Source organism: Caenimonas sp. SL110 (assembly GCF_001044395.1).
Lineage (GTDB): Bacteria > Pseudomonadota > Gammaproteobacteria > Burkholderiales > Burkholderiaceae_C > Ramlibacter.
On record NZ_JANU01000009.1, the window covers coordinates 1 to 56852 of the forward strand.

Below are 56852 nucleotides of genomic sequence, written 5' to 3' on the forward strand. Positions count from 1 at the left end.
ATCCATCTCTGATCAGGCGCAGTCGCCGCTTCGCGGTGGATGCCGGATCAGGTCCGGCATGACATCCAGGGGCATGACATCCGGCGGCATGACATCCAGAGACATCACGGCCGCTTCAACCCAATGCCAGTTCGTCCGGCACCTCAACACCCTCCACCCTCGCCTGGCGCTCCAGCGCCAGCCTGCGGGCACCTGCCAGCCGCACGCCCTCATCGACCAGCATCTCCTGCACGATCGTTTCCATGCGCTCGCTGTACACATCGATGCCCGCCAGCGCCGCCGGATCGATCAGCACGAAGGCCTGCCCGATACGCGGTGCATTGCCTGCTTCCTTGAAGAAGTTATCGGCCTCGAAGCCGAAATGCGCGCCGGTCATTGCGGTCACCATCAGTTCCACCACCAGCGCCAGCATCGCGCCCTTGGGGCTTGTTGCTGCGCCCACGGCCAACATCGAACCGTCCAGTCCCGCCTGGGGATCGGTGGTCGGGTTGCCTTGCGCGTCCAACGCCCAGCCCTGCGGGATTGAACGCCCCTCTTTCGCCGCGACCATGAGCTTGCCGCGCGCGACTTCCGACAGCGACATATCGATCATCAACGGGTCATGCCCCGGACGCGGAAACACCGCCGCAACCGGATTGGTTCCAAGCAACGGCCTGCGACCACCCGCCACCGGCATGGCAGCCGGTGAATTGGCAAACGCAATGCCGACCAGAGACGCTGCAGCCGCCGGGCGCAGGTGATCGACGAGCACGCCCGCATGGTGGCTGTTGGTGACGGCTGCGACACAGACGCCGAGTTCTTTCGCGACAGCGATCGCCTCGCTCACGGCCAGGTCGCAGGCGGGGAACGCCAATCCCTGGCCGGCATCCACAAGCAGCGCCGCACCCTTGCGCTTCACAACCGCTGCCACTGCATTGCCGTTGGCGCGCCCATTTCGCAAGTGCGCGGAATACTGCGCGACGCGCGAAAGGCCGTGCGAGCCGATACCCTGCGCCTGCGCAAGCACCAGCGCGCGAGCCGTGCTGATCGCCATCGCATCGCTGGCACCCGCCTGCCTCAAGGCGCGTGCGGCGACTTCAACCGCCGCATCAAAACCCAGGCGCGCCATCAGGCCGATTCGTAAAGGCGCGTGAGCACGAACTCGCGGTGGCCCAGCGCCTCGGCCGCGGTGAGCCTGCCGTTCGCGGTACGCAGCATCGACTCGAGCAACTGGTCGCCGGCCTGGTCGAGGTTGATCTCGCGCTGCAAGAGCCCCGAGGTGTCCACGTCGATGTGCTCGCTCATGAGCCGCACCGTGCGCGGGTTCGCGCAGATCTTGATGACCGGCAGGATCGGATTGCCAATCACGTTGCCCTGCCCTGTCGGGAAGAAGTGCACGGCATAACCCGAAGCGGCGCACAGCGTCACCATCTCGGCGGCTGCGCTGGATGAATCCATGAACCACAGCCCCGGATGCGTGGGCGACTCGGCCTTGTCGATCACGCCGTCCACCGTGCAGGTCTTGCCGATCTTCTGGATGTTCCCCAGCGCCTTTTCCTCGATGGTGGTCAGGCCCCCGGCGATGTTGCCCTTGGTCGGCTGCGAATCAGAAAGATCGCTCGTCTTGTGGCGATTGATCACGTCCTGGTAGCGGTCGAACATGAACATGAATTTCTCGCGCACGGCGTCGTTCGCGCAGCGCGCAGCGACGATCTGCTCGCCACCGGTGAGTTCAGTCGTTTCGCCAAAGCACAGGTAAGTGCCCAGCTTGTGCAGCTTGTCGAATGCATTGCCGACCGTCGGGTTGGCCCCGCAACCGGAAGTCGTGTCCGACTCGCCGCATTTGGTCGAGACCCACAGCTCACTGATCGGGCAGGCCTCGCGCTGCTTTTCGCTGGCCCACTGCACGTACTCGCGCGCCGCCTTGCTCGCACGCATGATGGTGTCGTGATCGCCATGGCCTTCGATGCCGAAGCCGGTGACGGGCTTGCCCGTCGCAGCGATGCCATCGACGACCTTTTTCGTCCATCCGTCTTCAATGCCGATCACGACGACCGCAGCCACATTGGGGTTGCAGCCGGTGCCGATCAGGGTGCGGAAATGAAGGTCCAGGTCAGCGCCGAACTGCAGCCGCCCGTACGGGTGCGGGATGGCCATCGCGCCCTTGATGTTGTGCGCCACGGCTTCGGCGGCCGCGTTGGACAGGTCGTCCAGCGGCAAGATGATGACGTGGTTGCGAATGCCGACGCGGCCGTTCTCGCGGCGGTAGCCCAGGAATGTGGTTTCGTTGTTGATGACTGCCATGGCTTACCAGCGTTTCGTCTTGATGTTGTGAACGTGCGCGTGCTCGCCCGCACGGATAGGCGCGACCACCTTGCCCATGTCGATGCCGTACTTGACGACGGTGTCGCCCACGGCCATGTCCTTCAATGCGACCTTGTGGCCGATGGGTATGTCCTGGCGGGCCATGAGGTCCACCGTGCGATCGTCGTCCATCATCCAGCCGGACAGCTGCGCGCCGGCCTTGACGCCTTCAACGACGACCACCGCGACCGTGTCGCGTTCGTCGTGCAATACGAAATGAATCACCTGTTGATCTCCTTTGGCAGAGGGGCCGAGTTTTGGCGAGCGTACGCGTCCTGTCAATTGGGTCATCTAGATGACTGGCCCGTGCCGCGCTACACTTCGCGCCATGCGATACCGTCCAGCTCCCCACGGCCTGCAGCCGATCGCGGCCAGCGGTCCGGGCCCGCTCTTCAGGCAGGCCAGGCGCGAGCTTCAACGCGTGATTGAAAGCGGGCGCTACGGACCCGGCGAGGCGCTTCCCAGCGAGACCGTGATCGCCCAGGCCATGGGCGTGAGCATCGGCACCTTGCGCAAGGCCGTCGATGAACTGGTGCACGAGAACATTCTTGTGAGGCGGCAGGGCAAAGGCACCTTTGTCGCGCAGCATAACGACGCGCGATTCCTGTTCCAGTTCTTTCATGTCGAGCCGCGCGGTGAATTCCCGACGCAGGGCGAGATTCGCGAACAGGAGTACCCGCAAGTCGATTGCGTGGGCTTTGCGCGCGTGCGCTCAGACGAGGCCGAGGCTGCTGCGCTGCGAATCAACCGGGGCGATCCCGTCTGGCGAATCGACAACCGGTTGTCGCTCGGTGGTCGTGCCGTGGTCCATGACCGCATTGCCATTTCGGCAGCCCTGTTCAGCCGGCTGACCGAGCGCCTCTATCTCGAACGCACCGGGACCATCTACAGCCTATACCAGACCGAGTTCGGCATCACGGTGCTCAGGGCGCATGAACGCGCGCGGGCCAACGCCTCGACCCGCGAGACTGCGCGCATCCTGGGCGTGGCCGAAGGCATGCCGATGCTGGAGGTTCACCGCCTGGCCCTGACCTTCGGCGACAAGCCTGTGGAATACCGGGTGTCGACCATCAACACGGCTGCGCACGACTACGTGAGCCTGCTGGCCAAGCGCGGCCAGGTGATGTCCGGCTAGCGAACGGCTGCGGGCGGTGACGGGGCCACCGCTGGCTCGGGGGCGCGTCCAAACAGGCGCTCGAAAAACGAAGGCTTTTGCGCCGACGCGCCCGTGGCAGTGGCGCCTTGCGCCTGCGCCTTTGCCAGGGCTGCCACCTTGGCGGCCGAATACGGAGAAGCCGCCTCGCGCAGGATCGCATCGCAATTGGCATCCTTGCCGGGGCCGGTTTCCACTGTCGCAGCGAGCGCCAGCAGCGGATTGACCGCCCCCAGCGCAAGCGCCACGCCCGCGCGGCCGGCCAGCGCGCCCTTGTCGACACTGGTCCTGGGCGCAACGAAGGTGCCACTGACCTTCAGCGGCGACCGCAGGCTCAGGATGCTCATGTCCTTGGGATACGGGTGCAGTGTGAAATCCAGCGTCTCATTGGCCAGGCTCACGTTCCCGTCGCCGTAGATGATGGTGTCTTCGGTGTCGAGCACGAGCGCACGGCTGGCCATCAGGCCCGACTTCACATCGAAGCCGACGGCGCCGCAGCGCAAGACCACGTTCTTGTCGCCGCCCCACAGAAACTTCAGGATTTCCGCGCCGTCCAGGCCCGCAATTTCCAGCAGCAGGTTGCTGATCTCGCCGCGCCCCATCAACATGACGACATTGCCCGACGAGGTGCCCAGCATCTGGGCCACCGATGCGCCGCGACCCTTCAGGTCGATATCGCCATGAATTTTCCCGAAGCTGCCTTTAGTGATCTTCAGGCCCGGAAACAGCTTGCCCAACTCAAGCGCACGCGCATCCAGGTTCGCCTGCGCGATAGCCGGCGTGCTGTTGCCATCGATCCTGATCGTTCCCCGCACCGTGCCCGAAGCAACCCCCAGGCGCAGCACGTCGAGCAGCATCACGCCCTCCTTGAGTTTCACCTGCACGCCCATGCTCTCCAGCGGCAACTGGCGGGCATGCGTGATGCGCGCTGCGCTGTAGGTCACGTCGGCGTTCATCGCGCGAAGCCGGGCGGTATCGAGCTGCGCGGTCGGCAACACCTTGCCAGCAGCGACGCGAGCGACACGCGCGGGTTTTTTGATGGGCACTGCGACGCTGCCAGCCACGACCACCTGCGGCAATGCGGCCGCGCTGCGCGGTTGTTCGGGCAGGCCTACAAGCGGAGCCAGATCGTCGAAGTCGAGTGACTTCGAGGTGATCTTGCCCGTGAGCATCGGCAGGCTTTGCGAGCGATCGAATGACATCTCGCCGGCCAGGTCCGTGTTGCCCAGCTTGCCTTGCAGCGACCGCACGGACCAGACTTCACCCTGCTTGGTCACCTGGCCGTTGAGCGCATAGCGCGGGGTTGCGGGGAGCACCACACCCAGCAGCTTGTATAGGTCGCCCAGGTTTGCGCCCTGGATATCCACCTTCGCGTCGACGCCCTCCAGGGTCGCCAGGTTGGTGACCGTTCCGCCCGCCTTCACGGTCGTTGCGCCCGCAACCGCCTGCACCCGCATGGGAAAAGGCCGCCGGGTCGCCTCGCTCAGGTAAAGCACGCTGCCGGTTCGCCCGGTCGCGGTGAATCTTTCTTTCTGCCAGGTTCCGCTGGCCTTGAACGAGAGCGGCATCTGTGCCTGGTCGCCTTCGCCGGCGCCATCGATCGCAAAATCTGACTTGATGTCAGCGCCCTGATGCGTTGCAACAAAGTGCGCCGTGCCCTGATCGATCACCAGGGCGCCGATCGTGGGGAGGTTGGCAGGGTCTGCTGCATCGCGGCCAAGCGCCCAGGTGCGCCGTCCGTCCTTTTCCACCTGCAAGCCGAGCTGCGGCTTGCGCAGCACGACCAGCGGTAGTTCGATGCGCCGCTGCAGCAGCGGCCATAGCTCAACGTGAATTTCGCCGCCCTCGGCCTTGACCAGATAAGGGTCTTGCGCCCAGGACGGATTCGCAAATTCGAGGCCGTCTGCAATGACGCGTGTCGTGCGCCCGAGCTTCACGTCCAGATGGCGTGTGATTTCAAACTGGCGCCCGGTCTTGCCGCTCACGTAACGGTTCAGTGGTTCGCGCAGGATGTCCCATGGAAAAAACGCAATGACCAGGGCCACAAGAGCCACGAACACCGCAAGGCTCGCGAGAATCTTCAGCCACAGCGGACGGCCGCGAGGCAAGGTGATGGTGGTCGGTGCTTCCATGGCGCGCAGTTCTTCGTGCGGCTGCGCAGCGGCAACCTGTGCACCAGTGTCGGCATGTTTCCAAGGCTGAGTGGTCGTCCCGGCTCGGCACCTTGCGTGGGCCATTGCCTACACAGCCACCTGTAGGAAACATCCTACCCGGCAGGCCCTCATCCACTGGCAGAATGACCTCGGGCTGGAGGGCCCCTCTAGCCGTGCAACTGCGAACCTTTATCGTCGAAGACAACGCCACCATCCGTGAGAACCTGATCGGCACGCTCGAGGAACTCGCTGGCGTGAAGGCGCTCGGATGGGCAGAAAACGAACGCGATGCGAAGTCATGGCTGGTCGCAAACCCGATCGCCTGGGATCTCACCATCGTCGATCTGTTCCTCAAGCAAGGCAGCGGCCTGGGCGTGCTCGAACAGATCCGCGTCCGCTCGCCCTCACAGCGAGTGGTGGTGCTCAGTAACTATGCAACTTCCGACATGCGCAAGCGCTGCACCGAACTCGGTGCCGATGCGGTGTTCGACAAATCCAACGAGATCGACGCACTCGTCGAATACTGCATGGCGATGAGCGAAGCCGCAGGCCCCGCCCCGTGAGCGCTGCGTCCAGCTCAGTCGATGAGCTTGTTCTTCAAGGCGTAATAGGTCAGGTCGCTGTTGGAGGCCAGGCTCATTTTTTCCATCAGGCGCGTGCGGTAGGTGCTCACCGTCTTCACGCTGAGCGACAGGGCCTTGGCAATGTCCCCGGCGGTCTCGCCCTTGGCAAGCTTGAGGAACACCTGGAACTCACGCTCGGACAGCAGCTCGTGCGGCGCACCGCCTTCCTTGCGATTGAGTTGCTGGGCCAGCAACTCGGCCACGACCGGCGAGATGTAGCGCCGGCCGAGCGAAATGGTGCGGATCGCGTTGACGATCTCCATCGGCTCGCATTCCTTGTTGAGGTATCCGGCAGCGCCTTGCCGGATGAGGTTCATCGCGTAATGCTCTTCGGGGTAACCCGAAAGGATCAGGATGCCGACATCGGGGGCCTTGGCCCGGATCATGCCCAGCGCGTCGATACCGCTTTGTCCGGGCATGGAAAGGTCCATCACGAGCACATCGAGTTCAGTCGTGCGGACCAGGTCGATGGCCTCGCGGCCGCTGGAGGCTTCGCCCACGACACGCAGGTCAACCTGTTCCGAGAAGAATTGCTTGAGCCCCGAACGCACAATGGCATGGTCATCCACAATCCCGACTTTGATCATTTCGTATCCCTCTTTGATTACTGCGCAGCGTAGCTCATCATCGCGCCAGAGCGATTCTATGCACAACAAGTAAAGCCCGAAGTGACATTCATGCGCTCCCTGTCCCTGCCGAAAATGGCGATCAGCCTCGCGCTGGCGTTGCTGGCCGCGTGCATCCTGATCGGGATCAACGAAACCGGATTCAACCAGTCCACCCGGGCGCTCAACGACATCGCCGAGGCTTCGCGCACACGCGGATCGCTCAACCGGGTCTTGCAGCATGTGCTCGATGCAGAAACCGGCCAGCGAGGCTATCTGCTGACAGGGGACCCCCGGTACCTGGAGCCCTACAACGCGTCCATTGCGGCCATCGGCGAGCAGCTGGAAGCACTGCGCCACGTGTATGCGCCAACGCAGGACGAGCAGGCCTCGCTCGCGCAACTGACCCGCAACGTGCAGCGCAAGCTGGCCGAGATGGACCTGTCGGTGCGGATGCGAAAGCAGGGCAATGAAGACGCCTGGAAGTTCGTGCTGATGACCGATGTCGGCAAGGAGCACATGGACGCCATCCGTGAGCAGGCGACCCGGCTGATCGATGCCGCGACCCAGCGCATGGAAGTCAGCCAGGTGCAGGTGCGCCGCTCGCTCATGCTGGCACGCATCGGGATTGCAGCCGTGACGATGGCGGCCCTGCTTGCGTTTTATCTCTACCTGCGCCAGACCACGGCACTCAAGCGCGCCGGAGACCAGCAGCAGGTTGCCCTGCAGCGCGAGCGCGACATGCTCGAGCGCCAGGTGCGTGAGCGCACCGCGTCGCTTGCCCAACTGGCAACCCACCTGCAGAACGTGCGTGAAGAAGAGCGGGCGCACCTGGCCCGCGAACTGCACGATGAGCTCGGCGCCTTGCTCACGGCGGCCAAGCTCGACGTCGCGCGGCTCAAGTCGCGCCTCGGGGCGCTGGCCTCGACCCCCGAGGTCGAACAGCGCCTGGTGCACCTGACCGAGTCGCTCAACAGCGGCATTGCCCTGAAGCGCCGGATCATCGAAGACCTGCGCCCTTCATCACTTTCCAATCTCGGGCTCACCGCATCGCTGGAGATTCTGGCGCGCGAATTCTCGGAACGCTCAGGCATCGAGGTCGCGACCGACCTCGAATCGGTGGAACTGGACGAATCGCGCCAGCTCACGGTGTATCGACTGGTGCAGGAGTCGCTGACCAACGTGAGCAAGTACGCAGAAGCCAGGCAGGTCGAGATCAGCGTGCGCGACTATGACAACCACGTCGAAGTCGACATCAGGGACGACGGCAAGGGATTCGATGTCGCCTCCATACGGACCGCCACGCACGGCCTGGCCGGCATGCGCCACCGTGTCGAAGCCGCCGGCGGCAAGCTGACCGTCAGCTCGACGCCCGGCCAGGGTACACGCATCGCGGCCGTCATGCCCAAGCTCGCCGCATCCGCCTGATCCGGCCCTGTTGACTGTAGGACGCCTCCTGCACGGGTCCGCCGCACTGGCCGACACATACACACGCCTGCCGCTGATCTCGAACTGATCAGGTCAGGGCACACACTTGCCGCAGGGCTCGTGCAAATCGCACGGGTTTCAAACAACGAAACACGGGCACGCCCGCTGGGAGAAACAAGATGCTGCACTACGCCATAGTCTTCTTCGTGATCGCGCTGATTGCGGCGCTGTTCGGTTTCGGCGGCATCGCTGCCGGCGCCGTCGAGATCGCCAAGATCCTGTTCTTCGTCTTCGTCATCATGGCCGTCGTCGCCTTCGTGATGAGCCTGGGCAAAAAGCGCTGACGCGCCCGCCCGCTGCTCGCCACCGCCTGACTCTTCACCACCCCACACACAAGGATTCAACATGGACAGCAACATGCGCTCTATTCGCGCCGGCGCCACCGGATACGCTGACGAAGCACGCGGCCTCACCGACAAGGCCCTGGAATCGACCCGTGAATTTGCCAGCCATGCACTGGACCTGGCAGGCGAGCGCGCGCGCAACCTGCGTTACGGCGCACGTGACCTGGCCAACCGCGGCGCCAGCACGATGGGCGATTACGCGTCCTCGACCTCCCGCTATGTTCGCGACGAGCCCATCAAGTCCGCGCTGATCGCTGCTGCCATTGGCGCTGTGGTCGCAGGCCTTGTCATTGCAGCTCGCCGCTACAACGACCGCTACTGAAATCGACCACAAGGTTCCGCTTTCATGGCCATGGTGCACCCGATCTTTTCCGTGCTGATCACGCGGCCGGAACTGGTCATGGACCATGTCTCCGGGTATGCCGCGCTGATGCAGGAAGAGGCATCGACGGTGGGCGTGCATGTCGCGCGCCGCGTGCTGGCCTGGGGCATTGCAGTCATCTCGCTGCTGGTGTTCCTGGTGCTGGGCGGCGTGGCGATCATGCTGGGTGCCATGCAAGGACAGTTCCACTGGACGCTGGTGGTCGTGCCCGCAGTTGCGCTCGCGGCGTCCATCGTCGCAGCCGTGATCGCGAGCAAGCAGTTTCCCGGACGCGCCTTCACCGGATTGAAAGCGCAACTCGATGCGGATGCACAGGCGTTGCGCGCGATTGGGGCAGGGACGTGACCGACGCGGCCGACAAGCTCGCTCGCACAAGGCTCGCCATCATCGAACATGTGCACCGGAAAAAACACCCGGAAGATTACGACCGTTCAGGTCAGCTCAAGCGCGCACCGAGTGACGCGCCCATGGACGAACGCGACGAGCTTGCGCAAGCCGCCCGCGGTCCGCGCGGCACGGGGCGCGCAGCAGCAGCGCGTCGCTGGTATGCGAGCGGGCAACGTGCCTTTGGCGCATGGTGGCGGCATCACCCGGCTCACCTGGGTGTTGAGCTTGCAACGCCGATGCTTTCGAGCTTCGCCGCGCGCAGGCCCGTCGTCTACCTTGGCGCTGCGGCAGTGCTCGGCGCGGTGATCGTGGTGGCACGTCCGTGGCGCCTCATTTCGGTGACCGGCCTGGTCGTCGCAATCCTGAAGTCCTCGCAACTATCGAGCATGGTGATGTCGGCCATGTCCGCAGCCGACTTCGACCGCGACAGCCGACCGTACGAATGAGTTGAGAGCACACAGTTCACAAGCCGGGGGGCGTGGTGCCATCCCCGGTGAGTTTTAAAGCAGGGCACCGTGAAACCGATACTCAACAACTCAAGGAGAAACTCATGAAATACGCAAGAGCCCTCGCATTTGCCCTCGTCGCAGCCACCACCATCGTGTCCACCGGTTGCGCAGTCGTTCGCGGCCAGGAAACCCCTGGTGCCTACGTCGACGACGCAGCCATCACCACCGCGGTGAAGGCCAAGTTCGTCGATGACCGCACGGTTGACGCCGGCGCCATCAAGGTCGAAACGCTCAATGGCACGGTGTCCCTGTCGGGCTTTGCCAAGTCCAACCAGGAAAAGGCACAGGCCGAAGTCATCGCGCGCAACACCCGGGGTGTGCGTCAGGTGCTCAACAACCTGGCTGTTCGCCCTTAAGCGCTTTCCGGCAAGCGGGCTTGCTCTACGCAACCCGCTGCATCCGGCCAAAAGGGCAGGCAGTTAAACGCCTGCCCTTTTTGTTTTTACAAATCGTCCGCCTGTTGTCATGAAAACCTTCCGCTGCGATTTCTGCGGCCATCCGCTGTTCTTTGAAAACGTGCAATGCCTGCAGTGCGGCAGCGACCTGGCATTCCTGCCGCATCGCATGGCGCTGTGCGCGGTAGAACCGGCGCCTGACCAGCCGGAGGGCACGCTCCAGCGCAAACGGCGCAACAGGACAAAGCCGCCCGGGCGCTTTTATCGCCTGTGTCACAACCATGTGCAGCACCAGGCCTGCAACTTTGCGGTGCCGTCCACCGACCCCAACCCGCTGTGCGTGTCATGCCGGCAGACACGTGTGCTGCCCGACCTCTCGGTGCCCGAGAACCACACCCGCTGGTATCGCATCGAGACTGCCAAGCGGCGCCTGTTCTATACGCTGGCCAAGCTGGGGCTGGCTTCGGTCGAGCCGCCGGACGGACAGACGGACGGACCGATCTTTGAATTTCTCGCCGACCAGCCCGGCTTCCAGGTGATGACGGGACACTGCAACGGCCTGATCACGATCAATATCTCGGAAGCAGACGATACGGAACGTGTGCGAAGGCGTGTCATGCTGCACGAGCCCTATCGCACGCTGCTCGGACATCTGCGCCATGAGTCCGGGCATTACTACTGGGACCGGCTGATCCTGCAATCGGGCCGCGTCGAGTCGTTCAGGGAAACCTTCGGCGATGAATCCATCGACTACCGCACGGCCCTGGACACCTATTACGCGAACGGCGCGATGCAGGGCTGGCAGGACAGCTACATCAGCATGTACGCCACGTCCCATCCGTGGGAAGACTGGGCCGAGACATGGGCGCACTACCTGCACATGGTCGACCTGCTGGAAACCGCAGCGTCATACAACACGCGCGTGGTCGTGCCCGGCGACGACAGTGATGAAGCGGAGGAAGTGACGAGCCCTTTCGACAACATGTCGGCCGATTTCGATCAGCTGGTCGATCAGTGGATGCCGCTCACGCTGCTGGTCAACAGCATGAACCGCAGCCTGGGCCAGGACGATGCTTATCCATTCGCGCTGTCAAAGCGTTCGCTCGCCAAACTCAAGTTCGTGCACGACGTGATCCATGCGCCGCCGCAGCTGGCGCAGCAGGGGGATGTCGATGCTGCGTCGTGCCAGACGATGAGTGCGCCTGCTGTGGGCGGTGCCTGATCAGGTGTCCCGCTCCATATCGCGCAGGATGCGATCCAGCCGGGTCGACAGCTGCTCGGTCGTCAACTTCTCGCGAAAGCGCTCGACCATCAGCGGCAGGCTCATCGGGCTCGGATGGCGCAGCTGCGCATAAGCAATTTTCCGCAGTGACAGGCGCTCCAGCGTGGCGCGCAGCCGCGAAATTTCAAGCTCCTGGCTCAACACTTCTTTCTGCGCCTGCGTCAGCAGCAGATTGCCTTCGTCGTACTTGCGAAACACCTCGAAGAACAGGCCGCTGGACGCCTGCAGCTGCTTCGCACTCTTGTGCTGCCCTGGGTAGCCCGAGAACACCAGCCCCGCCACCCGCGCGATCTCGCGAAAGCGCCGCTGCGCCAGCTCGGTTGAATTGAGCGATGCGAGCACATCGTGCAGCAGGTCACCCGTCTCGAACACACGCTGGCTCGTCACCGGCTCCAGGTCGAATTCTTCCGCGCTGACCAGCTCGAATCCGTAGTCGTTCACCGACATGCTGAACGTGTTGGGCCGGTCGCGCGCGAGCCGCCATGCGAGCAGGCTCGCCAGTCCCAGATGCACATGCCGGCCGGCAAAGGGATAGATGTAGAGATGAAAACCCTCGCGCGACTTGAACGACTCGACCAGCACCGCTTCTGGCCTGGGGATCAGTGACAGCCGCGCCTGCGTCTCCAGCATCGGGCGGGCCGCCTCCAGCTCAGGCTCGGAGAAATCGCCTTCGGACGCACGCTGCATCATCTCCAGCACTGCATCGCCCAGCTCGGTGGACAGCGCCATCTTGCTGCCCTGCCAGGTTGGCACGGTGCCCTTGGTTTTCGCGGCCTTCTTCACATAGGCAGCCATCTCGCGCACCCGCACGAACTCCAGCAGCTTGCCCGCAAAGAAGAAGCAGTCGCCGGGCCGCAGGCGCGAGATGAAGCCCTCTTCCATCGTGCCGATGGTGGCGCCGCTCATGTACTTCACCTGCATGGACGCATCGCTCACGATGGTGCCGATTCCCAGGCGGTGACGCCTGGCAATGCCGCGATCCGGCACCTGCCAGACACCCTCTTCATTCATCACGATGCGGTGATAGTCGGGGTAGGCCGTGAGGCTGGTGCCGCCCCGCTCGCAAAACGCCAGCGCCCACTCGAATTCTTCCTGCGTCAGCTCGCGGTAGGCCCACGCGGTGCGCACTTCATCGAACAGCTCCTGCGTGCGAAATCCGCCGCCAATCGCGATCGTGACCAGGTGCTGCACCAGCACATCGAGCGGCTTGTCCGGCGACTCGCGATTCTCGACACGGCCTTCGTACGCGGCGCGGCGCGCAGCAGCGGCCTCGATGATCTCCATCGTATTGGTAGGCACCAGCGTCAGGCGGCTCGCGCGGCCCGGTGCGTGCCCGCTGCGCCCTGCGCGCTGCATCATGCGCGCGACGCCCTTGGCCGATCCGATCTGCAGCACGCGCTCCACCGGCAGGAAGTCCACCCCCAGATCAAGTGACGAAGTGGCGACCACTGCGCGCAGGCTTCCCGCCTTCAGTCCCTGCTCGACCCATTCGCGCGTGGCCTTGTCCATCGAACCGTGGTGCAACGCAATTTCGCCGGCCCACTCGGGCCTGGCTTCCAGCAGCAGCTGATACCAGATCTCGGCCTGCGACCTCACGTTGGTGAACACCAGCGTCGGGCCCGACCGCGCAATCTCATCGACAACGGGCTGCTTCATCTGCGCGCCCAGATGCCCGGCCCATGAATACTTGCCCGGATCGACCGGCAGCAAGGTATCGATGATGAGCGGCTTGTCGATGCGCCCGCGCACGAGCCTGGGCGCAGGCGCGTCGGGCGATTGCAGGCCGGGGTGGCAGAGCACCTCCATCGCCTCCTGCAGATTGCCCAGCGTCGCGCTCAGGCCCCACGCGACGAGTCGCGGATTGAACTTCCACAGGCGCGCAATCGCAAGCTGCGCCTGCACGCCGCGCTTGCTACCGATGAGTTCATGCCACTCATCGACGACGACGTACTCGACGCCCTGCAGTTCTTCGCGTGCGTTGGCACGCGTGAGCATCAGGGTGAGCGATTCGGGGGTGGTGACCAGCACCGTCGGAAAACGCCGGTCTTGCCGCGCGCGCTCGGCGCTGGGCGTGTCGCCCGTGCGTTGGCCGATGGTCCACTCGGGCGCCAGGGCGCGCAGCGGTTCGGCCAGCGCGCGAGTGGTGTCTGAGGCCAGCGCGCGCATGGGCGTGAGCCAGATCGCACGCAGCGGCTCAGCGCCTCTGGCGGGCGGATGGCGGCGCAGCATCTCACCCAGCATGCCCAGCCACACGGCGTAGGTCTTGCCCGAGCCTGTTGTGGCATGCAGCATGCCGCTGCGGCCCTCGGCGATGGCCTGCCAGACTTCACGCTGGAACTCGAAGGGCTGCCATCCACGCTGCGCCAACCATTGCTGCACAGGAGGTTCTGATGGCGCGGGATGCATGGTCGAGTCGTCAGGTCAGAATGTGGGGCATTGCATTGTGCGGGCCTTTCAGCGCCCATGAGGAGACCCCCATGCAGTTTCAGGACACACCGATTCGATGACATCGCTCCACCGCTGGTTTCCATTCCTGAAATGGCCGCGCCCCGACGCGGCGCTCATGCGCAACGAAATCATCGCTGGCATCACTGTCGCGCTGGTGATGGTGCCCCAGTGCGTGGCCTATGCGGCCCTGGCCGGAATGCCGCTGGTGACCGGGCTCTACGCGGGGCTGCTTCCACCTCTGGTCGCGGTGATGTTCGGCAGTTCGACGCGCCTGTCGGTCGGGCCTGCGGCGCTGACCTGCATCCTCACCGCGACGTCGCTCACCGGCCTTGCCGAACCCGGCAGCGCGCAGTGGGTCGCGCTCGCGGTCTGGCTTGCCATCATGTCGGGGGTGATCCAGTTCGCCCTTGGCGCAGGCGGTTTTGCATGGGTGCTCAATCTCGTGAGTTCACCGGTGCTGCTGGGATTCACCCAGGCCGCGGCATTGCTCATCATTGCGTCCCAGCTGCCGATGCTCATCGGTGTGAAGGGGTCGTTGGTTGCGCTGCTGAACCACCCGGCTATCGATGTGGGCGCGCTGGCATTCGGTGTGTGCAGTTTTCTCATGCTGGTGGCGGGCAAGAAGTACGCTGCGCGTGTGCCGATGGTCGTGGTTGTCATGGCGGCCGCCGGGCTGGTGAGCTGGCTGTCGGGCTACTCGACCCACGGCGCGATCATCGGCGCCTTGCCATCGCAACTGCCGTCGCTCTATTGGCCCGGTTGGCCCGGCGCCGAAACGATGAGCGCGTTGATCGTGCCGGCCATCGTCATTTCGCTGGTGAGTTTTCTGGAGACAGCGTCCAGCGCCAAGATCGAATCGCAGCGCGACGGCAAGCGCTGGAACGACAACCAGGACCTGCTCGCGCAGGGACTCGCCAAGCTCGCGTCCGCATTTTCAGGCAGCTTTCCAACCAGCACCTCGTTCTCGCGTTCGGCGATCACGCTCTATGCCGGCGGCAAGACGGGTTGGGCCACCATCGTGACCGTCGCGGTGGTTCTTTTGTCGCTGCTCTTTCTGACACCGCTGCTGTATCACGTGCCCAAGGCGGTTCTTGCGGCTGTGGTGGTCGCGGCCGTTGCGGGCCTGCTCAAGCCGCGCGCCTTGCCGCAGCTGTGGAACCTCGGCCGGGTCGAAGCCCTGATCGCGATCGCCACCTTTGCGGTGACCCTGCTCACCTCGCCCCGAATCTACTGGGGCGTGCTCACCGGCGTGCTGCTGGGGCTCGCGCATTTTCTCTATCACCGGCTGCATCCGCGCATCATCGAAGTGGGACTGCACCCCGACGGCAGCATGCGGGACCGGCACCTGTGGAAACTGCCGCCATTGGCCGCAGGCATGTACGCACTGCGAATGGACGACGAGCTCGACTTCGCATCGGCCAGCGCATTCGAGCGCGCCGTGATCGAGCAGTTGTCTGCGCATCCGGACGTGCGCGATGTCGCCCTGTTTGCGCATCCCATCAACCGCATCGATGCCACGGGGGTGGAGGTGTTCAAGCAGGTCCGCGCGCTGCTGCGCGAGCGCGGCGTCACGCTGCACATCAGCGGCATCAAGCTGCCGGTTGAAAAGGTGCTGCTGCGCGCCGGCGCGCTGGACGACTCGCCGCTGCTGCGCATGTATCGCACGGATGGCGAGGCGCTCGCTGCTTTCACTCGCCTGAGTCAGGCGGTCACGATCCAGCCTTCCAGCGGATCGAGCGCCTCTGGCAATCCATAGCGCGGCGCGCCCTGGCGCTGCGCCCAGGCCGCCTGCACGAGACACAGCACGGCGTCCAGGCTGTCCCCGCTCGCATCGTCGACCAGCGCGTCGCGCTGCGCGTGGGTGAGCTTGAGCCGCAACCCCAGGCGCGTCTGCCCATGCTCCAGCGCAGTGATGAGGTCCTTGCGCGCAATCAGGCGCTCGGGCGTTTGTTTGGCCTTGTCGTCGCTCTTGTAGCTTCGGTTGCCCACCAGCTCGCGCGCAAGGAGGCCGGGGTAGGCTTCCAGCGCGACGCGGCGCTCGTCGCCTGCGTGCAGTCCGGGAATATCGACGCCTGCATCAATCAGCAATGGCAGCGCGGCATGCAGCATGTACGCGACCGGCGGGTTCACCCACTTCATCGACGGGCTGGAGCCGGCACGCTTGTCGAATGCGCGATGTGCAAACTTGCCGCCCACAGGCCGCGCATCGCAAAAGGCCGCGAAGGTGGTGCGAATGTCGGCACGCGACAGGCTGGCGTAATGCGCGATGCACTCACGCCAGGTGGTCGGCCAGCCCAGGTGCTCGACCAGTTCGCGCGGCAGGCCGAACGGAAAGTCGAATCCGCCGACCCACTCGTGCGGCTCCTGCAGCCACTGGCCAAAGGCTTGCAGTGAGTCGATCTTTTCCAGCCTGGAGAGCACCACGCGGCCGCCCGCCTGGGACCCCAGGGCGATGACGATCGGTTTGCGGCGTGTCGGGCTGCTGGAAAAATCGCAGCCCAGGAGAACGGGTGCGTTCAGACGCGGCCGCAGATTGCGGCGGTGGCCATCAGGTCTTCGAGCAGTGCGAACGAGACCTTGCCTGAGCAGCTGTACGGGTCGAGCTCAGGCTTTTCGGAGTACTTGAGCAAGATGGAGTGGTTGAGCTTGGACAGGTTGACCTGACCCATGCTCCAGCCGCCGAACCGGCGCTCGAAGATCTCTTCGAAGTGCAGCAGCGCGACGTCCTTGTGGCGAACGTCTTTCTGGATGTGCCCGAAGAGCTCGCTCACCTGCATGCGCCCGCCTTCGATGGCCTGCAGGAAGATCCCGCCGCCATAGCAGAGGATGCCGGTGATGCCCATCTCGGGGTTGTGCTGGCGAGCCTGGTTGAGGATCGATTCGATGGCTTCCGGGCTCGTATCGACGGCACGGCTGGCATAGAGAAGGCGTACGAGCATGATCAGTTCTTGCCTGGAATGAGGGCCAGGAATTCGCGGCGCAGTGCCGGGTCTTTCAGGAAAACGCCGCGCATCACCGAATTGATCATCTTGGCGTCCATGTCTTTCACGCCGCGCCAGGCCATGCAGTAATGGCTGGCCTCCATGACGATGGCCAGGCCGTCGGGCTGGGTCTTTTCCATGATGAGGTCGGCCAGTTGCACCACGGCTTCTTCCTGGATCTGCGGACGGCCCATGACCCATTCGGCCAGGCGCGCGTACTTGGACAGCCCGATCACGTTGGTGTGCTCGTTGGGCATGACGCCGATCCAGACCTTGCCGATCACCGGGCAGAAGTGGTGGCTGCAGGCGCTGCGCACGGTGATGGGGCCGACGATCATCAGCTCGTTGAGGTGCTCGGCGTTCGGGAATTCGGTGATGGTGGGCTGGTTGACGTACCGGCCCTTGAACACTTCGCTCACGTACATCTTGGCCACGCGGCGGGCCGTGTCGCTGGTGTTGTGGTCGCTCGTGGTGTCGATGACCATGCTGTCGAGCACGGCCTGCATCTTGATCTCGACCTCGTCGAGCAGCAATTCGAGTTCGCCCGGCTCGATGAACCTGGCGATGTTGTCGTTGGCGTGAAAGCGTTTGCGCGCCGCCTGTATGCGCTCGCGGATCTTCACGGACACGGGCGTGCCCGCGTCGTCGGGGTTGAGGGTGGCGGTGGGTTCGGCCTTCATAAGCATGTGAAATGGTAGCACCGGGGACAAAACCCTACAGCAGGCCCTCCAGGTCCTGCAAGGTGTTGGCCTCATGGACCGGCTTGTCGTCCCGGATTCGCAGCATCCGCGGAAAGCGCACGGCAATGCCACTCTTGTGGCGCGGGCTGCGATTGATGCCCTCGAATCCCAGCTCGAACACCAGCGACGGCTTCACGCTGCGCACAGGCCCGAACTTCTCCAGCGTCGACTTGCGGATGATCGCGTCCACCTTGCGAAACTCCTCGTCGGTCAGGCCCGAATAGGCCTTTGCGAACGCAACCAGCTGCAGCGCACCGGGCTGCGCGGGCTCGCGCCTGGCAATCGCCTCGATCACCGCATCGGCCTCGGCCTTGTCCTGTGGCGCGCGACTCCACACGGCGAAGGTGTAGTCGGTGTAGACCGACGCGCGGCGGCCATGCCCGGCCTGCGCGTAGATCAACACGCAGTCGATCGTCATGGGCTCGATCTTCCACTTCCACCACAGGCCATCGGCTTTGGTGCGGCCCGTGCCGTAGGTCGCGTCCTGCCGCTTGAGCATGAAGCCTTCGACGCCCATCTCGCGCGAGCGCTCGCGCATGCGCGCGAATTCGATCCAGCTCGGCGCTATTTCAATCGGCGAGATTTTGAAACGCGTGGTGGCGAGCAGCGCTTCGAGCCGCACGCGCCGCTCGCGCTGGGTGAGCGCCCGGATGTCCACACCGCCTTCTTCCAGCAGGTCGTAAGCCATGAAAGTCACAGGCGCATCGGCCAGGATTTTCCTGGCCAATGTCTTGCGGCCGATGCGCTTTTGCAGCAGCGCGAAAGGTGCGGGTCCGCTCTCGCCCCACACCATGATTTCGCCGTCGAGCACGGTGCCGTCAGGCAGCTCGCTCGCCAGCGATTCGATCTCGGGGAATCGCTCGGTCACCAGTTCTTCGCCGCGCGACCACACCCACACCTGGCCTGCGCGCCTGACGATCTGCCCGCGGATGCCGTCGTATTTCCACTCCACCTGCCAGTCGGTCACAGGCCCGAGCCGCGCGTTGAAAACTTCAGGGGGCGCTTCAAATTGATGCGCGAGAAAAAACGGATAAGGCTGTCCCGCATCCTGGGGCGACGGCTCACCATCTGGCGTCTGCGCAATCAACGCCTCGAACCGCTCGGCGGTCGGCATCGCCTTGATGTCGGTGTAGCCCATCATGCGTTGCGCCACACGTTTTGCATCGACACCCGAATGCGCCGCCAGCGCGCGCTGCACCAGCAGCTTGCTCACGCCCAACCGGAAGCCACCGCCCACCAGCTTGGTCATGAGAAAGCGGCCTTGCGGATCGAGCTCTCGCCAGTACGCGCGCACGCGCGATGCGATCTCTGCTTCGGGGAGGCCCCGCAGCGGCAGCAGCCTGTCTTCGACCCACTGCGCCAGGCCAATATCAGAAGGTTCTGCATCACGCGGCAAGATGTGCGCGATGGTCTCGGCCAGGTCGCCGACCGCCTGGTAGCACTCGTCGAACAACCACGGCTCGATGCCCGCCACTTCGCAGGCCAGCAGCGACAACGAAGCCATAGCCACCACCTGCCGGGGCTTGCCGCCCGAGAGAAAGTACACCGCCCATGCCGCATCGCGCGCAGGCGCCTGTGCGAAGTAGCGTTGCAGCGCCTCGACCTTGGCGTTGGTGGACGTCGTCGTGTCGAGTTCGGTGAACAGCGCGGCGAAGCTCCTCATGCAGCCGGTGCCTCCACGTCGGCTTCGACCGCATCGCCGCCGTATTCGGTTTCGAAGGACTCTGCTTCCAGTCCCTGCTCACGCAGGTAGCGAACCATGACGGGAATGCTTCCATGCGTCACGATGACGCGCTGCGCGCCCGTCGCGCCGATCGCACCCATGAGGCCGGGCCAGTCGGCGTGATCGGACAGCACGAAGCCCCTGTCCCATCCACCGCGCCGGCGCGCACCACGCAGCTGCATCCAGCCGCTGGCGAATGCGGTGCTGGCATCGCCGAACCGGCGCAGCCAGGTGCTCGCCGCAGCACCCGGAGGGCACACCACCAGTGCGCGCTTGAGGTCGGCCTTGTCGGTGACCTCGGTGACCAGTTTTGTCGGCGGCAGGTCGACGCCGGCATCCCGGTAGGCACGATTGAGTGGCTCCACCGCGCCATGCACGATGATCGGCCCGATCGATGCATCCACACCCGACAGGACCCGCTGCGCCTTGCCGAACGAATAGCAGGCGATCACGCTCGCGCGGCCGGCCAGCAGGTTGCGGCTCCACCAGTCGTTGATATCGGTGAAGAGTTCGTCGTCGCTGACCCAGCGATAGATCGGCAGGCCGAAGGTCGACTCGGTGATGAACACATCGCACCGCACCGCCTCGAACGGTGCGCAGGTCGGATCGGGCGCCACCTTGTAGTCACCGCTGGCGACCCACACGCGGCCCGCATGTTCCAGCCGGACCTGCGACGAACCCAGCACGTGGCCCGCAGGGTGCAGCGACAGCTTCACGCCGTTGTGCACGATCTGCTCACCGTATGGCAGCGTCTGCAAGTCGATCTCGCCCAGGCGGGCTCTCAACACGCCTTCAGCCGGAGCAGACGCGAGATATTGGCCGTGGCCGACACGCGCATGGTCGGCGTGCGCATGCGTGATCACGGCGCGCGCCACCGGTCGCCAGGGATCGATGTAGAAATCGCCCGGCGGGCAATACAGCCCCTCGGGCCGCTGGACGATCAGGTCGCCTGTCTGCATCTACAAATACTTCTTTCCCTGCACCAGCAGCAGCACGCGCATCACGATCAGTGCCACGCGCTCGAACACGCGTTGTCGCATCGGCCGGTTGCTGAATTCCTGCGGATCCATGATCCGGCCTCCGTGCTCGATGGCGTGCATCAGGCGCGCGCGCAGTTGCGATGCGAACGCTTCGTCCTCGACCATCACATTGGCTTCACGCGCGAGCAACAGGCTGAGCGGATCGAGATTGGACGAGCCGACGGTTGCCCAGTGCCCGTCGATCACGGCGACCTTGGCATGCAGGAAGCTCGGCGAATATTCATGGATCTCGACGCCCGCCTCCAGCAGCGCGCTGTAGATCGGACGGGCCGCGTAGTACTGCATGAAGTACTCGTAGCGCCCCTGCAGCAAGAGCTTCACGGTGACGCCCCGCTGGGCAGCGGAAATGATCGCACGACGCATCTTTCCACCGGGCACAAAGTACGCATTGGCAATGATGATCTCGCTGCGGGCGGCGCCGATGGCCTTGCGGTAGGCGCGCTCGATGCTGGTGCGGTTTTTAAGCGCACCGCGCAGCACCAGTGCGGCTCGCGTTGACTGGCCCGGTACGGGCGGGGCGGCCCCGTTGCCGTGCGATCCGCGCATGCCGATGCCTGCAGCCCGAAGGGAAGTCAGCGCGCCGGCGAGCCGCGCATGCCGCATGTCGCTGGCGGCTTGCATGCGCAGCCACTGCCGGTCCATGACCTCCTGGGCCTGCGCCACCAGGGGGCCCGTGACCCGCACCGCAAAGTCGAATCGCGGCGCCTGCAACGCGCCGTGGTTGGGGTCGTGCCAGTCATCGAGCAGGTTGATGCCGCCGCAAAACGCGACTTCGCCATCGACTACGCACAGCTTGCGATGCATGCGGCTCCAGTTGCCGGGCCACAGCATGCCGAAAGTGCCCAGCGGCGCAAATACACGCCATTGAATGCCCACCTGCAGGAACCGCTCGCGCCACGCGGGCGGTAGCGAAGGCGTGCCGTAGCCATCGACCACGACCATGACCGAGACGCCGCGCCGCGAGGCGCGTTCCAGCGCGTAGGCCACATCGACACTCGCGTCCGTGAAGTCGAAGATGTAGGTTTCGAGCCGTACTTCTCGCGATGCCGAGTCGATTGCCTCGACCAGGGCCGGGAAGTACTCCTGCGCGCCCTGCAGCAATTGCACCTGATGGCCCGCGCGTGGGACCGGAAGGTTTTGCGCCATCGCCTGCAGGCCTACAGCGCGAACTCGGCGATCAAGGGGAGGTGATCGGACATCTGCGACCAGATGCGCCCACGCGGAACCTCGACGCCGATGGGCTTGAGCCGGCGGCCGTAGACAAAGTCCAGCTGACCCAGCGGCAGGCGCGAAGGAAAGGTGTTCTGGCGCTCGCCGATGAAATCATTGAAGCCCGCGGCGTTCATCATGGGACGCAGCTTGGCGCCCCAGTCGTTGAGGTCACCCGCGATGACCACAGCCTCGCGTTTGGGTATCTCGCGCTCGACGAATCGAATCACCTGGTCGACCTGCCGCAGGCGGCTGCCGGCGATCAGGCCCAGGTGCAGCACCAGCACATGCACGGGCGTGCCGTGCGCTTCGATCTTCACATGCAGCAGCCCGCGTTGCTCGAAGCGGTGGTCGGACATGTCTTCGTGGCCGCGCGACACCACCGGCCAGCGCGACAGCATGGCGTTGCCATGCTCGCCGTGCTTGGTCGTGGCATTGGTCTGGTAGACCGCCTCGTAACCCTCGGGGCACAGGAACTCAGCCTGCGGCAATTCGGGCCAGCGCTTGAAGTAGCGCTCTTCCTGCCGGTGCAGCTTGCGCACTTCCTGCAGGCACACCACGTCGGCATCGAGCTGCTCGACCGCGTGGCCGATGTTGTGGATTTCGAGACGGCGCACCGGACCGATGCCCTGAACGCCCTTGTGGATGTTGTAGGTGGCGACTCTTAAGGTGTCTGCGCTCATTGAGCAAATTGTGGCAGCAACAGGATCGCCTCGGCGTTGGAAGGCGAAAAGCAGGCATCGGCCGCCTCGCGCCACGGTAACCAACGGTAGCCCGTATGCTCGCGCGGGTTGAGCGTCACGGGCGTGCCACCCGGCACGCACAGGCCGAAGACGTGTTCGGTGTTGCGGGTTACGCCAGGTGCGTAGCGGTGCTGCCAGCGTGGGTAGATTTCGTAGATGTTCTGCAGGCCCCAGTCCTTGAGCATGTCGTGCAAGGCCGTGCCTTGCGCGCAATCGATGCCGGTTTCCTCGAACACCTCGCGCACTGCCGTGTCACGCAGGTCTTCGGCCAGCTCATCCTTGCTGCCGGTAACCGACTGCCAGAAGTTGGCCGCGTCGGCGCGGTTGATGAGCAGCACGTCGAGCGCGGGCGTGTAGATCACGACCAGGACGGATTCGGGGATCTTGAAGGGGCGCTCAGAAGCCACTGAGAACGGCGTCCATGGCTGAGGCCACCTCTGAAGCCCGATGCGAGAGAGACGCAACCGGCGTCTTGAGGAGCCTGGCGGCAAGTGGTGCCGCCTGATGGGCCATCAATGACAGCGCCTCTCCTTCGATGTAGACCGCAGGACAGAGATTCACAGGGAGTCTGGGCGAGTCAGATCCGACTCGTGACAGTGGCATGACCAGGCGCGTGGGCAGCTGGTCGAGCAGCGCGCTCTGGACATCCATGACATAGGGCACTGAGGAACGCGCGTTGGGCAAGGGGTTGAGGTAGACGTCGTACTGGGCCACATCAGTCCTGTTGCCATGCCACCGCGCCGTCACACCAGATGCCGTTCTTCTCGAACTCGACGTGCTGGGCGCGGATCCAGTCGCGATAGGTGTCGTTGAATTCCTTCTTGCGCGATGAAATTGACTTGCCCCGCGCGGCGGCAGTCAGCGCCTGAAAGTCGTCGTAATTGAGCAGGACTGTGTCCGGCCGACCATCCTTTTCAACGATCACAGGCTCGGTCTTGGCCTGGCTGCAAAAGTAGCCGAACCGGTTCTTGGCTTCTGTGGCGGTGACTTGCATGGGGCGTTCTCCTTCTGGCTATTTTAGCCATCAAAGCAGGAGATGGTGCACGGGCTGTCATTGCGGACCTGATCCGCAATCCATGACTTCAACGGCCGTCGCCGCTGCGCGGTGGATACCGGGTCAAGCCCGGTATGACAGCCCGACAGCCTTGCTTTTGCCCCGATCAGGCCGCCGTTGTCGGCGTTGTATTGCGCAGCCTGATGTGCAGCTCGCGCAGCTGTTTCTCATCCACCGGCCCAGGAGCCTGCGTGAGCAGATCCTGCGCGCGTTGCGTCTTCGGGAAGGCGATCACGTCGCGCAGGCTTTCCGCGCCGGTCATCAGCATCACAAAGCGGTCCAGGCCGATGGCGATGCCGCCGTGCGGAGGCGCGCCGTACTGCAGCGCGTCCAGCAAAAAGCCGAACTTCAGCTGCGCCTCTTCGGCGTCGATCTTCAGCGCGCGGAATACCTTGCTCTGCACCTCTTCACGGTGAATACGGACCGAACCACCGCCCAGTTCGATGCCGTTGAGCACCGCGTCGTAGGCCTTGGCAATCGCCTTGCCGGGATCGTTTTCCAGCAGGTCTTCGTGGCCGTCCTTGGGCGAGGTGAACGGGTGGTGCACCGCGTTCCAGCGCTGGCCGTCTTCGTCGTATTCGAACATCGGGAAGTCGATGACCCACAGGGGCCTCCACTCGCCTTCGATGAGGCCGTGCGACTTGCCGAATTCGCTGTGGCCGACCTTGACGCGCAGCGCGCCGATGGCGTCGTTCACGACCTTGGCCTTGTCGGCGCCAAAGAAGATCAGGTCGCCGTCGGTGGCGCCAGTGCGCTTGATGATTTCGGCGATGGACGCATCGTGCAGGTTCTTCACGATGGGCGACTGCAGACCTTCGCGGCCCTTGGCGACTTCATTGACCTTGATCCAGGCCAGGCCCTTGGCACCGTAGATCTTGACGAACTCGGTGTAGGCATCGATCTCGCTGCGGCTCATGCCGCTGCCGCCCGGCACGCGAAGCGCCACCACGCGGCCATCTTCTGCGTTGGCAGGGCCGGAGAAAACCTTGAAGTCCACGTCCTTCATCACGTCGGTGATTTCGGTGAACTCCATCTTCACGCGCAGGTCAGGCTTGTCGGAGCCGTACAGGCGCATGGCGTCCGCGTGCTTCATGACCGGGAAGGCGCCGATGTCGATGCCCTTCACGTTCTTGAAGGTGCTGCGGATCATGCCTTCGAACATGGTGCGGATTTCTTCTTCGGTCAGGAAGGAGGTTTCCACGTCGATCTGGGTGAATTCAGGCTGGCGATCGGCGCGCAGGTCTTCGTCGCGGAAGCACTTGGTGATCTGGTAGTAGCGGTCGTAGCCGGACACCATGAGCAACTGCTTGAACAGCTGAGGCGACTGCGGCAGCGCGAAGAACATGCCGTCGTGCACGCGGCTGGGCACGAGGTAGTCGCGCGCGCCTTCGGGCGTGCTCTTGGTCAGCATCGGCGTTTCGATATCGATGAAGCCGTTGGCGTCGAGGAACTTGCGCACCTCCATCGTCACCTTGTAGCGCAGCATGAGGTTGTTCTGCATGTACGGGCGGCGCAGGTCGAGCACGCGGTGCATCAGGCGGGTCGTCTCCGACAGGTTGTCGTCGTCGAGCTGGAACGGCGGCGTGACCGACGGGTTGAGCACCGTCAGTTCGTGGCACAGCACTTCGATCTTGCCGCTCTTGATGTTGTCGTTGATGGTGCCCTCAGGGCGCGCGCGCACCAGGCCCTTGATCTGGATGCAGAACTCGTTGCGCAGGCCCTCTGCCGTCTTGAACATCTCGGCACGGTCAGGGTCGCACACGACCTGGACGAAGCCTTCGCGGTCACGCACGTCGACGAAGATCACGCCGCCATGGTCGCGCCGGCGATTGACCCAGCCGCACAGGGTGACGGTCTGGCCAAGCAGCGCTTCGGTGACGAGGCCGCAATAAGTGGTGCGCATTTGGGTTTGGGACATGGAAAAACCTTTGAGAAACGACGGGCCGCGAGAAGCGGCGCATCAACCCCGGTTGGCGGGCGAAACGACGCCCATCGAGATCACATATTTGAGCGCCTCATCGACGCTCATCTTCAATTCGATGCAGTCGCTGCGGCGAAGCATCACGAAATAGCCGCCCGTGGGATTGGGCGTGGTGGGAACATAGACGCTGAGGTACTCGCCCACCAGATGGTCGGTGACTTCACCGCCCGGTGCGCCAGTGACGAAAGCAATGGTCCAGACATCGGGCCGGGGCCACTGCACCAGCACGGCGGTGCGAAAGGCGTTGCCACTTTCGGAGAACAGCGTGTCAGAGACCTGCTTGACGCTGGAATAGATCGACCGCACCACCGGAATACGGCTGACGACGATGTCGCCCCAGCTCACCAGCTTCTTGCCAACAAAGTTGCTGACGACTGCGCCCACCAGCAGCAAGATGCCCAGGGTGAGCAACACGCCAAAGCCGGGAATGTGAACGCCGATCAGCTTGTCGGGATGCCAGGCTGCAGGAAGAATCTGCAAGGTGCCGTCGAGCGTGCCGATGATCCACTGCAGGACGGCAATGGTGATGGCAACCGGCACGATGACCAGCAGCCCCGACAACAGCCATTTGCGCAGCTTGGCCATCACTTGGTACCGGAGGTGCCGCTGTCGGCAGGCGCGGAGGGTGTCGCGGCCGGCTTGGACTCCGCTGGCTTGGAGCCTGTCTCGGCGGACTTCGCGTCGCCGGACTTGGACGCTTCGGCTGGCTTGTCAATGGCAGGGGCAGATGTGCCGCCGCCCTTGAAATCAGTGGCGTACCAGCCGGAGCCCTTGAGCTGGAAACCGGCAGCAGTCACCTGCTTGGAAAACGTTTGCGCGCCGCACGCGGGGCACTGCGTCAGAGGCGCGTCGCTCATTTTCTGCAGGACGTCCTTGGCATGGCCACAGGAGGCGCATTTGTATGCGTAGATGGGCATGTCGCTCTTGGGGTTGGGGTGTTGGCCTGATGACAGGCCCTGGGCGTTGCAAAGCCCTCAATTATAGGCGGCGCCCCCCGAAATTCCCGCGCAGACCGCAAGGCCGGCGAACCGGCCGGCCGGTCAGCGCGCCGGCAATCCGGCGACGTGACTCGTCGCTTCCTTGCGATCCTTGAGGATTTGCGGCAACAGCGAGCCGGCAACCATGCCCAGGAAGGCCGCGATGAGCCCTGCCAGCTGTCCGGGGAACATCTTGCTCAATGCTTCGCCGCCCACTTGCGGCATGAAGATCACCCAGACCGCGATGCCCAGGGCGACTGACAGGATGGCGCCCTGCGTCGTGGCCCGCTTCCAGTAGATCCCCATCACCAGCGGCACGAAAGCGGCGACCAGCGTGACCTGGTAGGCCGATGACACCAGGTCGTAGATCGGGGTTCCCTTCATGGCGATGGCATAGGCCAGCACGATGCCGGTGAACACAATGATGCTGGCGCGCATCGCAAAAAGCTGCTGCTTGTCGGTCATGCCGGGGCGCAGGTTCTTCAGGATGTTTTCGACGAAGCTGGTCGAGGGTGCGAGCAGCGTGGCCGACGAGGTGCTCTTGATCGCCGACAGCAGCGCACCGAAGAACAGGATCTGCATGACCAGCGGCATCTTGGTCAGCACGAAGGTCGGCAACAGGCGCTGGTAGTCGTCCTTGGCCAGTTCCATCGCGGTGTTGCCCATCACCACCACGGCGCTCGCCACGATGAACATCGGCACGAACGCAAACAGGATGTAGCTGACGCCGCCGATCACGGCGCCATTGCGGGCGGTGTCGGCGTCCTTGGCGGACATCACGCGCTGGAACACGTCCTGCTGCGGAATGCTTCCCAGCATCATGGTCAGGCCGGCTGCGATGAAGAAGGCGATTTCGGTGAAGGTGGGCGGCGGGAAGAAGTTGGTCAGGTTCTGCGACGTCACCAGGTTCAGCACGGCGCCCGTGCCACCGGCCAGGTCGCTCGCAAACACCGCAATGATCGACATGCCGACCACCAGCACGATCATCTGGATGAAGTCGGTCCAGGCAACGGCCAGGAAGCCGCCGATCACCACATAGACCAGCACGGCCATGGTGCCCACGATCATCCCGGTGGTTTCGGACATGGCGCCGTTGGTCAGCACCGAGAACACCAGACCCAGGGCCGTGATCTGCGCGGCAACCCAGCCCAGGTAGCTCAGGATGATGGCAAGCGAGCAGAACACTTCGATGCCGCGTCCATAGCGCTGGCGGTAGAAGTCGCCAATGGTGAGCAGGTTCTGCTTGTACAGCTTGGCCGCAAAGAACAGGCCCACCAGGATCAGGCAGGTGCCTGCGCCAAACGGGTCCTCGACGACAGCACCCAGCCCGCCTTGCACGAACTTGGCCGGGATGCCCATGACCGTCTCTGCGCCAAACCAGGTGGCGAATGTGGTCGTGACCACCATGATGAGCGGCAGCCGCCTGCCTGCGATGGCGAAATCGGTCGTGTTCTTGATGCGCGTGCCGGCCCAGACACCGACAGCAAGCGTACCCAGAAGGTACAGGACGACAAACGTGATCAGCGTGTGGTTCATCGACAGCCCAAGCCCTGTTGAAAGAAAGCCCATCCATTGGGCTGCGAAATTATGCCGCAGCCCCACCCGCGAATCCGGTCAGAAAATGACGATCCGCATCACGATCTGCATGGCCAGCAAGCCCAATGCAAAACCCACGCCACCGTAGATGATCGTCTGCAGCAGGCGGTTCGTACGCTTTTGTTCTTGCAGCAGTTCGGCCATCTCGCCCCGATCGCTTTGCGGACGCTGCTGCAGGTACTGGTGGATCAGGCGCGGCAACTCGGGGATGAGCTTGGCGTAGCGCGGGGCCTGGTCGCGCAACTCCTCCAGCATCTTCTGCGGGCCGATCTGCTCGATCATCCATTTCTCCAGGAACGGCTTGGCCGTGGCCCAGAGATCGAGGTCGGGGTCGAGCTGGCGACCCAGGCCCTCGATGTTGAGCAGCGTCTTTTGCAGCAGCACGAGCTGCGGCTGGATTTCGACATGGAAGCGGCGCGAGGTCTGGAACAGGCGCATGAGCACCATGCCCAGCGAGATCTCTTTGAGCGGCCGGTCGAAATACGGCTCGCACACCGTGCGAACCGCGGCTTCGAGCTCATCGACGCGCGTCTGCGGCGGCACCCAGCCCGACTCGATGTGCAACTCTGCGACACGCTTGTAGTCCCTGCGAAAGAACGCGGTGAAGTTTTGCGCGAGGTACTCCTTGTCGTGCTCGGTCAGCGTGCCGATGATGCCGAAATCCAGCGAGATGTAGCGCCCGAAGGTGGCAGGCTCCAGGCTGACCTGGATGTTGCCGGGATGCATGTCGGCATGAAAGAAGCCATCACGAAACACCTGCGTGAAGAAGATGGTGACGCCATCTCGCGCAAGCTGCGGAAAATCGACGCCCGCCTGGCGCAACCTATCGATCTGGCTGATCGGCACGCCGGTCATGCGCTCCATGACGATGACCTCAGGGTGACAGAAGTCCCAGAGCATTTCGGGGATCAGCACCAGGTCGAGCCCCGCCATGTTGCGCCGCAGCTGCGCCGCATTGGCTGCCTCGCGAACCAGGTCGAGCTCATCGTGCAGGTACTTGTCGAACTCGCCGACCACCTCGCGCGGCTTCAGGCGCCGGCCGTCTTCCGACAGGCCTTCGACCCAGCCGGCCATCATCCGCATCAGGCCCAGGTCTTTCTCGATGACGGGCAGCATGCCGGGCCGCAACACCTTGACGGCGACATCGCGCAGGTTGCCGTTGCGGTCCTTCACGACCGCGAAGTGAACCTGCGCGATCGACGCACTCGCCACCGGCTCGCGATCAAAGCTCACGAATACCGAATCGACCGGCCGCTTGAACGCGCGCTCGATCGTGGCGATGGCAATCGCGGAATCGAACGGCGGCACCCGGTCCTGCAACAGCGCCAGTTCGTCGGCGATTTCGGCCGGTAGCAGATCGCGTCGCGTGGACATGACCTGACCGAACTTCACGAAGATGGGCCCGAGCGACTCGAGCGCGAGCCGCAGGCGCTGTCCGCGTGGGGCACTCAGGTCACGCCCGAAGGTGACCACACGCATCAGCGAATGAAGGCCGGGCCGCTGGAAACTCGCCAGGAACAACTCGTCCAGCCCGAACCGCCAGGCAACCCAGAAAATGTAGAGGCCGCGCAGGTAACGCGTCATGCAGCCGGCCCCGAGCCAGCCGGTGATGCCGAAGGCGCAGGTGTGCCGGCAGTAGCGGCTGCGGCGGCTGCGGCGGCTGTGGCGGCTGTGGGAGCAACCGTCGCCGCCGGGGTCGTGGGCGCTGATGCACCGGGTGCCTTCGCCACGAATTGCCGCAGCGCCTGCATCATGCGGCGGCCCGCTTCGCCCAGCGCATGCGCGGGCGCGTCGCCGATCACGCGCGAGAGATCTTCCTCAAGATCCCAGCGGACGTTTTCGACGAGCCAGTTGATCTCGGCTGCCAACTGGACATCGCCAACGATACGCACTGGCGGCTTGTCACCCCGGAACGCCGATTGCGCCAGCCCGAACGGAGACTCTTCGGTGAGTGTCAAGGTGAGATCGGGGACCGCTGAAGGAGACGCGATGTCCAGCAAACCGGCCGGAGTCACTGCAAGGCGGATGTCAAACACACGCCACTTCGCCTCGACGATGCGGCCGGACTGGCGTACAAGACGCGCCTGCGCCTCGCTCTCTTGCATCAGCACGTGGTTGACCAGGAGGACAAAGCGCCGTTGCACCTCGTCAACCAGCCACTCGGGCGGTTTCAGGCCGGTCGTCACCCGCGAAAGGATGTCGTCCAGAAACGGAAAGGGGGACTGTGTTGCCATAGTCCCCCATTATTCATGACGTTGAATGAACTTACTGGAGTGCCTGCACCCCGGCAACCAGCCAGCCCGACGAGCCGCTCTTGGGTTTGGTCATGTTCCACACTTCGCGGAACGGGCTCGGGCCTGCCGACGCATCTTCGCGGATCATTCCGGAGAACTCGACGCTCGCCATGTAGTCGTCACCCAGGTCTTCAATGCCCAGCAATTGCGCTTCGAGCATGACCACGTCCGTCTTGTTCGGCTGTCCGCCGATGTGGGTCTCGCGCTCTGCAAGTTGCGACCGGATTTCGACGAGCATGCCGTCAGTCATCATGGCGCGCAGTGACTCGATGTCCGAGCGGTCCCAGGCGTCTTGCAGGGTCACGAAGTTGCGCTTGGCTGCAGTGATGAAGCCGGGCGTGTCAAAACCGGCCGGCACGCCCCAGTTCTGCGATCCTGCCAACCCCGAGCCGATCTGAACGCCGCTGCCGATGCTGCCTGTCGCGCCACTGGCTGCCGCGGGTTGACCGAACTTGCCGGATTCGAAAGCCATGCTGCTTCGCTCCCAGGGGCGAGCTGACGCATCGTTGCCGACCTTGTCAGGGCTGTACTGGCGAGCGGGCTCGGGCGTCGCTGGCGTCGCACCTGCGCCCTGGAAGGCATACGGGGACTGCGACTGCTGCGCTGCGCCGCCGCGACGGGCTCGCATGATCATGCCGATGACCACCATGACCACGAGTGCCAGCAAGCCGAACATGAGGATCTGTCCGAGCGCGCCACCCAGGCCGAGGGAGGATGCAAGCCACGCCAGTCCGAGACCGGCTGCCAGGCCGCCGAGCATGGCGCCCCACGGACGCTTCGGTGCCGCAGCCGCAGCGCCAGGATTGGCCGCCGGCGTGGCGGGTGCCGCCTGGTTTTGCTGCGCGGGTGCGGCAGGCTTGCCGGCATCGCGCTGCGTCACGTTGCTCGATTGCTTGCCCATCGATCCGCCGCCGCCCAGCCGACGGGCCGCATCGGCCTCGAAGCTGGAAAGCGCCAGGACCGTCACCAAAGCCCATGCCCATAATTTCATCGTTGTCTCCTGCAGGGCTTGCGCCCAAAATTGTCTGACTGCTTTACTTCAACACTTCAACACTTGATGCCCACATGCAGGGCGACCACGCCGCCCGTCATGTTGTGATAGTCCACATGGCCGAAACCGGCCTTCTTCATCAGGTCCTTGAGCTCTTGCTGCGTCGGATGGACCTTGATCGACTCGGCCAGGTACTTGTAGCTGGCGCTGTCACCGGCCACCAGGCGACCTAACTGCGGCAGCACGTTGAACGAGTACCAGTCGTAGGCCTTGGCCAGCGGCTTGGCCACCTTGGAAAATTCGAGCACGAGGAGCTTGCCGCCCGGCTTGAGCACACGCTGCATCTCGGCCAGCGCCACATCCTTGTGCGTCATGTTGCGCAAACCGAAGGCAACGCTGACCAGATCGAAACTCGCCGTAGCGAATGGAAGCTTCTCCGCGTCGCACACCATCGTGGGCAATGCGACGCCGGCATCGAGCAAACGGTCACGACCGGTACGCAGCATCGCCTCATTGATATCGGTATGCACCACCTGGCCGGTGGGGCCGGCCTTGCGCGCAAACCCGAGCGCGAGGTCGCCGGTGCCGCCTGCGATGTCCAGAACCTTCTGGCCTGGCTTCACGTTCGCGACGAGCATCGTGTAGGCCTTCCAGGCGCGATGCAGGCCCATCGACATGAGGTCGTTCATCACGTCGTATTTCGGAGCGACCGAGTCGAACACGCCGCGAACGCGACGCGCCTTTTCTCGCTCATCGACTGATTCGAAACCGAAGTGGGTGTTGCTCATCTGTTGAAGTGCCTGACGTTATCGGATGCTAGACGCAATCGAGTCTTGCGAGTGGCAAACCCTCAGGTGATGCCGGGGATTGAAATATCAACGCGCGGCCTCAATGCCCACAGCTCTGTCCGGGCTTTTCCGGCATGGCCGAGTCGCGATCCACGCCGGCCTGCTGCAGCCGCCGGTTGTAGTCGGCCCATAGCTGGTCCTGCTGCGAGCCCAGGAAGTAGAGGAAATCCCACGAGAAGATGCCTGTGTCGTGGCCGTCCGAAAACCGGGGCTGCACGGCATAGTTGCCGATGGGATCGAGCGCTTCGAGTTGCACGTCGCGCTTGCCGGTCTGCAGCACTTCCTGGCCCGGCCCGTGCCCCTGCACTTCAGCCGAAGGCGAATACACGCGCATCAATTCGAACGGGATGCGAAAACGCGCGCCATCGGCAAAAGCAACCTCGAGCACGCGCGACTGCGAATGAACCGTGATCGCTTCAGGAATGGGTGTTGTGGGTGAGAGACCTGCCATGCGGCCATTCTAGGTCGCATGGCCGTGGCCCTTGACCCCGCAGGGCCGCTCAGAACCGCAGCGACAGGTTCACGTAGAAACGGTCGTCGCCGCGCTTGGGCGCTGCCGAGTTGAAAGCCAGCGGCACCTTGCTGCCGGCAATGATGCGTCCGTAATCCAGCGAGACTGCGAAAGGCTCTTTGGAGAATCGAAGCCCCAGACCCGCGCTGGCAATGCGATCCGACGATGGCTTGTCGGCGCCGTTGGGGTTGTTGTTGCCCAGCCATCCGCCGTCCAGGAAGCCCAGCAGCCGCAGGCCGGGCGCCAGTTCAGGCGTGGTGACTTCGAACGAGGTCATGAAGCCCTTGTCGCCGGTGATGGGCCTGTCGATATCGGTCCCGCGAACCGAGCCCAGGCCGCCCAGCCCGAACTGCTCGCCGGCAATCAGCACGTCGGGGCTGTACTGGAATTGACCACGCACCGACCAGAGCCAGTCCTTGGCGAAGCTGGCCGCATAGTTGCCGCCGCCTCGCAGGGCTTTCCAGTTGACGGTATTGATGCGCAGCGTCTCGCTCTGGTAGGACATCAGGTCGTTGTTGCGGCCGCTCGACAGATTGGCCGAGAAGTCGAAGTTGTAGCCCCACGAGGCATTGTCCGAATCGGTGTGCGCGCTGTAGCCCACGGTGAGCGGCCGGCTGCGCCGATCGCTGCCGATCACCACGCCGTTGATGACGGTCGCGTCGAACACCTTGTCTTCCAGGCCGAGCGTGACGTAACTGCGGCGTCCTCCCTCGGGCGGCAGGTAGTGCGTGTAATTGACGCCGAAGGTGTGGCCGGCACCCGTGCTGGTGAAAGTGCCGAAGTCGCCCACCACGTCGGAGCGGGTGTAGCTCGCGCCGATCACGCCGCCCATGGCATAGAGGGGAACACGGTACGACAGTCCCAGCTGCTTCACGTCATCGGGCTTTTGCAGCGAAGTCGTGTAGGCACCGACGAAATGATGGTCCAGGTTGAACAGGTTGGTGTGGCCGCCCGAAACCGTGAAGCGGTCCCGGCCCGACGACTTGGTCCCGGCGTTGGACAGACTCAAGGCGAGCGTCCACGGACGCTTTTCCTGCACGGTGATGGTGGCGTCGATCTTGTCGGTCTCGCTGCCCTCGCGCAGGCCGAGCTGGATCAGCTTGTTCGGGTTCTCGTTGGCGATGGCAGTCTGGATGGCCAGGGTCTTGAAATTGGGCGAGCCGCCTTCCTGGAGTTCGGGCAGCGTTCGGCGCACATTGCCTACGTCGTAGATCGTGGCGCCTTCGATGGCGACCTTGCCGATCGTGAACTTGACGATATTGAGGGTGACGGTGGAGCCCACTTCCTGCGGTGGCAGCGCGACGCGGTGCAGACCGAACCCCTGCGCACGGAGCGCGGCTTCAAGTGCGGCCGTTGCCTTTTGCAGTGTGTCTATCGTCGCATCGGCCCGAAGGTATGGCGCAAGCACCAGGCTGGTCTCGCCCTCGCTCAGGGGGTTGTCGCCGGTGACCTTGAAGCCTTTGATGGCGAAGGTAGGTGACGGTGCCGCCGACGCCATGGCAGGGTTGCCAGGACTGGCGGGCGTCTGGGCATGGGCGCAAACCATCCCGCCCATCGAAGCCGCCACGACCCACACCAGCCGGTTGAGCCCACCGTTACGCGAACGGGGCGCGCTTTGCCCTTTGGTCATTTCTTCTCGCCCTCTTATTAGCAAACCGATGAGCTCAAATTGTCTCATCGGCGTAACTATGTGTCATCCGCGTAACGCCCCCTCAGGCGTTATTTGCACTGGCCTCCGGCCTTGACGCCGCTTTCGGCCAGCACGCTGACCAGCAACGGGTTGCGGGAGCTTGGCAACGGAGTCTTGTCGAACTCAAGGAACTTGGGCACCGAAATGGGCCGCTTGGTTTCCCCGCCGACACCGGCAAACCCTGCCTCACCCTTGCCCAGGTGGAGGATGTCGCCAGCAGTCGCAATTTCGATGTGGCCGTCCCGCACGAAGACGAACAGGCCCTCTTCGTTATCCGAAACGTTGTCGCCAGAAAACAACTTGGGCGGCACCGTCACGGCGTCAGGCCGTGGGCCATCCATGGCCGGCTGGCTGGCGATGGGGCGAATGGCCGTGGGCGTGATCTGCAGGCCCTGGCCTTCCTGAAGCACCTGCAGCGCCGTGTCGCCCTGGCGGTTGACTGCGATCGAGCCGAGCCAGGTCCAGAGCGTGAGGTCTTCGCAGGTGTCGGAGTTCTCGCGGCTCGTGCAGTTGATGTCCAGCCCGGTGCCGCGAATGCCGATGGTGGCAGTGGCGGTGTTGAAGCCGACGTTGCGGTTGTTCGCCTTGGCGATCAGGCCGGTGAGCGCGCGAACCGAGCCGCGCAGCACGGAAGCCAGGAACCGCCCTTCGCCAGCGTTTTTGGTGTCGTAAACGAAGTTGTCGACGCGAAAGCGCGTGGTGGAACCGAGCGTGATGCGCGTGTCGTCGCGGAAAGCCAGCACCGCCTGCGTGGCGCCGGATGTTTCAACCAGGTCACCCGGATAGACACTGCCGCCATTGACCAGGCGCCTGCGCTGGCCGGCTGCATCGACGGCATTGACCGTGCCCTGCGAAGACACCACCTTGGCGCTCGCCTGCACCGCATTGGGACGGGAGGACTCCGACACTGCAGCGGACTCGGTGCCGCAATCGCGCGAGCAGACGCGTGCGTCGAAGTCGGTGCCGCGAATGCCGATGGTGGCTGTATTGGTCTGGACCTTGGCCGCATTGGGCGAGCCCTTGGCGATAAGGCCGGTCACGGCACGAAAGCCACCACGAACCAGTTGCATCAGCATGCCGTTGTCGGGGGCGTTCTCGCGAAACTTGTACTGCTGCAGCACGATTTCGGAGTTGGGGCGTACGGTCATCCGGGTGCCGTCTTCCATCTTGATGATGGCGGAGGCTCCGTCAGAAGTGGTGAGGCGATCGCCCTCCTTGAGGGTCAGCCCCTTGCCAAGGGTGCGGGGCACCTGGCCGGCGGTCTGCGCAAAGCCGACGCCACGGGAGAATTCAACTTCACCGGCTCCCTGTGCTGCGGCACCGAACGTGGATACCGCCAGCAGGACGCCAATGGCGGCAGGACGGAATTTGTGAATCTGTGGGGCGACCATGCATAACCTCCGGATACCGAACTTGCCTCTGAATACTGCTACCTCAGCATGTTATACACGCTTGTGCGCTAGGGGCATACAGCCGCATCCCGTACTCAGGGGGTGCAACGTGCGGATTTCACATAGAACTGCAATTTCCAGACCGGGCTGAGAGACGCGCGCACAGATCGAGTTCCAGCTCTGTGAGCTTGCTCACAACTTCAGCGAGTTGCTGTGGCGATGCATTCCGCTGCGCTGCACTCCACACGGAACCCGGGAAATAGCTGTCCCACCTGAATCGCGCGATCACATGCCAGTGCAGGTGCGGCACCGCATTGCCCAGGGCCGCGAGATTGATCTTGTCCGGTGCGAGGTGCTGGCGCAGGCACTCCTCCACGCAGACGACGGCATCCATGCACAAACGCCGGTCGTCGGCAGGAAGCTGCGAGAACTCGGGCACATGTTCGCTCCAGACCACCCGGTAGAACGCGGCGATGCCCGGCTCGTCACAGCGGATCACGCGAAACTTGTCGCTTGTGAACACCAGGGTGCCGCCGGGGCCGTCGCACAGTGGGCAGCCCGGTGCCTTCATCAGACGAGCACCCGCTCGATCCCGCCGTTGTTCGCGGCATTCACATATTCGGGCATCCAGTCCGCGCCCAGGATCTTGTTGGCCATCTCGACCACGACGTAATCTGCTTCGAGCAGGCCGTTTTGCAGGTCATTGCCGTAGCGGGTCAGGCCCTGCAGGCAGCTCGGGCAGCTGGTGAGGATCTTGATGTTGCCCTTGGCGCCGGGGCCGCCTTCCACGCCAGCCATCGACGCGCGCAGCGCCGTTTCATCCTTGCGCAGCTCTTCTTCCTTGCGAAAGCGCACCTGCGTGGAGATGTCGGGCCGCGTCACGCCCAGCGTGCCCGACTCACCGCAGCAGCGCTCGGACTTGCGCACGTTGTCGCCGACCAGCGCCTTCACGGTCTTCATGGGCTCCTGCAGTTTCATCGGGCTGTGGCACGGGTCGTGGAACAGATACCCCGCCGCCTGCGCCGGGTCGGACAGGTCGAGCGTGATGCCTTTTTCGAGCAGGTATTCGTGGATGTCGATGATCCGGCAGCCCGGGAAAATCTTGTCGAACTCGTAGCCCTGCAACTGGTCGTAGCAGGTGCCGCAGCTCACCACCACCGTCTTGATATCGAGGTAGTTGAGCGTATTGGCCACGCGGTGAAAGAGGACCCGGTTTTCCGTGATCATCTTTTCGGCCTTGTCGAACTGGCCCGAGCCTCGTTGCGGATAGCCGCAGCACAGATAGCCGGGAGGCAATACCGTCTGCACACCCGCATGCCAGAGCATGGCCTGCGTGGCCAGGCCGACCTGCGAGAACAATCGTTCCGATCCGCAACCGGGGAAATAGAACACCGCCTCGGTCTCCGAGGTCGTCGACTTCGGGTTGCGGATGATAGGAACGTAATCCTTGTCCTCGATGTCCAGCAGCGCGCGTGCTGTTTTCTTGGGAAGGCCGCCGGGGAGCTTCTTGTTGATGAAGTGAATCACCTGCTCCTTGATCGGCGAGCGCTCGTGCGTGGCAGGCGGCTTGGCCGTTTGCTTGCGCGCAAGGCCCCGCAAGAGGTCGTTGGCCAGGCGCTGCGCCTTGAAGCCGACATCGACCATGGCGGTGCGCATGAACTTGATCATCTCCGGGCTCGTGGCGTTGAGCATCAGCATTGCCGCGGCATTGCCCGGACGGAAGCTCTTCTGGCCCATCTTGCGCAGGAGGTTGCGCATGTTCATCGACACATCGCCGAAGTCGATCTTGACCGGGCATGGCGACAGGCACTTGTGGCAGACCGTGCAGTGGTCGGCCACATCCTCAAACTCCTGCCAGTGCTTGATCGACACGCCGCGCCGGGTCTGCTCTTCGTACAAAAAGGCTTCGACCAGCAGCGAGGTCGCCAGGATCTTGTTGCGTGGGCTGTAGAGCAGGTTGGCACGCGGCACGTGGGTCGCACACACGGGCTTGCATTTGCCGCAACGCAGGCAATCCTTGATGCTGTCTGCAATGGCGCCGATGTCCGACTGCTGCATGATCAGCGACTCATGGCCCATCAGGCCGAATGACGGCGTGTAGGCGTTGGTCAGGTCGGCGTACACCGAGGTTGCGCTGTCCGCCTGCGAATGCCGCAGCAGCTTGCCCTTGTTGAAGCGCCCCTCGGGATCGACCTGCTGCTTGTAATCGGCAAATGGCTTCAGCTCCTCGTCGGTCAGGAACTCCAGCTTGGTGATGCCGATACCGTGCTCACCCGAGATCACGCCATTGAGCGATCGGGCCAGGATCATGATTCGCTTGACGGCCGTGTGGGCCGACTGGAGCATCTCGTAGTCGTCGCTGTTGACCGGGATGTTGGTGTGCACGTTGCCGTCGCCGGCGTGCATGTGCAGCGCAATCCAGACGCGGCCCTTGAGCACGCGCTTGTGGATGGCGGTCACCTCTTCCAGGATCGCAGCGAAAGGGTCGCCTGCAAACAGCTGGTGCAGCGGCGCGCGTATCTGGGTTTTCCAGCTGGCGCGCAGCGTGTGGTCCTGCAGCTGGGGGAAGAGGCTGTCAACGTTGACGAGCCAGTCCTGCCACTGCGCGCGCACGCCGTGCAGCAACTCCAGCGCCTGGCCCACGCGGTCTTCCAGCAGCTCCGCAGATGGAATCTCGCTCGCATCGTCCTGCTTGCCCAGCGGCAGGTTGCCGCGGCTGAAGAACGCGATCAGCCCGTCGGCCAGCTTGAGCTTGTTGGCCAGCGACAGTTCGATGTTGATGCGCTCGATGCCGTCGGTGTACTCGGCCATGCGCGGCAACGGAATCACCACGTCTTCGTTGATCTTGAACGCGTTGGTGTGCTTGCTGATGGCCGCAGTGCGCTTGCGGTCCAGCCAGAACTTCTTGCGCGCCTCGGGGCTGATGGCGATAAAGCCCTCGCCGCTGCGCGAATTGGCGATGCGAACCACCTCGGAGGTCGCGCGCGCCACGTCGTCGGCGTTGTCGCCTGCGATGTCGCCCACCAGGACCATCTTGGGCAACACGGCTCGCTTGGATTTGGTCGAGTAGCCCACAGCCTTCAGGTAGCGATCGTCCAGATGTTCCAGGCCTGCCAGCACAACCCCCGTGCGCAGTTGCTCGGCGAACATGAAGTCCTTGATCTCGACGATGCTGGGCACGGCGTCGCGCGCATTGCCGAAGAACTCCAGGCAGACCGTGCGCGTGTGCGTGGGCATGCGGTGAACGACCCAGCGTGCGCTGGTGATGAGGCCGTCGCAGCCTTCCTTCTGGATGCCCGGCAGGCCCGACAGGAACTTGTCGGTCACGTCCTTGCCCAGGCCTTCCTTGCGGAAGGTACGCCCGGGGATCTGCAGGGTTTCGGTGCGGACCGGCGTCTTGCCGTCGGCCTGGAAATAGCGGCACTCGAAGGTCGCCATCTCGGCGTCGTGGATCTTGCCCAGGTTGTGGTCGGTGCGGGTGACTTCGAGCCACTGCGCCTGCGGCGTCACCATGCGCCAGGACACCAGGTTGTCCAGCGCCGTGCCCCACAGCACCGCCTTCTTGCCGCCCGCGTTCATCGCGACATTGCCGCCGATGCACGATGCCTCGGCGGAAGTCGGATCGACTGCAAAGACGAAGCCACCGCGCTCTGCCGCATCGGCCACACGCTGCGTGACAACGCCGGCCTCGGTCCAGATCGTGGGAACCGGCTGGCTGTGCCCGCCGATGGTCACCATCTCGACCTCGGTCATGGCTTCGAGCTTTTCCGTGTTGATCACGGCGCTCTTCCAGGTCAGCGGAATCGCGCCGCCCGTGTAGCCCGTGCCGCCGCCGCGCGGAATGATGGTCAGGCCCAGGTCGATACAGCCCTTGACCAGGCCGGCCATCTCGGCTTCGGTGTCAGGGGTGAGCACGACGAAGGGGTATTCGACACGCCAGTCGGTCGCGTCCGTCACATGGGAAACACGCGACAGGCCATCGAACTTGATGTTGTCGCCGGCGGTGTACTTTCGCAGTGCGCGCCGCGTCTCCTTGCGCAAGTCCCACATCTGCTTGAACGCTTCGCCGAAAGCCGTCACGGCGGCGCTGGCGCCCTTGAGCAATTCACCGACAAGCGCATCGCGCGCCGCGTCACCATCAGGGGTGCGGCGCTTTTGCACTTCGGAGAGCCGGTGATGCAGTGCATCGACCAACTGGCCGCGCCGTCGCGGATTGTCCAGCATGTCGTCCTGCAGGTACGGGTTGCGCTGAACCACCCAGATATCGCCCAGCACCTCGTAGAGCATGCGTGCGGAGCGGCCGGTCTGGCGCTCTTCACGCAACTGGTTGAGCACATCCCAGGCGCGTTCGCCCAAGAGGCGGATGACGATCTCGCGATCGGAAAACGAGGTGTAGTTGTACGGAATCTCGCGCAGGCGGGGGGCGTCGTCGGCCTTGGCCATCAGCTGGTTGAGCGTAGTCGGTGCGTTCACTTGAATTAGGGCTTTCCTGTCAGCCAAACGAATGCAACACGGCTGAGGAAAGATGTTACCGCAGTGCAGCAAGACCCTGCGCCCTTATGGAAACCCCGCTTGTAAGGGTACAGTGCGCCCCTGTTAAATCGCCTGTCACAAACAAACCGTATCTTCGTGACGGCCCGATCCGATCGGTCGGGCTTTCAAGCAGTCATCCAAGGAGAACCAATGAAACTGCAACTATCCGCCGCAGCCCTCGCTCTTGCCTTCGCCCTCCCGGCGCAGGCCCAGACCGAGATCCAGTGGTGGCATTCGATGGGCGGCGCCCTGGGCGAATGGGTCAACGACCTCGCCAAGGAGTTCAATGCAAGCCAGAAGGATTACAAGATCACGCCGACCTTCAAGGGCAGCTACGACGAATCCATGACAGCGGCCATCGCGGCTTTCCGCGCCGGCAATGCACCGCACATCCTTCAGGTGTTCGAAGTCGGCACGGCGACGATGATGGCCTCCAAGGGCGCCGTCGTCCCGGTCGGCGAAGTGATGAGCAAGGCTGGCCTCAAGTTCGACCCCAGCGTTTACGTGCCTGCCGTTTCGGGCTACTACACCGCACCGAACGGCCAGATGCTGAGCTTCCCGTTCAACAGCTCGACGCCGGTCTTCCATTACAACAAGGACGCGTTCAAGGCCGCCGGCCTCGATCCGGAAAAGCCGCCGACGACATGGCCTGAAGTGGCCCTGACGGCTGCCAAGCTCAAGGCATCGGGTCACAAGTGCCCGTTCACCACCAGCTGGATCAGCTGGACGCAGCTGGAAAGTTTCTCGGCCTGGCACAACGTGCTGTACGCAACCAAGAACAATGGTTTCGGCGGCACCGACACGCGCCTGGCATTCAACAGCCCGCTGCACGTGCGCCACATCGAGAACCTGGCCAACATGGCCAAGAGCGGCCTGTTCATCTACAAGGGCCGCAACAACGCCGCTGACGCCACCTTCGTGTCGGGCGAGTGCGCCATGGTGACGGGCTCTTCGGCGCTGTCGGGCAGCGTCAAGCGCAACAGCAAATTCGCCGCCGGCATCGGCACCCTGCCCTACTACCCTGACGTGAACGGCGCTCCACAGAACACCGTCATCGGCGGCGCCAGCCTGTGGGTGATGTCGGGCAAGAAGACCGAAGAGTACAAGGGCATCGGCCAGTTCTTCAACTACCTGTCGCAGCCTGAGGTGGCGGCCAAGAGCCACCAGCGCACCGGCTACCTGCCTGTGACGAAGGCTTCGTTCGAGCTGACCGAAAAGTCCGGCTTCTACAAGCAGAATCCGGGCTATGACGTGTCGGTCAACCAGATGGTTCGCAAGACCACCGACAAGTCGCGTGGCGTGCGCCTGGGCAACTTCGTGCAGATCCGCACCATCATCGACGAGGAGCTCGAAGGTGTGTGGCGCGGTGCGAAGCAGCCCAAGGAAGCACTGGATGCAGCGGTGCAGCGCGGCAATGAGCAGCTGGAGCGTTTCCAGAAGGCCAACAAGGGCTGAACGGCTGAGGATGTGTGCCGGTCTCACCGCAAGTGAGGCCGGGCCAAGAGGGCTGTCATGCCGGACTTGATCCGGCATCCACCGCGAAGCGGCAACGGCCGCTGAAGTCATGGATCCCGGGTCGAGCCCGGGATGACAGCCGTTTTCCTGTGGCTGGAGCGGACAGCCTGGTTTTTCCTTTGGACACGAAATAGAAAAATATGGAGAAGAGGGTCCTTTTCAAATCCAGCTGGTTGCCCTGGGTGCTGATCGCGCCGCAGATGGCGATCATCTTGCTGTTCTTCTTCTGGCCCGCCTGGCAGGCGCTCTACCAGAGCGTGCTGCAGCAGGACGCCTTCGGCTCCAGCAGCGAATTCGTCGGCATGGCGAACTTCAAGCGGCTGTTCGACGACCCGAGCTACCTCGCCTCTTTCTACACGACGGCGATTTTCTCCGTGCTGGTCTCCGTTGGGGGACTGGCCCTTTCACTGCTGCTTGCCGTGCTCGCCAATCGGGTGATTCGCGCGGCAGGCATCTACAAGACATTGCTCATCTGGCCGTACGCGGTCGCGCCGGTCGTGGCCGGTGTGCTGTGGCTGATGATGTTTGCATCGCCCTACGGCGTGATCCGCTACGCGCTGATCGAAATGGGCTTCGAGTGGAACCACCTGCTCAACGCCAACCACGCGATGGCGCTGATCGTGATGGCCGCCATCTGGAAGCACCTCTCCTACAACTTCCTGTTCTTCCTGGCCGGCCTGCAGTCGATTCCGCATTCGCTCATCGAGGCCGCCACGATTGACGGCGCGGGCCCGTGGAAGCGCTTCTGGACCATCGTGTTCCCGCTGCTGTCGCCCACCACGTTCTTCCTGCTGGTGATCAACATCATCTACGCATTTTTCGAGACCTTCGCCATCGTCGATGCAGCCACGCACGGCGGCCCCGGCAAGGAAACGGCGATCCTGGTCTACAAGGTTTACTACGACGGCTTCAAGGCGCTCGACATCAATGGCTCGGCTGCGCAGTCGGTGATCCTGATGCTGATCGTCGGTGCACTGACGGTGTTCCAGTTCCGCTTTGTCGAGAAGAAGGTCCACTACTGACATGGTCCAGCGCACCCCCATCCTCGACTTCTTCACCCACCTGATCCTGGCGATCGGCGTGGTGGTGGTTTTCTTTCCGATCTACGTGACCTTCATCGGCTCCACGCAGACCGCGCAGCAGATTTCCACCGCGAACCCGATCTCGCTGCTGCCCGGCACCAACATCGTCGAAAGCTATCGCTTTGCCCTCTTCGGCGGCAAGACCGAAGCAGGTGCAACAGTTGCGCCAGCGCTGCCCATGATGGGCATCAGCCTGGTGAGCGCGCTCATCATCGCCATCGGCAAGATCGCGATCTCGCTGCTGTCGGCCTTCGCCATCGTCTACTTCCGCTTCCCGGCCAAGACGCTCATCTTCTGGATGGTGTTCGTCACGCTGATGCTGCCGGTGGAGGTGCGGATCGTTCCGACCTACCAGGTGATATCGGACTTCGGCATGCTCAACACGATGTCGGGACTCACGATCCCGCTCATCGCATCGGCCACGGCAACATTTTTGTTCCGGCAGTTCTTCATGACCGTGCCCGATGAACTCGTCGAGGCCGCGCGAATGGACGGCGCAGGACCGATGCGCTTCTTCAAGGATGTGCTGCTGCCGCTGTCAAAGACCTCGATGGCTGCGCTCTTCGTGATCCAGTTCATCTACGGCTGGAACCAGTACCTCTGGCCGCTGCTGGTGACCACCGACGAGAAGATGTACCCCATCGTGATGGGCATCAAGCGCCTGATCTTCGGCGAGGTCTACATCGAATGGAATGTGGTGATGGCCACTGCGATTCTCGCGATGCTGCCGCCCGCGATCGTCGTGATCCTGATGCAGAAGTGGTTCGTCAAGGGTTTGGTAGATACGGAAAAGTAATGACCTTGCGTGACAGACCAAGAAATTGCACGGCAATTTTTGCTCTGTCACCAACTGACTAAGAAAACGATGGCCTCAATCCAACTCAACAACGTCGTCAAGAAGTACGGCAAAGGCAAGGCCGAACTGCAGGTGATCCACGGCGTCAATGCCGACATCGCCGACCGCGAGTTCGTCGTCATCGTCGGACCGTCGGGCTGCGGCAAATCCACGCTGCTGCGCATGGTGGCAGGCCTGGAAGAAATCTCCGCCGGCGAAATTTCCATCGGTGGCCGCGTGGTGAACAAGCTCGAACCTGCCGAGCGCGACATCGCCATGGTGTTCCAGAACTACGCGCTGTATCCGCACATGAGCGTGTTCGACAACATGGCCTATGGGCTCAAGATCAAGAAGATGCCGATCGATGAGATCAAGGCGCGTGTCGACAAAGCCGCCGGCATTCTCGAACTCGGCCACCTGCTCGATCGCAAGCCGCGCCAGCTCTCGGGCGGCCAGCGCCAGCGCGTGGCAATGGGCCGCGCCATCGTGCGCCAGCCGCAGGTGTTTCTCTTTGACGAGCCGCTGTCCAACCTCGACGCCAAGCTGCGTGCCCAGACCCGCATCGAAATCCAGAAGCTGCACCGCGAACTGGGCATCACCTCGCTGTTCGTCACGCATGACCAGGTCGAGGCGATGACGCTTGCCCAGCGCATGATCGTGATGAACGCAGGCAACATGGAGCAGTTCGGCACACCCGAAGAGGTCTATCACACGCCAGCGACCACATTCGTGGCGAGCTTCATCGGCTCGCCGCCGATGAACCTGCTCAAGAACGCGCCCGGCGGCAAGCCCGGCCTGATCATGGGCGTGCGCCCCGAGCACCTGCACATCGGCGCGACCGGCTGGGAAGCGCGTGTCGAGACGACCGAGCTGCTCGGCGCTGAACGGCTGATCTACGCACGCGTGGGTGACGAACAGATCATCGTGCGCAGCGAAGAACATGAAGTCACGCCCGCGCCTGATTCGATCATCCATGTGGCGCCGCGCGAAGACCGCGTGCACTGGTTCGACGCGGCGACCGGCAAGCGCCTGTAGCACCATGACCGCCTGGCCCTATCCACGCTGGGTCGCCCATCGGGGCGCCGGCAAGCTCGCCCCCGAAAACACGCTGGCCGCGTTCCGGCTCGGCGCGCAGCACGGCTACCGGATGTTCGAGTGCGACGCCAAGCTGTCGTCCGATGGCGTGGTGTTTCTCATGCACGACGCGACGCTGGAGCGCACCACCAACGGCCAGGGGACCGGCGGCGATTTGCCATGGCGAGCGCTTTCGCAGCTGGATGCAGGCAGCTGGCATTCGGCGCCGTACGCGGGTGAGCCGCTGCCCACGCTGGAGAGCGTGGCCCGGTACTGCCTTGCCAATGATTACTTCCTGAACATCGAGATCAAGCCCACGCCGGGTGTCGAGGAACACACAGGCGTCATCGTCGCGCAGGAAGCGAAGCGGCTGTGGGCCGGCGCTGCGGTCCCGCCCCTGCTCACGTCTTTCCAGCCCGATTCACTCAAGGGCGCAATGGCCACGGCCCCCGAACTGCCGCGCGGCCTGCTGCTGGACCAATTGCACGAAGGCTGGCTGGAGATGGCGAAGTCGCTCGCCTGCCAGGCCATCGTCTGCAACCACAAGCTGTGGAACGAAGCCACCGTCGGGCAGGTGACGGATGCGGGCATGAAGTGCCTGACCTACACCGTGAACGACGAGACAACCGCGACGCGCCTGCTCGGCCTGGGCATCGCCGCTGTCATCACGGATCGCGTGGACCTGTTCTCGCCCGCTTGAAACCGCAGGCCCCTCGCAGGATTTCGGCCGCCCGTTGATTACGCTATAGTAAATGCATTACGCATTGTTGAATCAGAGGACTCCTATGGCCGCCGTGTTGAAACAAGGCGCCGCGCTCCCCGCGCCGGCCCCCATCCACCAGCTCCACCACTACGCATACCGCGCCAAAGACGCGGAGGAAACGCGCCATTTCTACGAGGACATCCTGGGCCTGCCGCTCTATCACATCATCCAGAGCGACCATGTGCCCAGCACCGGCGAGTACTGTCCGTACACGCACTTCTTTTTCCGGCTGCAGGACGGCTCATTCATCGCATTCTTCGACCTGGGCAACGATGAGGCCGCACTGCCATCGCCCAACACGCCACTGTGGGTCAACCACATCTCGTTTCGCGTGGATTCGCAGCAGGCGCTGCGCGACATGAAGGAGCGGTTGGAGGCACATGGCGTCGAGGTGCTGGGCATCACCGATCACCACATCTTCCACAGCATCTATTTCTTCGACCCGAACGGCGTGCGGCTGGAGCTGACTGCCCAGCTGGCCGATGAGTTCCAGATGCTGCAGGAGAGCAAGACGGCGCATGCGCGCCTGGCCGAGTGGACGGCGCGCAAGGAGCAGTGGCGCGCCGAGCGGGCGGCAGGCAAGGCGACGGGGGCCTTGAAGCCCCAGCAGAATGACCGTCCGGAGTTCGGAACCTAAATGTCATTGCGGTCTTGATCCGCAATCCATCGTCGATCAGGCACATGGCGCGAAAGACATGGATCCCGGGTCGAGCCCGGGATGACAGCCCAAGAGAGCGTGCGATAAATAAACGGAGCGGCAATGACAGGCAGCTACGCCCCAGCGGCATTGACCAACAGTTATGAGTTCGCGCAGGGCAAGGGCTATGTCCTGCCGGAGTACCCCTTCACGCCGCCTCCCGAAATCGCCAATGGCAGGACGAGCCACCACCCCATCGTGATCGTGGGCGGCGGCCTGGCGGGTCTGACGCTGGCCTGCTCGCTCGCGCACTATGGCGTGGCTTGCGTGTTGCTCGATGAAGACAACACGGTGGGCGTCAAGGGCGCGTCATCGCGCGGCATCTGCTACACGCAAAAGTCACTCGAAATCTTCCACCGGCTGGGCATCTACGAACGCATCGCGGCCAAGGGCATCCAGTGGAGTGTCGGTCGCACCTTTGCGGGCAACGACGAGGTCTATTCATTCGACCTGCGCCAGCAAGGCGGCTACAACCTGTCGAGCCAGCCGCCCTTCATCAACATCCAGCAGTTCTACATCGAGGCTTACCTGGTCGAGCGCATCCTCGGACTCGGCCATGCCGATATCCGCTGGTGCAATCGCGTCACCGGCTTCGAGCAGGACGATCAAGGCGCGACGCTGACCGTCACAACGCCTGCTGGTGACTACCGCCTGCGCGCCGACCACGTCATTGACGCCACCGGCTCCCACAGTCCGTTTCGAAAGTGGGCGGGCGCTTCGGTCACCGCGAAGAAGGGCGACGACCGCTGGTGCATCGCCGACGTGCGGTTCAGCAAGCGGCCACCGGTGGAGCGGCACACCTGGATCGAAGCGCCCTTCAATGAAAACCGCGCGGTCTGGCAGCACCTGATGGGCGATGAGGTCTGGCGCATCGACTACCAGATGGAGCCCAACGCAGACCCCGACCTGGTCAGCCGCGAAGACGTGGTGCGCGAGCGCCTGGCGCGGCAGTTCGGCGCGGATTGCGAAGTGGAAGTGGTGTGGGTCGGCCCCTACGCCTATCGCAGCGAGTGCATCGACCGGATGCACTGCGGGCGCGTGTTTTTCATGGGCGACTCGGCCAAGGTGGTCAGCCCCTTCGGTGCGCGCGGTGGCAATACCGGCATCGCCGATGCCGACAACCTGGCGTGGAAGCTGGCCGCTGTTACCCAGGGCAGGGCAACACCTGCATTGCTCGACTCGTACCACGACGAGCGCCATGAAGCGGCGCAGCAAAACGTGATGGTCACGAACCGCACATCGCGCTTCCTGCGACCCGCGCCGGGTATCGAAAAACTGTTTCGCGATGCCGCGCTCAGCCTGGCGCGGCAACACGTTTTCGCGCGGCAATTCGTCAACACCGGCCGCATGGCGATTGCGAATCCGTACACGCGCTCAGGAGCCTGTGGCCCCGGCGGTGGCGTGTCGGTGCAGAACGTGTCGCTCGCGTGGGCCGACGGCTCTGCGGGAACAATCAATGACCTCTTGCAGTGGGCCGATGGTCGCCTGTTGCTGCTTTATTTCGGGACTGCATCGCGCTTAGTGCTCGGCAAACTCAAAGCCCTTGCTGCATCGGCACCCGTGCGCTGCGTCCAGGTACTGGGTGCGAATGACCTGGCGGGCGCCATCGAGCACGTTCGCGATCCGAAAGGCCATGTCGCAGGCGCTTGCAACATGCAAGGTCCGGGCTGGGCGCTCATCCGACCCGACAGTTACCTCGCATCAACCGGCAAATCCATCGACGGCTCGCTCGTCCAGGCCGTCGCGCGGACCCTGGGGGCTTAGTGGAACTCACCATGAAAACCGAACTCAACCTGCCCGACGCCGACGCCTTCTACGAGCAATTGCTCGATGCGCACCAAGGCCTGTCGCCCGAACAATCGCAGTTACTCAATGCCCGGTTGATCTTGCTGCTGGCAAACCAGGTGGGCGAGCCGCAGGTGCTGGGTGACTGCATCGCCGCGGCGCGCAAGTTACCGGTTTTGTGAGGACCTGAACGGCCCGTTGACACGAAGGCGCAGCATGAAGAGAACGCCGGTGTCATGTATAAAGCCGTAGCAGGAAACCCTGACTTCTTGCGAAGCTGAATTCCATCTTTCGGGCTGCGTCGACGCATCCGTCACGAAACTGCCACAAAAGCTGTTCCGAGCGATTGGCTTTGTTGAAAAGTTTTGAATTTTCAGACGCCTGACCGACGCCTTTCAGCGCGATAGCCGAAAGGGGATAGCGTGCCTCATGCACCATCATGCTGAATGCGGCACTACTATGCGTGCCCCGCGCAAGCTCATCGTCGACCAGAAAGCGAACAAGTTCGCTTTCTCTCGTGGGCGTCGGTGCGCGTCCGTCATTCGGCGAACGCTCCGCCGGAGCTGCTTGCGATAACAGGAAAAGCTGCTTTTTCTGTGCAAGCAGCAACTGGCCCAGCACACGTGCGTGGACCATCAATTCATCGGCTAATCCCAGCAGCCGCACAACTTCGGGGGATTGCGCCTTCGCGCCGGGCAACGTTGAAAATACCTCGCCCATGGCGACGTTCGGAGGAATGGTAGCGCTGAGGAATTGCTTCATGGCCGAGGCGGCGGACGGGTTTGACATCAATTCAGCGGCAAATGCTTCGTCGCGCTTCATCACCTCCTGTTTCTGGGCTGGTAACTCGCCCAGGAACTCGTCCACCTCATGGAAAAACGCTTGCCTGACAGCCTCAGAGTGCACGACAAGCTTCGCCTGCATTGCGGCCCAGGTCCGCTGAGGCACCGATAGCTTACGGTAATTGCTTGACTTCTCGATTGGCCCTCCTCCAGCCTTGAGCTCTTCCTGCACCGCCCGCAAGCCGCGATCTGCGAGCTCGATGCTCGCGGAATCCATCGCTTCTTCTATCTGCGCCATGGCTCTGCAAAAATTCAGATGCTCATTTTGCAAGGCTTGCGCCATCCTCTGCTTTCGAGCAATGCGCGAGGCCAGCGAGGCCTCTGGCTCGCCCACAACTGCACGCGCCGGGACCCCGACTTTGCACAAGGACGGGTGCAGCGCGAGTTTGCGGTGGAGCTGGGTTTGAGCCTTGTCTTCTGGCGTCAACCGGCAATATGCATCTCCAAGTCTTCTGACGTTGCGTTCGAGTTGGTCGAATCCTGGCCACCGCCCGATCTCTGAAACGCCTGGTTTTGCCGCACCGCCCTTTGCAAGGTGGCGCGCCACGAACTCCACAAGAGCATTCGCATCCCCTGGTCGGGTCGATTCCTGTTTTAGATATTTTTGAAGCGGGGTCAACTCGGGTTGGGCAGCCTGGGCAATTTGCGAAGGCGCTGGTTCTTGCAAGTCGGGCGCGGGAAGGTGCACCACCAATGGTTGGACGTGAGGATCTGCTGGAGCAACTGCCTGCTGGCCACCGGCCGCGATGCCCGGCTTCTGATGCTCCGGACTTTTTTGATCCTGACGCTTGTGCTCGGGGCTCTTTTGCTCGGGCTGCCGGGCTCGCGCAACATCGTGCCGCAACGCGTGCCTCGCGTCCTGCACCTGCAGCATCAACCCCGAGGCGTTTCGCTCGTCGGCGGTGAGCTGGCCGAAGTCGCGAGCAAGTTGCTGGGTCGCTGCGTTCAACTGCGAGAATCCCACCCAGTCGGAAATGACGCGCCAGGCATCGTCGGTCAGGGGTAACAAGCGCTGCGCAAAATGGTTGACGATGAACCTGGCGAGCGCATCTGCTTCAGGTGTACGTGATTCCCAGGCCTGACGGACACGCTCTGCGGGTGACAGGCGCGGCTTTTGCGGCCTTTGCGCCTGCCGCGCCTTCTTGTCGCGCTTCCTTTGTGCGTTTGCGTCCGGCTCAAAATCGGGGCCGACTGGGGACTCATTCGCAAGCAGCTGGTGCAGTTCGAAATGGTCCTCTGCGCGGGGGGGCACAGGCTCTTCTACGGAAAATTCGGGTGCCGCTCCCGGCGGAGCAACTGCATGGTCCACCCGTGCGATCGGAGGATGCGTCTTTGGAATCAGGTTTGCCCGGGTCGCTTGCATGTCGGTGCTCCAAAATTGTCTGGACGGATTCTGTCCATGGGTACAAACGGCGTGAAGCAACCAATGGTCTGCAGAAGCGCCGCCGAAGGCCTTGATCCGGGACCTACGTAAAATCGCAGGTCCATCCATTTCAATCGGGACAAGCTTCCAGCCATTCATTGGAATCTGACCCCAATTGATTTCTCAATTGATTTCCCCCCGAATTGATTTCCATGAGCGATACGCGCCAGCAACCGGGGCTTGAAAGCCTCGCCAAATCCTTCGAACCCGCCCCCATCGAGGCCCGATGGGGTCCGCTGTGGGAAGAGCGCGGCTACGCCAGTGCCGGCTACCGGGGAACGGGCATGCCCCAACAGGGCGCACCGGCGTTCTCGATCCAGCTGCCGCCGCCCAACGTCACCGGCACGCTGCACATGGGCCATGCGTTCAACCAGACCATCATGGACAGCCTCACGCGGTACCACCGCATGCGCGGCTTCAACACGCTGTGGGTGCCGGGCACCGACCACGCAGGTATCGCCACGCAGATCGTGGTGGAGCGCCAGTTGCAGGAACAGAAGGTCTCGCGCCACGACCTGGGCCGCAAGAATTTCGTGGCCAAGGTGTGGGAGTGGAAAGAGAAATCCGGAAACATCATCACCTCGCAGATGCGCCGCATGGGCGACAGCGTCGACTGGTCGCACGAATACTTCACGATGGACGACGACCTGTCGGAAACCGTCACCGACACCTTCGTGCGCCTCTATGAACAGGGCCTGATCTATCGCGGCAAGCGGCTGGTCAACTGGGACCCGGAACTGAAAACCGCCGTGAGCGACCTCGAAGTGGAAAGCGAAGAAGAAGACGGCTTTCTCTGGCACATCCGCTATCCGCTGGTCGATGGCTCTGGCGACCTGACGGTTGCCACCACGCGGCCCGAGACCATGCTGGGCGACGTGGCCGTCATGGTCCACCCCGAAGACGAACGCTACAGGCACCTCATCGGCAAGATGGTGAAGCTGCCCCTGTGCGACCGCGAAATCCCCGTGATCGCCGACGACTATGTGGACAAGGAATTCGGCACCGGCGTGGTGAAGGTCACGCCGGCACATGATGCCAACGACTACGCGGTCGGCCAGCGCCATCAGCTACCGATGATCGGCGTGCTCACGCTCGACGCGAAGATCAACGACAACGCACCGGTGGCCTATCGCGGCATGGACCGTTTTGTTGCGCGCAAGCAGGTCGTCGCCGATCTCGATGCGCTGGGCCTGCTCGCCGAAAAGCGCAAGCACAAGCTCATGGTGCCGCGTTGCGCACGCACCGGGCAGATCGTCGAGCCCATGCTCACCGATCAATGGTTCGTTGCCACCACCAAGGTCAGCGACAAGGACCCCACCGGCAAGTCGATCGCACAGAAGGCCATCGACGCGGTGCAGTCGGGCGAGGTCAAGTTCGTTCCCGAGAACTGGGTCAACACCTACAACCAGTGGATGAACAACATCCAGGACTGGTGCATCTCGCGCCAACTGTGGTGGGGTCACCAGATTCCGGCCTGGTACGACGACTCGGGCAATGTCTATGTGGCGCGCAGCGAGCAAGACGCGATGGCGCAGGCGGGCGGCAAGCCGCTTCGCCGCGACGAGGACGTGCTCGACACCTGGTATTCGTCGGCGCTGGTTCCGTTTTCCACGCTCGACCGTGGCCATGACAAGGCCGAAGGCGAGCGCGACTACGACCTGTACCTGCCCTCGACAGTGCTGGTGACGGGTTACGAAATCATCTTCTTCTGGGTCGCCCGGATGATCATGATGACCTCGCACTTCACAGGCCGCGTGCCGTTTCGCCATGTGTACATCCACGGGATGGTGCGCGACAGCGAAGGCAAGAAGATGAGCAAGTCCGAGGGCAACGTGGTTGACCCGGTGGACCTGATACAGGGCGCAGACCTCGAGACGCTGGTGCACAAGTCCACCGTCGGATTGCGCAAGCCCGAGACCGCGCCCAAGGTCGCCGCGCGGGTGAAGAAAGAATTCCCGGACGGCATGCCTGCCTACGGCGCCGATGCATTGCGCTTCACGATGGCCAGCTACGCGAGCCTGGGCCGCAACATCAACTTCGACACCAAGCGCTGCGAGGGCTATCGCAACTTCTGCAACAAGCTGTGGAACGCGACCCGCTTCACGCTGATGAACACCGAGGGTCATGACCTGACCGAAGCCGGTGCAACGCTCACGCAGGCCGACCGCTGGATCATCTCGCGCCTGCAACGCACCGAAGCCGACGTTGCCAAGGGCTTCGCGGACTATCGCCTGGACAACGTCGCGAGCACGGTTTACCAGTTCGTCTGGGACGAGTTCTGCGACTGGTATCTGGAGATCGCCAAGGTGCAGGTGCAGACCGGTGATGAGGCGCAGCAGCGCGGCACGCGTCGCACGCTGATCCGGGTGCTCGAAGCCATCTTGCGACTCGCGCATCCGCTGATCCCTTTCATCACCGAGGAGCTGTGGCAAAAGGTTGCGCCGGTTGCAGGCAAGACCGGCGACACCATCAGCGTCGCGCCCTACCCCGAGACGAATCCCGCCAACATCGATGAGGCGGCCGAAGCGTATGTCGCCAAGCTCAAGGCTGTGGTCGACGCATCGCGCAACCTGCGAGGCGAGATGAATGTGTCGCCCAGCACGCGCATGCCGGCCTATGTGCTTGGCGACGCGGAGTTCATTCGCGCGGCAGCACCGGTGTTGCAGTCGCTTGCCAAGCTGAGCGAAGTCAAGGTGTTCGACGACGAGGCTGCCTGGGCTGCAGCGGCGCAGGCATCGCCGGTTGCCATGGCAGGCGACGCGCGCCTGAGCCTGTTCATGGAGATCGATGTCGCAGCAGAAAAGATCCGCCTGGGCAAGGAAGAAGCGCGTCTCGCAGGTGAACTGGTGAAGGCATCTGCCAAGCTGGCGAACGAGGCATTCGTTGCCAAGGCACCCCCTGCCGTGATCGAGCAGGAACGCAAGCGAATCGCCGACTTCACGGCGACGCTCGCCAAGATCAGGGATCAGCTCAAGCGGCTGGGTTGAATGGCGCGGGTGAAAGTCAGCAGTCATGGAGCGGCCTGTCATGCCGGACTCGATCCGGCATCCACCGCGAAGCGGCTAAGGCCGTCGAAGACATGGATGCCGGATCGAGTCCGGCATGACAGCCCTTTTGAATCCGCGCAGCGATCTCAGCGAATGATGAACTGAGGCTGCGGCTTGGCCGCCGGCACCGCGCCGTCAACGTCCAGGTCCATCAATGCGCTGGGCGATCGCTCGGTGCCACCTGCGCGCGATGCGGTCAGCGTTTCGTGAATCCGGTGCGCCACATACCAGCTCGCCCGCAACCTCGACTCGCGCGTGTGCGACCCCAGGCGGGGCGTGAGAAACAGGTTGGTCTTGTGGTGTAGTGGCGTGCCCTTGGACGCAAAACCCGCCTCCGCGCCGTCGAGCATGCAGGCGTCGATACGGCCGTCGTCCAGCGCTCGCGCCAAGGCGTGAGGGTCAAACAGCTGCGAGCGGCTGATGCCCACCCACAACTGACCGGGCTTGCAGTGGGCCAGCAGCTTGTCGTTGATGAAGCCCTCGTAGCGCGACGCATACATGACCTGCACCGATATCGCATCCGATTGCTGCATCAGTTCATTCAGGCTCACCGGCTGGATCTGAAGGCGCCCCCAGATCGGCGCGGTGTGGTGAATCGCCGGGTCGTAGCCGACGAGCTTGACGCCCAATGCATGGAGCATGAGTGCCAGCGTGTGCGCAGTTGGCGCGAGCCCGAAAATGCCCACCGTGCTCCCGTTGAGTTCGCGGCCCAGCGTGATCTCGGCGTGGCGCTCACCCAGCAGCGAAGAACCAATGCCGCGGCGGTACAGCAGCAGCAGGCTCGCGAGCAGGTACTCGGCGTTGGAGCGCACGTTGGCGGTGGTGGCCTGGATCACCCGCACCTTGCGCTCGCGACACGCCTCCAGGTCGGTGTTGTCCGTGCCCACATGCATTCGTGCGACGGCTTTGAGGACAGGCGCGAAATCGAGAAACTCGCGTGTGACGACCACCTTGCGAGGCAGGATGAGGGCCTGCGCGTTGTACGCGGCTTTGCGCAGGGCGCTGGGGTCGGCCGCCAGCTCGGGACGGTTGTCCACGGAGTGCCGGGCTTCGAGCCAGGCCAGTGCTTCTGGCACCAGTCGCTCGAGAAGTAAGATGTCCACCGGGTGCGTCCTTGTCTTACAGGTAAAGCTGGGGTTGGCTTGGAAACTGCTGACCTGTCGTCGCCTTCAAGAATCCTGGCCGACTCTACTGGTCACAACTTTCACAGTCCATGAACAAAGTCACAGAGATTAATTCGAGGGAAATCCGCAAAGCGGTGTTCCCTGTCGCAGGCCTGGGTACACGATTCCTTCCCGCCACCAAGGCGCAGCCCAAAGAGATGCTGCCTATCGTGGACAAGCCCTTGATCCAGTACGCGGTGGAAGAGGCTTACGCAGCCGGCATCCGCCACATGATTTTTGTTACAGGGCGCAATAAGCGTGCCATCGAAGATCACTTCGACACAGCCTATGAGCTGGAGCACGAACTCGAAGCCGGCCACAAGGACGAACTGCTGGCGCTTGTGCGCTCCATGACGCCCTCTGACATGGACTGCTCCTACGTGCGCCAGCCGCGATCGCTGGGTCTCGGGCACGCCGTGCTGTGTGCCCAGCCATTGGTGGGCGATGAGCCCTTCGCAGTTCTGCTGGCAGACGACCTGATGTGCGGACCCGACGGCGGAAAGCCCGTTCTGACACAAATGGTCGACGTTTTTCGCCGCATTCCGACATCATTGATAGCTGTCCAGGAAGTGCCGGCAGATCATGTCCGAAGATACGGCATCGTCGCGGGCGAAAAGGCGGGCGATCGCATCACCCGGGTCAACCAGATGGTGGAAAAGCCCAATGCGCAAGATGCGCCTTCACGCATGGGCGTGGCAGGCCGCTACATCCTGACGCCCGGCGTCTTTGAACACATCCGGAACAACCCACGTGGAGCGGGAGGAGAAATCCAGCTCACCGACGGAATTGCCAAGCTGATGGCGACCGAAGGCGTACACGCCTACGAATACGAGGGCAAGCGCTACGACTGCGGCAGCAAGCAGGGATTTCTGGAAGCAACTGTCGAGCTGGCCCTGCGGCACCACGAAGTCGGCCCGGGGTTCCAGCAATACCTGAAAGCGTTTGCGCGCTGAGCGGATTGAACAATCAGCGGCGGCGCAGGACGTGGATGTATTCCTCGCCCTCGGTCTGCTGATCCACGAGTTCGTTGCCAGTCTGCTTGGCAAACGCCTGGAAGTCGCGCACGCTTCCGGCGTCCGTTGCCACGATCTTGAGCAGCTGCCCTGACAGCATATCGGTCAGCGCCTTCTTGGCCTTGAGGATCGGCAGCGGGCAGTTCAGCCCCCGCGTGTCGATCTCCTTGTCGATTGGTTGTTCGGTAGCCATCGCAAATTCCTTTAATCCGGTCGCCGTGGGAACTCGATGAAGCTGGGCGAATGGCCCTTGCTGCGAAGCCAGTCGGCCAGCGCATAGCCGGTACCTGCGGGCCAGCACTTCACTTCATCGTAGGCATAGAGCTTGTAGTCGACCAGCTCCGGCGAGAGCGCCACATCCCCTTGCGCCACCGCGTGATAGGCAATGATGACCTGGTTCATGCGCTGGAAGTCATAAACGCCGATCAGGTTCAGCTCGGTCGCGTCCAGGTTGGTCTCTTCCTTGATCTCGCGCGCAATGCCCTCCTGCGGCGTCTCGCCAGCTTCCATGAAGCCGGTGATCAGCGCGTACATCTTGTGCGTCCATGCGGCGTTGCGCGCCAGCAGGATGCGGTCGTTGTATTGAATGACCGCAGCGAGCACCGGCGTGGGGTTGTTCCAGTGCGTCCAGCCGCAGGCCACACAGCGCAGCCGCTCCTTGTGCCCGCCATCTTCGAGCTGCGCAATGAACTCCAGCGGGTTCGCGCAGTTGGGACAGAATTTGTATTCGTGGGCCATGGCTCGTGTCAGATGAAGGTCAGGCCGGGAACACGCCAGTGGACAGATAGCGATCGCCCCTGTCGCACACGATGAAAACAATCGTCGCGTTCTCCACTTGTTTCGCGATTTCCTGCGCAACCCAGCAAGCACCCGCTGCCGAGATACCGGCGAAGATGCCCTCTTCACGGGCCAGTCGCCGGCACATTTCTTCGGCGGCGTCCTGGCTCACATAAACCAGTTCATCGACGGTGCTCGCGTCGTAGATTTTCGGAAGGTATTCCTCGGGCCATTTGCGAATGCCGGGAATGCGCGAACCTTCACTGGGCTGCGCGCCGACGATGCGCACTGCTGGGTTCTTTTCCTTGAGGAACCGCGACACACCGGTGATGGTGCCGGTGGTGCCCATCGCGCTCACGAAGTGCGTGATGCGCCCCTGGGTCTGGTCCCACAACTCGGGGCCGGTCGTCTCATAGTGAATG

Annotated in this window: 54 protein-coding genes (1 of these 54 running past the window's edge); 20 read left to right on the forward strand and 34 right to left on the reverse strand. The window is 63.3% G+C overall.

The window, feature by feature from the left end; translation table 11 throughout:
- Positions 1–115 precede the first annotated feature (115 nt).
- The 3 genes from AQ12_RS06130 to AQ12_RS06140 are packed head-to-tail and all read right to left on the reverse strand — an operon-like array spanning position 116 to position 2568.
- Entirely contained in the window at positions 116–1108 is a 993-nt protein-coding gene (locus tag AQ12_RS06130; RefSeq protein ID WP_048439003.1) for an Ldh family oxidoreductase, read from the reverse strand.
- Positions 1108–2283: a UxaA family hydrolase gene (locus AQ12_RS06135; protein ID WP_048439004.1), complete on the reverse strand. Its 1176-nt coding sequence runs from the start codon at positions 2281–2283 to the stop codon at positions 1108–1110. Before AQ12_RS06135 ends, AQ12_RS06130 begins: the two co-directional genes overlap by 1 nt.
- Positions 2284–2286: 3 nt before the next feature.
- Positions 2287–2568 (reverse strand): UxaA family hydrolase, encoded by a 282-nt coding sequence (locus tag AQ12_RS06140; RefSeq protein ID WP_048439005.1) that lies wholly within the window; start codon positions 2566–2568, stop codon positions 2287–2289.
- Between the two features lie 103 nt (positions 2569–2671).
- Here AQ12_RS06140 and AQ12_RS06145 point away from each other — a divergent pair, with 103 nt between their 5' ends.
- The gene (locus tag AQ12_RS06145; protein WP_048439006.1) at positions 2672–3478 is read left to right on the forward strand and encodes a GntR family transcriptional regulator; all 807 of its coding nucleotides are present in this window, start codon (positions 2672–2674) and stop codon (positions 3476–3478) included.
- On the opposite strand, the gene AQ12_RS06150 is transcribed toward AQ12_RS06145, so the two are convergent.
- A complete protein-coding gene (locus tag AQ12_RS06150) occupies positions 3475–5628 on the reverse strand; it encodes an AsmA family protein (RefSeq protein WP_082151427.1) in 2154 nt (717 codons plus the stop codon). The genes AQ12_RS06145 and AQ12_RS06150 overlap by 4 nt on opposite strands.
- A 194-nt stretch (positions 5629–5822) precedes the next feature.
- Between AQ12_RS06150 and AQ12_RS06155 the strand changes: the two genes are divergently transcribed.
- Positions 5823–6212, forward strand: a complete 390-nt coding sequence (locus AQ12_RS06155) for a response regulator (RefSeq protein WP_048439007.1) — start codon at positions 5823–5825, stop codon at positions 6210–6212.
- Positions 6213–6226: 14 nt separating this feature from the next.
- On the opposite strand, the gene AQ12_RS06160 is transcribed toward AQ12_RS06155, so the two are convergent.
- Positions 6227–6859, reverse strand: coding sequence for a response regulator transcription factor (locus AQ12_RS06160; protein ID WP_048439008.1), 633 nt, complete (start codon positions 6857–6859; stop codon positions 6227–6229).
- A gap of 90 nt (positions 6860–6949) precedes the next feature.
- Between AQ12_RS06160 and AQ12_RS06165 the strand changes: the two genes are divergently transcribed.
- From AQ12_RS06165 to AQ12_RS06195, 7 genes are all read left to right on the forward strand, one after another.
- Positions 6950–8305: a CHASE3 domain-containing protein gene (locus AQ12_RS06165; RefSeq protein WP_048439009.1), complete on the forward strand. Its 1356-nt coding sequence runs from the start codon at positions 6950–6952 to the stop codon at positions 8303–8305.
- A gap of 179 nt (positions 8306–8484) precedes the next feature.
- The gene (locus tag AQ12_RS22420) at positions 8485–8649 is read left to right on the forward strand and encodes a DUF1328 domain-containing protein (RefSeq protein ID WP_048439010.1); all 165 of its coding nucleotides are present in this window, start codon (positions 8485–8487) and stop codon (positions 8647–8649) included.
- A gap of 61 nt (positions 8650–8710) precedes the next feature.
- Entirely contained in the window at positions 8711–9031 is a 321-nt protein-coding gene (locus AQ12_RS06175) for a hypothetical protein (protein ID WP_048439011.1), read from the forward strand.
- A 24-nt stretch (positions 9032–9055) separates the two neighbouring features.
- Positions 9056–9436, forward strand: coding sequence for a hypothetical protein (locus tag AQ12_RS06180; protein ID WP_238587664.1), 381 nt, complete (start codon positions 9056–9058; stop codon positions 9434–9436).
- The gene (locus AQ12_RS21960) at positions 9433–9924 is read left to right on the forward strand and encodes a hypothetical protein (RefSeq protein ID WP_053076579.1); all 492 of its coding nucleotides are present in this window, start codon (positions 9433–9435) and stop codon (positions 9922–9924) included. The genes AQ12_RS06180 and AQ12_RS21960 overlap by 4 nt, the downstream gene beginning before the upstream one ends.
- 104 nt (positions 9925–10028) lie before the next feature.
- The gene (locus AQ12_RS06190) at positions 10029–10343 is read left to right on the forward strand and encodes a BON domain-containing protein (RefSeq protein ID WP_048439012.1); all 315 of its coding nucleotides are present in this window, start codon (positions 10029–10031) and stop codon (positions 10341–10343) included.
- Positions 10344–10452: 109 nt separating this feature from the next.
- Positions 10453–11604: a putative zinc-binding metallopeptidase gene (locus AQ12_RS06195; RefSeq protein WP_048439013.1), complete on the forward strand. Its 1152-nt coding sequence runs from the start codon at positions 10453–10455 to the stop codon at positions 11602–11604.
- Here AQ12_RS06195 and AQ12_RS06200 read toward each other — a convergent pair whose 3' ends face one another.
- The gene (locus tag AQ12_RS06200; protein ID WP_048439014.1) at positions 11605–14070 is read right to left on the reverse strand and encodes a ligase-associated DNA damage response DEXH box helicase; all 2466 of its coding nucleotides are present in this window, start codon (positions 14068–14070) and stop codon (positions 11605–11607) included.
- Positions 14071–14167: 97 nt separating this feature from the next.
- Between AQ12_RS06200 and AQ12_RS06205 the strand changes: the two genes are divergently transcribed.
- Positions 14168–15868 (forward strand): SulP family inorganic anion transporter, encoded by a 1701-nt coding sequence (locus AQ12_RS06205; RefSeq protein ID WP_048439015.1) that lies wholly within the window; start codon positions 14168–14170, stop codon positions 15866–15868.
- On the opposite strand, the gene AQ12_RS06210 is transcribed toward AQ12_RS06205, so the two are convergent.
- The 23 genes from AQ12_RS06210 to AQ12_RS06320 form a co-directional block, all read right to left on the reverse strand.
- Positions 15814–16632 carry a DUF429 domain-containing protein gene (locus tag AQ12_RS06210; protein WP_048439016.1) on the reverse strand — a complete coding sequence of 273 codons (819 nt, stop codon included), beginning with the start codon at positions 16630–16632 and terminating at the stop codon, positions 15814–15816. The genes AQ12_RS06205 and AQ12_RS06210 overlap by 55 nt on opposite strands.
- On the reverse strand, positions 16629–17051 hold the full coding sequence (locus AQ12_RS06215; protein ID WP_048439017.1) for a BLUF domain-containing protein: 423 nt from the start codon (positions 17049–17051) through the stop codon (positions 16629–16631). Before AQ12_RS06215 ends, AQ12_RS06210 begins: the two co-directional genes overlap by 4 nt.
- Before the next feature lie 2 nt (positions 17052–17053).
- Positions 17054–17773, reverse strand: coding sequence for a GTP cyclohydrolase I (gene folE, locus AQ12_RS06220; protein ID WP_048439018.1), 720 nt, complete (start codon positions 17771–17773; stop codon positions 17054–17056).
- Positions 17774–17807: 34 nt separating this feature from the next.
- Entirely contained in the window at positions 17808–19496 is a 1689-nt protein-coding gene (locus AQ12_RS06225; protein WP_048439019.1) for an ATP-dependent DNA ligase, read from the reverse strand.
- Entirely contained in the window at positions 19493–20515 is a 1023-nt protein-coding gene (locus AQ12_RS06230; protein ID WP_048439020.1) for a ligase-associated DNA damage response exonuclease, read from the reverse strand. Before AQ12_RS06230 ends, AQ12_RS06225 begins: the two co-directional genes overlap by 4 nt.
- On the reverse strand, positions 20516–21742 hold the full coding sequence (clsB, locus tag AQ12_RS06235) for a cardiolipin synthase ClsB (protein ID WP_048439021.1): 1227 nt from the start codon (positions 21740–21742) through the stop codon (positions 20516–20518).
- Between the two features lie 11 nt (positions 21743–21753).
- Entirely contained in the window at positions 21754–22488 is a 735-nt protein-coding gene (locus AQ12_RS06240) for an endonuclease/exonuclease/phosphatase family protein (RefSeq protein WP_048439022.1), read from the reverse strand.
- Positions 22485–22955 carry a dihydroneopterin triphosphate diphosphatase gene (gene nudB / locus AQ12_RS06245; protein ID WP_048439023.1) on the reverse strand — a complete coding sequence of 157 codons (471 nt, stop codon included), beginning with the start codon at positions 22953–22955 and terminating at the stop codon, positions 22485–22487. The genes AQ12_RS06240 and nudB overlap by 4 nt, the downstream gene beginning before the upstream one ends.
- A complete protein-coding gene (locus AQ12_RS06250) occupies positions 22945–23262 on the reverse strand; it encodes a CcdB family protein (RefSeq protein WP_048439024.1) in 318 nt (105 codons plus the stop codon). The genes nudB and AQ12_RS06250 overlap by 11 nt, the downstream gene beginning before the upstream one ends.
- Before the next feature lies 1 nt (position 23263).
- Entirely contained in the window at positions 23264–23542 is a 279-nt protein-coding gene (locus tag AQ12_RS06255; protein WP_048439025.1) for a type II toxin-antitoxin system Phd/YefM family antitoxin, read from the reverse strand.
- A 166-nt stretch (positions 23543–23708) separates the two neighbouring features.
- Positions 23709–25520, reverse strand: a complete 1812-nt coding sequence (gene aspS, locus AQ12_RS06260) for an aspartate--tRNA ligase (protein ID WP_238587665.1) — start codon at positions 25518–25520, stop codon at positions 23709–23711.
- A gap of 42 nt (positions 25521–25562) precedes the next feature.
- Positions 25563–26168: a DUF502 domain-containing protein gene (locus AQ12_RS06265; RefSeq protein ID WP_048439027.1), complete on the reverse strand. Its 606-nt coding sequence runs from the start codon at positions 26166–26168 to the stop codon at positions 25563–25565.
- Positions 26168–26500: an FmdB family zinc ribbon protein gene (locus AQ12_RS06270; protein WP_048439028.1), complete on the reverse strand. Its 333-nt coding sequence runs from the start codon at positions 26498–26500 to the stop codon at positions 26168–26170. Before AQ12_RS06270 ends, AQ12_RS06265 begins: the two co-directional genes overlap by 1 nt.
- A gap of 123 nt (positions 26501–26623) precedes the next feature.
- Complete coding sequence (locus AQ12_RS06275) at positions 26624–28096, reverse strand: sodium:solute symporter family protein (protein WP_048439029.1); 1473 nt, start codon at positions 28094–28096, stop codon at positions 26624–26626.
- A 78-nt stretch (positions 28097–28174) separates the two neighbouring features.
- Positions 28175–29740, reverse strand: a complete 1566-nt coding sequence (ubiB, locus tag AQ12_RS06280) for a ubiquinone biosynthesis regulatory protein kinase UbiB (RefSeq protein WP_048439030.1) — start codon at positions 29738–29740, stop codon at positions 28175–28177.
- Positions 29737–30390, reverse strand: a complete 654-nt coding sequence (locus AQ12_RS06285) for a hypothetical protein (protein WP_048439031.1) — start codon at positions 30388–30390, stop codon at positions 29737–29739. Before AQ12_RS06285 ends, ubiB begins: the two co-directional genes overlap by 4 nt.
- Positions 30391–30421: 31 nt before the next feature.
- Positions 30422–31441 (reverse strand): Tim44 domain-containing protein, encoded by a 1020-nt coding sequence (locus AQ12_RS06290; protein WP_048439032.1) that lies wholly within the window; start codon positions 31439–31441, stop codon positions 30422–30424.
- Positions 31442–31497: 56 nt separating this feature from the next.
- The gene (ubiE, locus tag AQ12_RS06295; RefSeq protein WP_048439033.1) at positions 31498–32229 is read right to left on the reverse strand and encodes a bifunctional demethylmenaquinone methyltransferase/2-methoxy-6-polyprenyl-1,4-benzoquinol methylase UbiE; all 732 of its coding nucleotides are present in this window, start codon (positions 32227–32229) and stop codon (positions 31498–31500) included.
- A 100-nt stretch (positions 32230–32329) separates the two neighbouring features.
- Complete coding sequence (locus AQ12_RS06300) at positions 32330–32740, reverse strand: gamma-butyrobetaine hydroxylase-like domain-containing protein (protein WP_048439034.1); 411 nt, start codon at positions 32738–32740, stop codon at positions 32330–32332.
- A 49-nt stretch (positions 32741–32789) separates the two neighbouring features.
- Complete coding sequence (locus AQ12_RS06305; RefSeq protein ID WP_048439035.1) at positions 32790–34430, reverse strand: ShlB/FhaC/HecB family hemolysin secretion/activation protein; 1641 nt, start codon at positions 34428–34430, stop codon at positions 32790–32792.
- Positions 34431–34519: 89 nt separating this feature from the next.
- Positions 34520–35881 carry a FecR domain-containing protein gene (locus AQ12_RS21965; RefSeq protein ID WP_053076580.1) on the reverse strand — a complete coding sequence of 454 codons (1362 nt, stop codon included), beginning with the start codon at positions 35879–35881 and terminating at the stop codon, positions 34520–34522.
- A gap of 118 nt (positions 35882–35999) precedes the next feature.
- Positions 36000–36452 carry an HIT family protein gene (locus AQ12_RS06315; RefSeq protein WP_048439036.1) on the reverse strand — a complete coding sequence of 151 codons (453 nt, stop codon included), beginning with the start codon at positions 36450–36452 and terminating at the stop codon, positions 36000–36002.
- Positions 36452–40354: an FAD/FMN-binding oxidoreductase gene (locus AQ12_RS06320; protein WP_082151430.1), complete on the reverse strand. Its 3903-nt coding sequence runs from the start codon at positions 40352–40354 to the stop codon at positions 36452–36454. The genes AQ12_RS06315 and AQ12_RS06320 overlap by 1 nt, the downstream gene beginning before the upstream one ends.
- A gap of 210 nt (positions 40355–40564) precedes the next feature.
- On the opposite strand from AQ12_RS06320, the gene ugpB reads away from it, so the two are divergent.
- The 8 genes from ugpB (at position 40565) to AQ12_RS06360 (ending at position 48347) form a co-directional block, all read left to right on the forward strand.
- Complete coding sequence (gene ugpB, locus AQ12_RS06325) at positions 40565–41869, forward strand: sn-glycerol-3-phosphate ABC transporter substrate-binding protein UgpB (protein ID WP_048439038.1); 1305 nt, start codon at positions 40565–40567, stop codon at positions 41867–41869.
- A 200-nt stretch (positions 41870–42069) separates the two neighbouring features.
- Positions 42070–42951: a sn-glycerol-3-phosphate ABC transporter permease UgpA gene (gene ugpA, locus AQ12_RS06330; protein WP_048439039.1), complete on the forward strand. Its 882-nt coding sequence runs from the start codon at positions 42070–42072 to the stop codon at positions 42949–42951.
- Position 42952: 1 nt separating this feature from the next.
- Positions 42953–43807 carry a sn-glycerol-3-phosphate ABC transporter permease UgpE gene (gene ugpE, locus AQ12_RS06335; protein ID WP_048439040.1) on the forward strand — a complete coding sequence of 285 codons (855 nt, stop codon included), beginning with the start codon at positions 42953–42955 and terminating at the stop codon, positions 43805–43807.
- A 69-nt stretch (positions 43808–43876) separates the two neighbouring features.
- Positions 43877–44881, forward strand: coding sequence for a sn-glycerol-3-phosphate ABC transporter ATP-binding protein UgpC (gene ugpC, locus AQ12_RS06340; RefSeq protein ID WP_048439041.1), 1005 nt, complete (start codon positions 43877–43879; stop codon positions 44879–44881).
- A 4-nt stretch (positions 44882–44885) separates the two neighbouring features.
- Entirely contained in the window at positions 44886–45620 is a 735-nt protein-coding gene (ugpQ, locus tag AQ12_RS06345; protein ID WP_048439042.1) for a glycerophosphodiester phosphodiesterase, read from the forward strand.
- 85 nt (positions 45621–45705) lie between these two features.
- Entirely contained in the window at positions 45706–46320 is a 615-nt protein-coding gene (locus tag AQ12_RS06350; protein WP_048439043.1) for a VOC family protein, read from the forward strand.
- Between the two features lie 123 nt (positions 46321–46443).
- The gene (locus AQ12_RS06355) at positions 46444–48144 is read left to right on the forward strand and encodes an FAD-dependent monooxygenase (protein WP_048439044.1); all 1701 of its coding nucleotides are present in this window, start codon (positions 46444–46446) and stop codon (positions 48142–48144) included.
- An 11-nt stretch (positions 48145–48155) separates the two neighbouring features.
- Positions 48156–48347: a DUF2783 domain-containing protein gene (locus tag AQ12_RS06360; RefSeq protein ID WP_048439138.1), complete on the forward strand. Its 192-nt coding sequence runs from the start codon at positions 48156–48158 to the stop codon at positions 48345–48347.
- 52 nt (positions 48348–48399) lie between these two features.
- Here AQ12_RS06360 and AQ12_RS06365 read toward each other — a convergent pair whose 3' ends face one another.
- Positions 48400–50529: a hypothetical protein gene (locus AQ12_RS06365; protein ID WP_152682697.1), complete on the reverse strand. Its 2130-nt coding sequence runs from the start codon at positions 50527–50529 to the stop codon at positions 48400–48402.
- A gap of 53 nt (positions 50530–50582) precedes the next feature.
- On the opposite strand from AQ12_RS06365, the gene AQ12_RS06370 reads away from it, so the two are divergent.
- Entirely contained in the window at positions 50583–53417 is a 2835-nt protein-coding gene (locus tag AQ12_RS06370) for a valine--tRNA ligase (RefSeq protein ID WP_048439046.1), read from the forward strand.
- 146 nt (positions 53418–53563) lie between these two features.
- On the opposite strand, the gene AQ12_RS06375 is transcribed toward AQ12_RS06370, so the two are convergent.
- Positions 53564–54580, reverse strand: a complete 1017-nt coding sequence (locus AQ12_RS06375; protein WP_048439047.1) for a D-isomer specific 2-hydroxyacid dehydrogenase family protein — start codon at positions 54578–54580, stop codon at positions 53564–53566.
- Positions 54581–54690: 110 nt separating this feature from the next.
- Between AQ12_RS06375 and galU the strand changes: the two genes are divergently transcribed.
- Positions 54691–55593, forward strand: a complete 903-nt coding sequence (gene galU, locus AQ12_RS06380) for a UTP--glucose-1-phosphate uridylyltransferase GalU (protein WP_048439048.1) — start codon at positions 54691–54693, stop codon at positions 55591–55593.
- 13 nt (positions 55594–55606) lie between these two features.
- On the opposite strand, the gene AQ12_RS06385 is transcribed toward galU, so the two are convergent.
- The 3 genes in view from AQ12_RS06385 to cysM are tightly spaced (at most 19 nt apart) and all read right to left on the reverse strand, a layout consistent with a single transcriptional unit that may run on beyond the window.
- Positions 55607–55846 (reverse strand): sulfurtransferase TusA family protein, encoded by a 240-nt coding sequence (locus AQ12_RS06385; protein ID WP_048439049.1) that lies wholly within the window; start codon positions 55844–55846, stop codon positions 55607–55609.
- 11 nt (positions 55847–55857) lie between these two features.
- Positions 55858–56391 (reverse strand): NUDIX domain-containing protein, encoded by a 534-nt coding sequence (locus AQ12_RS06390; RefSeq protein WP_048439050.1) that lies wholly within the window; start codon positions 56389–56391, stop codon positions 55858–55860.
- Between the two features lie 19 nt (positions 56392–56410).
- On the reverse strand, positions 56411–56852 hold the 3' portion of the coding sequence (gene cysM, locus AQ12_RS06395; protein WP_048439051.1) for a cysteine synthase CysM. It continues 473 nt past the right edge of the window; the window shows 442 of its 915 coding nt (coding positions 474–915); its start codon lies beyond the right edge, outside the window; it ends in the stop codon at positions 56411–56413.

Bases quoted from the DNA above. Each gene is read 5' to 3' on its own strand.
- AQ12_RS06130 (WP_048439003.1), bottom strand. From the start codon at position 1,108: ATGGCGCGCCTGGGTTTTGATGCGGCGGTTGAAGTCGCCGCACGCGCC.
- AQ12_RS06135 (WP_048439004.1), bottom strand. From the start codon at position 2,283: ATGGCAGTCATCAACAACGAAACCACATTCCTGGGCTACCGCCGCGAG.
- AQ12_RS06145 (WP_048439006.1), top strand. From the start codon at position 2,672: ATGCGATACCGTCCAGCTCCCCACGGCCTGCAGCCGATCGCGGCCAGC.
- AQ12_RS06150 (WP_082151427.1), bottom strand. From the start codon at position 5,628: ATGGAAGCACCGACCACCATCACCTTGCCTCGCGGCCGTCCGCTGTGG.
- AQ12_RS06160 (WP_048439008.1), bottom strand. From the start codon at position 6,859: ATGATCAAAGTCGGGATTGTGGATGACCATGCCATTGTGCGTTCGGGG.
- AQ12_RS06165 (WP_048439009.1), top strand. From the start codon at position 6,950: ATGCGCTCCCTGTCCCTGCCGAAAATGGCGATCAGCCTCGCGCTGGCG.
- AQ12_RS22420 (WP_048439010.1), top strand. From the start codon at position 8,485: ATGCTGCACTACGCCATAGTCTTCTTCGTGATCGCGCTGATTGCGGCG.
- AQ12_RS06175 (WP_048439011.1), top strand. From the start codon at position 8,711: ATGGACAGCAACATGCGCTCTATTCGCGCCGGCGCCACCGGATACGCT.
- AQ12_RS06180 (WP_238587664.1), top strand. From the start codon at position 9,056: ATGGCCATGGTGCACCCGATCTTTTCCGTGCTGATCACGCGGCCGGAA.
- AQ12_RS06190 (WP_048439012.1), top strand. From the start codon at position 10,029: ATGAAATACGCAAGAGCCCTCGCATTTGCCCTCGTCGCAGCCACCACC.
- AQ12_RS06195 (WP_048439013.1), top strand. From the start codon at position 10,453: ATGAAAACCTTCCGCTGCGATTTCTGCGGCCATCCGCTGTTCTTTGAA.
- AQ12_RS06200 (WP_048439014.1), bottom strand. From the start codon at position 14,070: ATGCATCCCGCGCCATCAGAACCTCCTGTGCAGCAATGGTTGGCGCAG.
- AQ12_RS06205 (WP_048439015.1), top strand. From the start codon at position 14,168: ATGACATCGCTCCACCGCTGGTTTCCATTCCTGAAATGGCCGCGCCCC.
- AQ12_RS06215 (WP_048439017.1), bottom strand. From the start codon at position 17,051: ATGCTCGTACGCCTTCTCTATGCCAGCCGTGCCGTCGATACGAGCCCG.
- folE (WP_048439018.1), bottom strand. From the start codon at position 17,773: ATGAAGGCCGAACCCACCGCCACCCTCAACCCCGACGACGCGGGCACG.
- AQ12_RS06225 (WP_048439019.1), bottom strand. From the start codon at position 19,496: ATGAGGAGCTTCGCCGCGCTGTTCACCGAACTCGACACGACGACGTCC.
- AQ12_RS06230 (WP_048439020.1), bottom strand. From the start codon at position 20,515: ATGCAGACAGGCGACCTGATCGTCCAGCGGCCCGAGGGGCTGTATTGC.
- clsB (WP_048439021.1), bottom strand. From the start codon at position 21,742: ATGGCGCAAAACCTTCCGGTCCCACGCGCGGGCCATCAGGTGCAATTG.
- AQ12_RS06240 (WP_048439022.1), bottom strand. From the start codon at position 22,488: ATGAGCGCAGACACCTTAAGAGTCGCCACCTACAACATCCACAAGGGC.
- AQ12_RS06255 (WP_048439025.1), bottom strand. From the start codon at position 23,542: ATGCAAGTCACCGCCACAGAAGCCAAGAACCGGTTCGGCTACTTTTGC.
- aspS (WP_238587665.1), bottom strand. From the start codon at position 25,520: ATGTCCCAAACCCAAATGCGCACCACTTATTGCGGCCTCGTCACCGAA.
- AQ12_RS06265 (WP_048439027.1), bottom strand. From the start codon at position 26,168: ATGGCCAAGCTGCGCAAATGGCTGTTGTCGGGGCTGCTGGTCATCGTG.
- AQ12_RS06270 (WP_048439028.1), bottom strand. From the start codon at position 26,500: ATGCCCATCTACGCATACAAATGCGCCTCCTGTGGCCATGCCAAGGAC.
- AQ12_RS06275 (WP_048439029.1), bottom strand. From the start codon at position 28,096: ATGAACCACACGCTGATCACGTTTGTCGTCCTGTACCTTCTGGGTACG.
- ubiB (WP_048439030.1), bottom strand. From the start codon at position 29,740: ATGACGCGTTACCTGCGCGGCCTCTACATTTTCTGGGTTGCCTGGCGG.
- AQ12_RS06285 (WP_048439031.1), bottom strand. From the start codon at position 30,390: ATGGCAACACAGTCCCCCTTTCCGTTTCTGGACGACATCCTTTCGCGG.
- AQ12_RS06290 (WP_048439032.1), bottom strand. From the start codon at position 31,441: ATGAAATTATGGGCATGGGCTTTGGTGACGGTCCTGGCGCTTTCCAGC.
- ubiE (WP_048439033.1), bottom strand. From the start codon at position 32,229: ATGAGCAACACCCACTTCGGTTTCGAATCAGTCGATGAGCGAGAAAAG.
- AQ12_RS06300 (WP_048439034.1), bottom strand. From the start codon at position 32,740: ATGGCAGGTCTCTCACCCACAACACCCATTCCTGAAGCGATCACGGTT.
- AQ12_RS06305 (WP_048439035.1), bottom strand. From the start codon at position 34,430: ATGACCAAAGGGCAAAGCGCGCCCCGTTCGCGTAACGGTGGGCTCAAC.
- AQ12_RS21965 (WP_053076580.1), bottom strand. From the start codon at position 35,881: ATGGTCGCCCCACAGATTCACAAATTCCGTCCTGCCGCCATTGGCGTC.
- AQ12_RS06315 (WP_048439036.1), bottom strand. From the start codon at position 36,452: ATGAAGGCACCGGGCTGCCCACTGTGCGACGGCCCCGGCGGCACCCTG.
- ugpB (WP_048439038.1), top strand. From the start codon at position 40,565: ATGAAACTGCAACTATCCGCCGCAGCCCTCGCTCTTGCCTTCGCCCTC.
- ugpA (WP_048439039.1), top strand. From the start codon at position 42,070: ATGGAGAAGAGGGTCCTTTTCAAATCCAGCTGGTTGCCCTGGGTGCTG.
- ugpE (WP_048439040.1), top strand. From the start codon at position 42,953: ATGGTCCAGCGCACCCCCATCCTCGACTTCTTCACCCACCTGATCCTG.
- ugpC (WP_048439041.1), top strand. From the start codon at position 43,877: ATGGCCTCAATCCAACTCAACAACGTCGTCAAGAAGTACGGCAAAGGC.
- ugpQ (WP_048439042.1), top strand. From the start codon at position 44,886: ATGACCGCCTGGCCCTATCCACGCTGGGTCGCCCATCGGGGCGCCGGC.
- AQ12_RS06350 (WP_048439043.1), top strand. From the start codon at position 45,706: ATGGCCGCCGTGTTGAAACAAGGCGCCGCGCTCCCCGCGCCGGCCCCC.
- AQ12_RS06355 (WP_048439044.1), top strand. From the start codon at position 46,444: ATGACAGGCAGCTACGCCCCAGCGGCATTGACCAACAGTTATGAGTTC.
- AQ12_RS06360 (WP_048439138.1), top strand. From the start codon at position 48,156: ATGAAAACCGAACTCAACCTGCCCGACGCCGACGCCTTCTACGAGCAA.
- AQ12_RS06365 (WP_152682697.1), bottom strand. From the start codon at position 50,529: ATGAATGGCTGGAAGCTTGTCCCGATTGAAATGGATGGACCTGCGATT.
- AQ12_RS06370 (WP_048439046.1), top strand. From the start codon at position 50,583: ATGAGCGATACGCGCCAGCAACCGGGGCTTGAAAGCCTCGCCAAATCC.
- galU (WP_048439048.1), top strand. From the start codon at position 54,691: ATGAACAAAGTCACAGAGATTAATTCGAGGGAAATCCGCAAAGCGGTG.
- AQ12_RS06385 (WP_048439049.1), bottom strand. From the start codon at position 55,846: ATGGCTACCGAACAACCAATCGACAAGGAGATCGACACGCGGGGGCTG.
- AQ12_RS06390 (WP_048439050.1), bottom strand. From the start codon at position 56,391: ATGGCCCACGAATACAAATTCTGTCCCAACTGCGCGAACCCGCTGGAG.